Below are 56,496 nucleotides of genomic sequence, written 5' to 3'. Positions count from 1 at the left end.
GGCGCCGCTGGCGCGCGACCTGCGCGGCGGCGTGCTGGCCGATTGCGGCCATTACCTGCCCGAGGAGCAGCCGCGCGAGCTGGCGCGGCGCATGCTGGCGTTCCTGGCGTAAGCCGCCGCGGCATTTCCACATTGCGTATCGGTATTTGTCGGGCGCGCGGCGCGCTCCTATCCTGGCCTGCACGATTTTTCCTGCAGGGAGCAAGTGATGGGCAGTCGACGCAGATCCGTACTCAAGGCCGCGCTCGGCCTGGCGGCGGGCGTGGTGGTGGGCGCGGGGTTGTTGGGCAATCTGACTGGGGCCGCGCCGGCGCCGTCGCAGGACGTGGACCGCTATCCGAGCCGACCGGTCAAGCTGGTGGTGCCGATCGCGGCCGGCGGCAGCGCCGACAAGCTGGCCCGCACCGTGGCGCAGAAGCTGAGCGAGAAGTGGGGGCAGAGCGTCGTGGTCGAGAACCAGCCCGGCGCCAGCAGCGCCATCGGCAACGCCGCGGTGGCCCACGCGCGCGGCGACGGCTATACGCTGCTGCTGGGCGGGGACGCGTTGTCGCTGAACGCGTTGCAGCCGGGCAAGCAGCACTACGATCCGCTGCGCGACCTGCAGGGCGTGACCAAGGCGGTGGTCAATCCGCAATTGCTGGTGGTGCGGCCCGGCCTGGGCGTGCGCACCTTCGAGGAATTCGTGGCGCTGGTGCGCAGCCGGCCTGGCGAGATCTCGCTGGCGCTGCCCGGCGGCAACGGCAGCCTGCAGCACCTGGCGGTGGAGCTGCTCAATGAACGCATTGGCGCCCGCACCAACCAGATCCCGTATCCGGGCGGCGGGCCGGCCACGCTCGACGTGCTGGGCGGGCACGTGGACGCGATGCTGATCACCCTGGCCGCCGCCACCGAGAACGTGCGCAGCGGCAAGCTGGTGGCGCTGGCCGTGACCACGCCATACCGTTCCAAGGCCTTGCCCGAGGTGCCGACCATGCAGGAGGCCGGCCTGGCCGACTACGCGGTCGAAAGCTGGCAGGGCTTCGTGGTGCCGGCATCGACCCCGCGGCCGCTGGTCGAGCGCATCCATCGCGACGTGGTGGCGGTGCTGCGCGAGCCGGAGACGGCCGCGCTGCTGGAAGGCCTGGGCTTCGCCATCGCGGCGAGTTCGCCCGAGGCCGTGGACCAGACCGTGCGTGACGACATCGCCACCTATAAGCGCGTGATCGCCACGGCCGACGTCAAGCTCGACTGAGACCCGGGCGCGCCGCGTAACAGCGGTTTCATATTCATATCTGAAAGTCTTCTTTGTGTTGTCAGCCGCCGGACCGCAGCATAGAACTCCGTTCAATGCATACGGCACAACAACATGAAAACTCGCAATACCCCGGGCTGGTTCCTGAAGACGGCCGTCGCGCTGGCCCTGGCGGCCGGCGCCGCCGGCGCCCACGCCGACGCCACGTTGGACAAGATCAAGGAACGCGGCACCGTCACCATCGGCGTGCTGGCCAATGGCGGCGTGTTCGGCTCGATCGACCCGTCCACCCAGCAGCTGGTGGGCTGGAATCCCGACCTGGCGCGCGAACTGGCCAAGGGCCTGGGCGTGAAGGCCGAACTGGTGCAGGTGCAGACCGCCACCCGCACGCAATTCCTGATCTCGGGCAAGGTCGACCTGCTGATCGCGTCGATGGAACTCAATCCCGAGCGCGCCGAGATCCTGGGCTACGCGCCGACGCCGTTCTTCCGCGTCGGCGGCGCCGCCGCCACCCGCAAGGACAGCGGCATCGCCAAATGGGAAGACCTGCGCGGCAAGCCGGTCTGCGTGTCGCAGGGCAGCAGCTTCGCGCGCCCGCTGCAGGCTGACTACGGCGCGGTGGTCAAGGGCTACAAGAGCTCTTCGGACTCGCTGCTGGCGCTGCGCGGCGGCCAGTGCGTGGCCGCGGTGCACGATTCGACGCTGATCCATCCGTTGCTGCGCAGCAATCCCGAATGGGCCGACTACCACGCGCCCATCGCCACGGAAGTGTTGCCCGCCAATTCGGTGGTCTGGACCCGCAAGGGCGAGGCCGACACCATCGCCGCCGTCGACAAGGTGATCCAGGGCTGGCACCGCAGCGGCTGGCTGATCGCCACCGAGAAGCGCCTGGACATCCAGCCGCCGCAGCCGCTGCTGCAGGAGCTGCACGACAAATACAAGCAGGGCAGCTGAGCCTCGCGCCGCCCGCCCGTGTTGGACAAGACCGATGAATAGACAAGCAATCAAGTGGGCCGCCGCGTTGGCGCTGGCGGCCCTGGCGACGGCGGCGCACGCCGACGCCACCCTGGACCGCGTCAAGCAGCGCGGCAAGCTGGTGGTGGGCGTGGACGGCGCCAGCCCGCCGTTCGGCATTCTCGATCCGGCCACCGGCAAGGTGGGCGGCTTCCAGACCGAGCTGGGCCGCGATATCGCCCAGCGGCTGGGCGTGACGCTGGAAACGGTGCCGGTGACGGCCTCGACCCGGGTGCAGTTCCTGCAGGCCGGCAAGGTCGACTTGCTGATCGCCAACATCCAGTGGACCCAGGAGCGCAGCGAGATCCTGAGTTATGCGCCGACCCCCTACAACCTGGTGGGCGGCGCGGCCATGGTGTCCAAGCGCAGCGGCATCAAGCGCTGGGAAGACCTGAAGGGCAAGGTGGCCTGCGTGTCGCAAGGCAGCAATTTCGCCAAGCCGCTGCAGGACACCTACGGCGCGGTGGTCAAGGGGCTGCGCAACATCCCGGAATCGCTGCTGGCGCTCAAGGGCGGCAGCTGCGACGCCTCGGTGCACATCCAGCCGGCGCTGTACGAGACGCTGCACGGCCCCAACGGCAAGGAATGGGACGGCTTCGAACTGGCGACCCCGGACCAGCTGATTCCGTCGCCCACGGTGATCTGGACCCGCCGCAACGAAACCGATACCCGCGCCTTCGTCGATGGCGTGATCCGCGACTGGCACAAGTCCGGCTTGCTGGTGCAGCAGGCCGACAAGTTCGGCGTGCCCGCCGATTACCTGCGGCAGGCCAACCGCGACGCGCAGGCTGGCAAGTTCGACAGCGCGCCGCCCGAGGCCCAGGCCAAGCCATGACGACGGCCGCCGACGACACCTTGCTGGCCGCGCTGCGGGCGCGGCTGGGCGCGGACTGGGTCCTGACCGGCGCGGATGCGGCGCCGTTCCTGACCGACCAGCGCCGCGTGCTGCACGGACAGGCGCTGGCGGTGGCGCGCCCGGCCGATGCCGACGGCGTGGCGGCGGTGCTGCGGTTGTGCCGTGCCGCGCGCGTGCCGGTGGTGCCGCAGGGAGGCAATACCGGCCTGATGGGCGGCGCCACGCCGGACAGCGGCGGACTCTCGGTGGTGCTGTCGCTGGGGCGCCTGAACCGGGTGCTGGGCATCGATACCGACAACGACACCATCACGGTGCAGGCCGGCTGTGTGCTGGCCCAGGTGCAGGAGGCGGCCAGCCAGGCCGGCCGCCTGTTTCCGTTGAGCCTGGGATCGGAAGGCAGCTGCACCATCGGCGGCAATCTCGCCACCAACGCCGGCGGCACGCAGGTGCTGCGCTATGGCAATGCGCGCGAGCTGACGCTGGGGCTGGAGGTGGTGACGGCCGAGGGCGAGGTCTGGAACGGCCTGCGCGGATTGCGCAAGGACAACACCGGTTATTCGCTGCGCGACCTGTATATCGGCAGCGAGGGCACCCTTGGCGTGATCACCGCGGCCACGCTCAAGCTGTATCCCAAGCCGGCGGAGCAGGGCAGCGCCCTGGTCGCGCTGCCGTCGATCGAGGCGGCGCTGGCGTTCCTGTCGCTGGCGCGGCGGCGCCTGGGCGCGCAGCTGACCGCGTTCGAGCTGATCGGCCGGCCTGTGCTGGAACTGGTGGCGCGCCACGTGCCGGAACAGCCGCAGCCGCTGCCGGCGCTGGCGCAACCCTGGTATGCCTTGCTGGAGGTCTCCGCCAACGAGGTCGGCGCGGCGGACGCGTTGCAGCGCCTGGCCGAGACGGCGTTGGGCGAGGGCCTGCTGGAGGACGCGGCCATCGCCCACAGCCTGCAGCAGGCCGCCGCGTTCTGGCGGCTGCGCGACGAGGCCATCGGCCTGGCCCAGGCGCGCGACGGCGGCAACGTCAAGCACGACATCTCGGTGCCGGTCTCGCGGATTCCGGCCTTCCTGCAGGGCGCCGCGCAGGCGCTGCATGCGCTCGATCCGGGCCTGCGGCCGATGGCGTTCGGCCATCTGGGCGACGGCAATCTGCACTACAACGTATCGCACGACCCCGCCGGCCCGGTGGCGCGCCTGTTCGCCAACGAAGCCCGCATCCATGACCTGGTGCACGCCCAGGCCCATGCGCAGGGCGGCTCGATCAGCGCCGAGCACGGCATCGGCCAGGTCAAGCGCGATGCCTTGCCCCATTTCAAGAGCCCGCTGGAACTGGCGCTGATGCGCCGCGTCAAGCAGGCGCTCGATCCCCTGAACCTGATGAATCCCGGAAAGGTCCTGTCATGACTGAATCCCTGTTTCCCGGCGTGTTCTCGCGCCGCGCCCGCGGCGTCGAACTGTCGCCCATCGCCGCCGCCGGCGCGCGCGCCGCGCGGCTGGCGGCCGAGGGCCGCTCGATCGTGGTGTTGACCTCGGGCGAGCCCGACTTCGACACGCCCCAGGCCATCAAGGACGCCGCCGCGCTGGCGCTGGCGCAAGGCCAGACCAAGTACACGCCGACCGCCGGCACCGCCGCGCTGCGGCGCGCCGTGGCGGACGGCTACCGCCAGCGCCATGGCCTGCCGACCGAGGCGGCCAACGTCATCATCTCCAACGGCGGCAAGCAGGTGATCTACCTGGCCCTGGCCGCCACGCTGGACGAGGGCGACGAGGTGATCGTGCCGACGCCGTACTGGCCCACCTTCCTCGATTCGGTGCGGGTCAACGGCGGCACGCCGGTGCTGGCGCCGACCGCCGAGGCCGATGGCTTCAAGCTGACGCCGCAGGGCCTGCGCCAGGCGCTGACCGCGCGCACCAAGTGGCTGATCCTGAATTCGCCCGGCAATCCGTCGGGCGCCGTCTACAGCGAAGCCGAACTGGCGGCGCTGGCGGCGGTGCTGCGCGAGCATCCGTCGGTGCTGGTGCTGTGGGACGAGATGTACGAACAGATCTGGTTCGAGCAGGCGCCGGCGCACCTGTTGCGCGCCGCGCCGGACCTGGCCGGACGCACGCTGGCGGTCAATGGCGTGTCCAAGGCCTACGCCATGACCGGCTGGCGCATCGGCTGGGGCGTGGGCCCGGCGGCGCTGATCGGGGTGCTGGAGGCGGTGCAGTCGCAGGTGTCGTCGGGCCCCAGTTCGCTGGGCCAGGCCGCCGCGCTGGTGGCGTTGCAGGGCGTGGCCGACGATTTTGTCGAGAATGCGCGGCTGGCCTACGCGCGCCGGGCGCGGCTGATCGTGGACGGCCTGGGCGCGGTGCCCGGCTTGAGCGTGGCGGCGCCGCGCGGCTCGTTCTTCGCGTGGATCGGCGTGGCCGGCCTGATCGGCCAGGTCCAGCCCGATGGCGGCGTCATCGCAGACGATGGCGACGTGGTCGACTGGCTGCTGGAGGCCGAAGGCGTGGCGGTGGTGCGGGGCGCGGCCTACGGGCTGTCGCCGTACCTGCGGCTGTCGTTCGCCGCGTCGGATGCCAAGCTGGCCGAAGCCGTGACGCGCATCGGCCGCGCCGTGGCGGCCCTGCGGCCGGCGGCATTGGAGGCGGCCGCATGATCGAACAGGCATTGCAGGCCTGGGTGCATTTCTTCAAGCCCCTGGGCCTGAACTACAGCTTCGTGCTGGACCGGGGCGAATTGTCGGCCTTCGGCCATGGCCTGCTGGTGACGCTGCAATTGTGCGCCTGGACCATTCCCGTCAGCCTGCTGTTCGGCGTGCTGATCGCGGCCGGGCTCACCAGCGGCCGCGGCTGGCTGGCGCGGCCGCTGCAGGCGTTCGTCGAACTGACCCGCAACACGCCGACGCTGGTGCAGCTGTATTGCGCCTTCCTGGTGCTGAACATGCTGATCACGCAGAAGTTGGGCGGCGGCAGTCCGATCACGCCGTTCATGTGGGTGGTGATCGTGGTGGCGCTGCACAAGGGCGTGTTCCATGCCGAGGCGCTGCGCGCCGGCATCGAAGCGGTGCCGTCGGTGACGCTGGAGGCGGCCCGCTCGCTGGCCTTTTCGCGCCGCCAGATCCTGGCGCAGGTGCAGTTGCCGCTGGCGCTGCGCTTCGCGCTGCCGGCGCTGGTCAACAACCTGGTGGACCTGGTGAAGATGACCGCGATCGCCTCGGCCATCGCGGTGGGGGATGTGACCTACGAGTCCATCATGATCTGGTCGCACCGCGACAATGTGCTGGAGCTGTTGCTGCTGATCCTGCTGTATTTCGGCCTGCTGACCTGGCTGGTGAGCGTGGGCGGACGCTGGCTGGAAGCGCGCTTGAGGATGCCCGGCTATGGCCAATGAACTGGTATTGAATGGCGCTAACGCGCGCCGCGCGGGCGGCGGCTGGCTGGCGCTGCTGCGCGATCCGTGGGTGGTGCTGCTGCTGGCGCTGGTCGCGCTGGGCGTCGCCTGGGCGTTGACCGACAGCGCGCCGGCCGCGGTGCGGCACCTGTGGCATTGGTCGCCGGCGCTGCTGCGCGGCCTGGGCATGAACGTGCAGATCAGCGTGCTGGCCATGGCGCTGGGCACGGCCGCGGGGTTGGTGGTGGGCGCGCTGTCGCTGTCGCCGTCGGCGCTGCTGCGGCGGTTGACGCGAGTCTACGTGCTGGCGTTCCGCAACGCGCCGATCCTGGTGCTGGTGTATTTCACGACGTATGTGTTCCCGTTCGAACTGAACCTGGGCGGCTGGAACCTGCCGTTCCCGGACTGGATCAAGGTAGTGATCGGGCTGGGCCTGCCGGCCAGCGCCAATGTCGCCGAGATCTTCCGCGGCGCGGTCCAGTCGATCCCCGAGGCGCAATGGGAAGCGGCGCAGTCGCTGGCGTTCCGGCGTTCGCAGATCTTCCGCATGATCGTGCTGCCGCAGTGCGTGCGGCGCATGTTGCCGTCGTGGATGAACCTGTACGCCAGCATCACCATGAGCACCTCGCTGGCCTCGCTGGTCGGGGTGCACGACCTGGTCGACACGGCCACGGTGGCCAGCAACACGGTGGCGCGCAGCGACTTCACCATCCTGGTCTATTTCACGCTATTGGCGCTGTTCTTCGCCTATTGCTATCCCATCGCGCGCTGGACGCGCCATCTGGAACGACGCTATGCGCATCACTGACCGCGGCGGCCACGCCGCCACCGACACCCCGCTGGTGCGCCTGCGGGACGTGCACCTGGCATTCGGCCAGACCGAAGTTCTGAAAGGCATCGACGTCGAGGTCCGGCCCGGCAACGCCGTGTCCATCATCGGCCCCTCGGGCTCGGGCAAGTCCACCATCCTGCGCTGCATCACCGGCCTGTTGCGGCCGCAGCGCGGCGAGATCGAGGTCGGCGGCGTGCGCGTCGACGGCCTCAAGACCGAGTCTGAACTGATCGCCTTGCGCAAGCGGGTGGGCTTCGTGTTCCAGCAATACAACCTGTTCCCGCACCTGAGCGTGCTGGAGAACCTGGTGATCTCGCCCATCAAGGTCAACGGCCAGCCGCGGGCCCAGGCCCAGGCGCTGGCGCGCGAGCTGCTGGCCAAGGTGCGCATGGACCACAAGGAAAACGCCTATCCGGGCGAGCTGTCGGGCGGCCAGCAGCAGCGCGTGGCCATCGCCCGCGCGCTGGCCCTGCGGCCCGAACTGATCCTGTTCGACGAAGTGACCTCGGCCCTGGATCCGGAAATGGTGGGCGAGGTGCTGACCGTGATCCGCGACCTGGTGCAGGACGGCCTGACCTGCGTGCTAGTGACGCACGAGATGCGTTTTGCCCAGGAGGTGAGCGACACGGTGTACTTCACCGAGGTCGGCCGCATCGTCGAGCATGGCCCGCCGGCCCGCATCTTCGGCCATCCCGATAGCGAGCGCACCCGCGCCTTCCTGCAGCGCGCCTCGGCCGAGCCGCCGGTGCGGCGCGCGCAAGCCGATCCGATCGACGCCTACCTGACTTTTGACCCGCTGCGCCTCGCAGTGTGACGCCTTTCCGACCCCGGAGCCGACATGACCACCGAATCTTCCGTTTCCCTCGAACGCCGCCAGCGGGTGCAGGACGCCCTGGCCGACATCCGCGGCCTGCTGGCCGCCGCGCCGCTGACCCGCGACCTGTTGGCGCAGGTCACCCTCCGCCTGGAACAGCTGGCGCAGCAGCGCGCGCTGTTTCCCGCGGCCGAATTCGCGCCGCCGGCGCCGGGGCAGGGCGTGGGCGCCTCGACCCGTTATCGCCTGAATCCGGATGACCCGGCCGGCGAGCCGGCGCTCTACCTGAATTCGATCAACCCGGGCAAGACTACCTTGCCGCATAACCACACCACCTGGGCGGTGATCGTGGCGCTGTCGGGCCAGGAGCTGAACCGCGTCTACCGTCGCAGCGACGACGGCTCGCAGGCGGGCCGCGCCACGCTGGAGCAGGTGCGCGAAGTGGTGGTGCAGCCGGGGCAGTCGGTGTCGTTCCTGCCGGACGACATCCACAGCATCCACGTCACCGGCGACGAGCCGACCCTGCATTTCCACCTGTACGGCCAAGCGCTGGAGACGCTGTCGGGCCGCATCGGCATCGACCTGGCCACCGGCGAGATCGTCAACTACAACGCCACCCAGATGAAGCCTGGCCAGGAGCAGCGCGCATGAGCCTCGATCACGCCCACGTGCAGACCCGGCTGGTACATGCCGGCAGCCCCGACCTGAAGCAGGGCGCCGGCCCGGTCAACGTGCCGGTGGTGCGCACCAGCACCGTGCGCTTTGCCGACACCGCCACCCAGGCGGCGCTGAACAGCCAGCGCGCCGCCGGCGAGCGCGTCGCCACCTATGGCCGCCACGGCCTGGACACGCACCAGGCGCTGGAAGCGGCGGTGGCCTCGCTGGAAGGCGGCCATCGCAGCATCCTGGCGCCGTCCGGCCTGTCGGCCATCGTGCTGGTGCTGCTGGCCACGCTGGCGCCGGGCGAGCATGCGCTGGTGTCGGACAGCGTCTATTCGCCGGTGCGCCGCGTCGACAAAGCGCTGCTGCAGCGCTACGGCATCGAGGTCGAATACTTCTCGCCCGGCCGCGACAACCTGGCCGAGCGCTTCCGTGCCAACACCCGCCTGCTGTACCTGGAGTCGCCCAGCTCGCTGCTGTTCGAGGTGCTGGACCTGCCGGCGCTGGCGTCCGAGGCGCGCAGCCGCGGCGTGGTGGTGGCCACCGACAACACCTGGAGCGGCGGCCTCTACTACCAGCCGCTGGCGCTGGGCGCCAACATCTCGATCCAGGCCGCCACCAAGTACCTGGCCGGCCATTCGGACGTGATGATGGGCGTGGTCACGGTCGACAGCCCCGAACTGGCGCGGCGGGTCGGCGCCACCTACGACGCGCTCGGCCTGGCGGTGGGCGCGGACGATGCCTACCTGACCCTGCGCGGCCTGCGCACGCTGGACGTGCGCCTGGCGCGCCATCACCAGAACGCGTTGAGCGTGGCGGAATACCTGTCGCGCCACGCGGACGTCGAGCGGGTCTACTACCCGGCCTTGCCGCAGGACCCCGGCCATGCGCTGTGGCGGCGCGATTTCAGCGGCGCCAGCGGCCTGGTGTCGTTCGCGTTGCGGGCCGGCCAGCCGGGCGCGGCGGCGCGCTTCATCGACGCGCTGCGCTACTTCTCGATCGGCGCGTCCTGGGGCGGCTACGAGAGCCTGGCGCTGGAGGCGGCGCCTGAGCGGCTGGCCGAGCACAGCGTGTGGCAGGGCGGCCATGAAGTGGTGCGCCTGCACATCGGCCTGGAGCATCCGCTGGACCTGGTGGAGGACCTGGACCGGGCCTTCGGCGTAGTCCGCGACGGCCTGCGTCGCAGCGCTTGACGCATATGCAAATGACTGCGTTTCCTTAGGGATTCTGATTATGTAGAAGCAATTACAACCTCTTTGTCCGGTTGTACCCCCGGGGTCTAGAATTTGCCTTGTTCCAAGGTTGGCGGCAGGGCATGTCTTCTATTTCTTCGATCGGATCGGTACAGCTTTCCTTCGCGGCGCGGCAGCTGGACGCCGTGCGCGAGTTCTACCGCGGCACCCTGGGGCTGGATGAAATGCCGGTCCCGGACGGGCGCCTGCTGTTCGCGCTGGGCGATGCGACCCTGTCGCTGTCGCCGGTGGCCGAAGTCAGCCGCGAGGTCAGGGCCGACTACCTGGCCATCCGCACCGGCGCCTACGACGACATCCTGCTGCGGCTGCGCGACGCCGGCTATCACCCGGTCTGTTCGCTGCCCGACGCCTCGCCGCGCGTCATGTACGTCAAAGATCCCAGCGGCAACCAGCTGGCATTTCTCGGCTAGGCCTCGTGCTCGGCTCCCTCACACAGGCCTCGGCGATTCCATGAACTTCCAGCAACTGCGTTCCGTGCGCGAAACCGTGCGCCGCGACATCAACCTGACCGATGTGTCGGAAAGCCTGCACACCTCGCAGCCCGGCGTCAGCCGCCAGATCCGCGAACTCGAGGAAGAGGTCGGCGTCGATATCTTCGTGCGCTCGGGCAAGCGCCTGATCGGCCTGACGCCGCCAGGCGAACAGATCCTGCCGCTGGTCGAGCAGATCCTGCAATGCGCCGACAACATCCGCCACGCCGGCGCCGAATACGCCGACAGCCGCAAGGGCGTGCTGTCGATCGCCGCGACCCATTCGCAGGCGCGCTATGCCTTGCCGCCGGTCATCAAGGAATTCCGCCAGCGCTACCCCGAGGTGGTGCTGCACCTGCACCAGGGGTCGCCGCGGCAGGTCTCGGAAATGCTGCTCGAGGGTGAGGCCGACATCGGCGTCGCGACCGAGGCGGTGGCCGACTATCCCGGCCTGCTGAACCTGCCGTGCTACCGCTGGAGCCACAGCATCATCGTGCCCAAGGGGCATCCGCTCGCCGCGGTGGAAGGCGGCATCAGCCTGTCGCAGCTGTCGCGCTATCCCATCATCACGTACGGACGCGGCTACACCGGCCGGGCCCACATCGACGAGGCCTTCGCGCGCGCCGGCATCACGCCCGACATCGTCATGACCGCGATGGACGCGGACGTCATCAAGACCTACGTCGAGCTGGAACTGGGCGTGGGCATCGTGGCGGCCGTGGCCTGGGACGCCGAGCGCGACACGCGCCTGTGCGCCATCGACGCGCGCCACCTGTTCGAGATCAACCTGACGCGGCTGGCCATCCGCCGCGGCGCCTGGCTGCGCGGCTACGCCTTCCATTTCATCGAGATGTTCGTGCCGACGTTGACCCGGGCGGTGGTGGACCAGGCGCTCAAGGGCGAGGCCTGAGCGCGGCGGGCGCGCAGCCGCCGCATATCCATAGACGCATTTCTACGTTGTCCGCGCCCGGCCGCGGACGTAGGCTGATCCGGTTATTCAACCCCAGGAATTCCGGATCCCATGAGCACCCATCCCGACGCGGCCGCCGCCGCTTTCCGCCACGATACCGAACGCGCCCGGGCCGTGCGCGACTTCATCGCGCAGGTCAAGGCCCTGGTGCCGGACCCCGCGCGCGCCACGCCCGATCAACTGGCGCCGGTCGCCCGCCTGCTCGAAGCGCTCGGCCGCCGCGCGGAACTGTTTCCCGCGCAGGCCTTCGAGGTGGTGCCGGGCCGGCCCACCGCGATCTACCGCCTGGCCGAGGACGCCGACGGCGGCTATGCGCTGTACCTGTCGCTGGGCGAGTCCGGCAAGGCCCAGCCGCCGCACGACCACACCACCTGGGCCATCATCGCCGGCGTGTCCGGCAAGGAGCGCAACGAAGTCTATGCGCGCAGCGCCGGCGCCGAGCCGGGCCGCGACGTGCTGACCCATGTGCGGCGCGTCGACGTGGCGGCGGGCGACTCGATCGTGCTGGGGCCGACCGACGTGCACACCATCGAACTGGTGGACGGCACGCCCGGCGCGCACCTGCATTTCTACGGCCTGGCGCTCGACCGCCTGCATGGCCGGGTGGTGTTCGAGAGCACCGCCGGCGGTTCCTATCGCACGTTCTCGCCGCCCGCCGCGATCTACCACGCGCGCCTGTCGCCCGCCGGCTTGCAGGAGGCGCTGCGCGGCGAGGCCGAGATCGCCGTGCTCGACGTGCGCGAGGCCGGCCGCTACGCCCGTCGCCACCTGCTGTACGCGGTGCCGGCGCCGCTGTGGCGCCTGGAGGTGCTGGCCGATCGCCTGGTGCCGCGCCGCGACACGCGCATCGTGCTGGTGGATGACGACGAGACGCTGGCCCACCAGGCCGCCGCCAAGCTGACGCGCCTGGGCTGGACCGACATCTCGGTGCTGGCCGGCGGCACCGACGGCTGGGAGCGCGAGGGGCGCGAATTGTTCTCCGGCACCAACGTGCCCAGCAAGGCCTTCGGCGAAGTCATCGAGCACGAGAAGCACACGCCCTGGATCGACGTCGACGACCTGCACGCGCGCGTGGCGCGCGGCGACGACATCGTGGTGGTCGACAGCCGCACGCCAGAGGAATTCCACAACTTCACGCTGCCGTTCTCGCACAGCCTGCCGGGCGCCGAGCTGGTGTACCGCATCCGCGAGCTGGCGCCGGATCCCAAGACCTTCGTGGTGGTCAACTGTGCCGGCCGCACGCGTAGCATCGTTGGGGCCCAGACGCTGATCGACGCCGGTATTCCGAACCGCGTGGCGTCGCTGCGCAACGGCACCATGGAATGGCTGCTGTCCGGGCGCGAACTGGCCTATGGCCGCCAGGCGGCCCTGCCTGAGCCGTCCGCCGACAGCGCCGCCGCGGCGCGCGAGCAGGCGCGCGGCGTGGCCGCGCGTGCCGGCATCGGCCATATCGACACCGCCACCTTGCGCGCCTTCGAGGCCGAGCAGGGCACGCGCACGCTGTACAAGTTCGACGTGCGCACCCGCGAGGAATACGAAACCGGCCACCTGCCGGGCTGGCGCTGGGCCCCCGGCGGCCAGCTGGTGCAGGCGACCGACGAGTACCTGGCGACGCGCCGCGCGCGGGTGGTGCTGGTCGATTGGGACGGCGTGCGCGCGCAGACCACCGGCGCCTGGCTGGCGCAGCTGGGCGCGGTCGAGGTCTACCTGTACCAGCCGCCCGCGCTGGCGGCGCTGGAGCGCGGCGCCGAGCCGCGCCGCGTGTTGCGCCACCGGCCCGACGCGCCGGCGCTGCGGGCCCAGGCCCTGCAGGCGGCCATCGACGCGGGCAGTGCCGAGGTGTTCGACATCGAATCGCGGCTGGCCTACGAACGCGGCCACGTGCCTGGCGCGCGCTACGCCGCGCCGGATCGCCTGCAGGAGTTCCTGCCGGATGATGCGCAGCGGACGATCGTGCTGACCTCGCCCGACGGCGTGCTGGCGGCGGTCGCGGCGGCCGAGCTGGCGTGGCGCACCGGTCGTCCGGTGCACTACCTGCTGGGCGGCACGCGCGCCTGGCAGGCCCAGGGCCTGCCGTTGGACAGGGGCGCCGACGGCGTGCTGACGGGCGATGACGACCAGAGCATCAGTCCGTATCTGTTCGACGACTTGTCGGCGCGCGACCAGGGGTTCCGCGATTATCTCGACTGGGAGCTGGGCCTGGTGGCGCAGCTGGAGCGCGATGGCAGCGCGGATATCCGGTTGATCGCGGCGGCATAGACAGGGTGTGGCGGGCGGCGCCCAGTCAGGGCGTCCGCATCGCGGCGCAACGGCGTCGGCCCTTCGTGAAGGCAGGCGTCGCGCCGGCCTCGCGCCCGGAATCCGCGGGCGCGGGTCGCGTTCGACCTCGACCTGCGCATTCCGGTAATCAGGATATGACCAGTAAATTGTTCCTGACTGTAAGCTGAACAAATATGCTCCGGATTTCCAGGTGCGCATTGCGCCTGCTTCCGGAGAGCATGATGTCCCTTTCGAAACTGCTGGCGGGCGCCTTCGCCACGCTGGCCAGCCTGATGGCCTTTCCCGCCACGGCGCAGCACGCCAAGTACCTGGTCACCACCGAGTGGCTGGAGAAGAACCTGAACGACCCCAAGGTGCGTGTCATCGAGGTGAGCGTCAATCCCGGCCTGTTCGAGCGCGGCCACATCCCCGGCGCCAGCAACGTCAACTGGCATACCGACCTGGTCGACACCGTCAACCGCGACATCGCGCCGCCCAGGCAATTCCAGGCGCTGCTGGCGCGTTCCGGCGTCAACACCGACAGCACCGTGGTGCTGTACGGCGACAACAACAACTGGTTCGCCGCCTGGGGCGCGTGGATCTTCGACATCTACGGCATCGACAACGTCAAGATCCTCGACGGCGGCCGCAAGAAGTGGGAGGCCGAGGGCCGTCCGCAGTCCAACAGCGTCAAGGCGCAGCCCGCCGGCAACGCGCGGCCGAAGGACGCCAACCCGGCGCTGCGCGCCCACCTGCAGGACGTGTTGGCAGTGGCGCGCAAGGACAAGGCCGGCGTGCTGGTCGACATCCGTTCGGCCGACGAATACAACGGCAAGATCTTCGCGCCCAATGGCGTGCCGGAACTGGCGGTGCGCGCCGGCCACGTGCCGGGCGCGGTCAACGTCACATGGAGCAAGCTGGTGGCCGAGGACGGCACCTTCAAGTCGGCCGACGAGCTGCGCGCCATCTACCAGGCGGTCGGCGTGGACGGCAGCAAGCCCATCATCACCTATTGCCGCATCGGCGAGCGCTCCAGCCATTCCTGGTTCGCGCTGCGCAAGCTGCTGGGCTACGACGTGCGCAACTACGACGGCTCGTGGACCGAGTACGGCAACAGCGTCGGTTCGCCGATCAGCAATCCCTCGGGCACGGTGTGGGGCAAGACCTGAGTGAGCACCCTGGAAACCCGCGCGCCGCTGGAGCGCGCGCAGACCGGCGCGGCGCTGCGCTACACGCTGGCCGCCGCGCTGCTGGCCCTGGTCGGCGCGGCCGCCTGGCGGCTGGCGCCGCTACCGGACGGCGGCCGCGACCTGTCCTTGTCGCTGCTGCTGGGCGCGGCGTTCGGCATCGTGCTGCAGCGTTCGCGCTTCTGCTTCTACTGCATCGCGCGTGACGCCATCGAGCGCCGCGACCCGCGTGGCGCCTACGCGGTGCTGGTGGCGCTGGCGGTCGGCACCTTGGGCTATCACGCGGTGTTTGGCGCCTTCCTGCCGGTGCCCGGGGCCGAACGGCTGCCGCCGGGCGCGCACATCGGGCCGGTCAGCCTGGCGCTGGTGGCCGGGGCGTTCGTGTTCGGCGTGGGCATGCGGATCTCGGGTTCCTGCATCAGCGCGCATTTCTACCGGCTGGGCGAAGGCGCGCTGGCCTCGCCGTTCGCATTGCTGGGCGCGGGCGTCGGCTTCGTGCTGGGCTTCGCGTCGTGGAACACGCTGTACCTGGCGATGATCCAGCAGGCGCCGGTGGTGTGGCTGCCGCATCACCTGGGGTATGGCGGCACGGTGTTGCTGCAAGGCGCGGCGTTGGGGTTGCTGGCGTTGGGCCTGAGCCGGCTCGGCCGCCGCGGGCGCGAACCCGCCTCGCGCTTGCCCGTTGGCGCATGGGACGCCACCGGCCAAGGCCCAAACGTTGCTCGCGTCGACACCCTGGCGAGGGACGTTTCGCCACCCGTCGCCACGGACCCGCCGCCATGGCGCGCGCTGCTGCAAGACCGCTGGTCGCCCGCCGTGGGCGGCCTGCTGGTGGCCTTCATCGGCGTCATCGCCTACTTGCGCATCGCGCCGCTGGGCGTGACCGCCGAGCTGGGCAGCGTGGCGCGCACGGCGGCTTCCGCCGCGGGCGCGCTGCCGTCGCGGCTCGAAGGGCTGGACACCTTCGCCGGCTGCGCCACCGCCGTCAAGAACGCGTTGCTGTCGAACAATGGCGCGTTCGTGCTGGCGCTGGTCGCCGGCGCCTGGGCCGCCGCGCTGGCCGCGAACGCTTTCCGGCCGCGCCTGCCGACCGGGCGCGAGATCGTTCGCAACTTCACGGGCGGCGTGCTGATGGGGTGGGGCGGCATGACCGCGCTGGGCTGCACCGTCGGCACCTTGCTGTCCGGCGTGATGGCGGGCGCGGCGTCGGGCTGGATCTTCGGGGTGGCGTGCGTGGCGGGGATCTGGGTGGCGTTGAAGGCGTGGCCGACACGTTGACGCGCGTTGGGTGGGATGGCGTTCGGGCGGGGAGATGATAACATCGTGTTACTTGTTGCCGGGCGCGCCCCGGCAGCCATGCCGGTTCCCTGTCGATTCGTTGCGAGCGCCCCATGCCCCTCTCCGAAGTCGAATTGAACGCCGCCCTGCGGGCCCAACTAGAGGCCCGTCGCCTGAGCCACCGTGGCTTGATGGCGCTGGGCCTTTTCCTGACCCTGCTGCTCCTGGTCGTATCCCTGCTCTGGTTCCAGTTCGCGCCGCCTTCGTGGTTGCCGCCGGGATCGACGCGGGCCCATCCCATCATCGATTACGTCGCGCCGACCCTGATCCTGCTGGTGTTGCTGTCCGCCTTGCGCATGGCCTGGTCGCACGGCCAGGCTTGCGCGGGCATAGGCCGCAGCCTGAAGGCTGGGCGGGCGCCACTGGCGCAAGGGGCGCTGGCGGGCATGCGGCCGCAGGCGGGCGACAAGCCCTTGTCGGCGGCACCCGTCGCGCCCGCCCGGCCTGGCGACCGGTTGCGCTGGTCGGGCACGCGGGTGGACTACGTGCTGGACGGCAAGCCCGCGCCGGGACGGCTCGATCCGCCCGACCCGGATGCGATCTGGCGGCATGAGGTGATGGATCTCTATACCCTGCACCCCGATGCCCAGGCGCGGGTGAGTTACGCCTATGGCGACAGGATCGCGCGGGTGGACTATCCGGCGCTGCCGCCAGTGGCCTCGCACGACGCGCCGATGGCTCCCGAGGATTGGGCCGGGGTCCGGCGGGATGCGCTCAAGCGGTTGGCATGGGTGCCGCTGACCTTCCTGATCGTCATGGCGATTCCGTTGGCGCTGGGAGCCTTCACCGGCATCCTGCACCTGGCGGCGTATCAGGCGATGCTGTGGTTCCTGGTCGCGCTGTTCCTGGTGATATCGGTGCCGCTATACGTCAGACCCATTCGGCAGTTGTGGTTTTGGTGGCGCCGCTCCCGTCTCCAGGCAAGCAAGCGCACGCTGCGCGGCCCCATCACTGAAGTGCTGGTCACGGTGCGCACGATATCGCGCGCGGCGGAGTATGCCCGCTGGGTCCGGGTGGACGGCCGCTGGTATCAGGAGGCGCAGATCGCGCCGCTGCGCTTTGACGACCGGCGCCTGCACGCCACCGGCGACGCGGAGTTGAACTTTCTGGTGGTCGATGGCCGCGTGCGGTTCGCGCTGACGCATCATTGCCCGTTGGCGATCGGGCCGACCCGGGCCGCGGCGCAGCCGGCTTGAGTGCAGGTCACGCCCACGACTGCGCCACCGCCGCCAGGCACGCAATCACCGACGCGAACGCGATGCCGAGCCCGATCAGCTTGCGCTTTTCCAGTTCGGTCCAGAGCAGCACGCCGGTCAGGCACAGCGCGATCAACGCGCCTCCGATGGTGTCCGACAGCAGCACCCAGGCCACGCCGGTGCCATTGGCGCGATGGAAGTTCTGGATCACGCCCCACCAGCTGGCGCTGCTGCGGCGCGCGCTGGCGGCGCCGCTTTGCGGCCAGAATTCCACCTGCACCTGATAGCCCGGCGCGCGGAACAGCGCCTGCCAGCGCTCGGGCTGGCGAGCGGTGACGTCGCCCCAGCGCACGTCCTGCGCGGCTTCCTTGCGGATGCGTTCGACCGGCTTGTCCAGCTTCAGGGCCTGCTGCAACCACTGGCCGACCGCCGCGTCGGTGCGCGGCAAGTCGGCGGGGGCCTGCAATTGCAGGGTCTCGACCACCGGGCCGGGCATGTCGATCTTGAGCACGGCGCGATGGTTCTGCAGGATGCCGCTGGCGCCGAACAGCAACCCCAGCAGCGCGCCCCACAGGCCGAGCCAGCCGTGGGCCTTGCGCAGCGCCTTCAGGTATTGGCCGCGTCGCGCCGGCGGACGCGGGCGGGCCGCGGCGGGGGAAGCGTTCATGGCCGCGCCTCGCGCAGGCGCAGCGCGGTGATGGTGAAGCTGTCGGCGGCGAAATGCCGCTGCGCCTCGCCGCCGCCCGCCGGATAGACCTCGGTGTCGTCCATGCTGGGCAGGTAGGCGACGCCGCTGCCGGCGTCGTAGGCCATGTTGTGGGCCCAGGGCCGGGTGCCGATGGCGGCCAGGCGGCGCAACTGGCCGGCGCGGCCCGCGTCATGGATCGCCAGCCGGGCGTCGGCGCCGCTGGGCACTAGTAGCCAATCGCGGCGGGCATCGTAGGCCAGGGCGTTGATGTCGCGGCCGGCGGCGACGCTGGCCAGGACCGCGCCGCTGTCCGCGTCCAGGCTCAGCAGGCGCGGCTCGGCGCCGCGGCAGGCGACGAACAGCCGCTTGCCAGCGGGATCGGCGGCCAGGGCGCTGGGGCGCGGGCATTGCGCGGGTTGCCACAGGCGGGTCAGGGTCAGGCGGCGCAGGTCGATGACGGCGATGCGGCCCTCGTCGCGCAGTGGCAGCGCCACCATGCCGGACCCCAGCAGGGCGGGCGCATCGAGCTTGGCCGCGGGCAGGTCGAGGCTGGCCCGCACGCAATCGCAGGCCGGATCGAGGCGGTAGACGCGCGACACGGTGCCGCGCCGGCCGCTGGTCACCAGCACCTGGCCGCTGTCCGGGTCGTACAGGATGTTGTTGAGGTTGCCGATGTCGAGCGCCACGTGCTTGAGCACCTGGCGGTCGGACGCCCGCACGACAATCACGCTGCCATCCATGCCGGCCACGTAGAGTCGGTCGGCCAACGGCACGGCGGCGACGGCGTTGGCGCCTTCGGTGCCGGGTATCCGGGCCAGCACCTGGCGGTGGGTGGTGTCGTAGATGGTCAGGCCGTTCTCGCGGCGCGCCAGCAGCAGTTCGCCGCCGTCGCGCGCCAGGGCGGCGAAGCCCCAGGAATGGCCGCTGCCGGGCAGCACGGTGGCGCTGCGCTCGGCCACGATGGGATCGCGCGCGGCGACCGTTTCGGCGCCTGTCGGGGCCATGGCGCCCAGGGCCGCGGCGGCGAAGAGGGCGGACAGCGCCGCTTGGCGCCGGCGCGCCACGGCCGGACGCCGGCATGCCGCGGGCGGGAGGGCGGAGGTGGAGGGCTGCATGGTCAGAATTCCATTCGGGTCGACAGCACGAACTGGCGCGCGTCGCCCATGGAAATGAAGTACTGGTTGGCGCTGGAGGTGTAGTAGGTGCGGTCGAACAGGTTGTTGACGTTCAGCTGGAACTGCACCTTGCGGCCGGCGATGCGGGTGTCGTAGGTCGCGAAGGCGTTGACCACGGTATAGGCCGGCAGCACGAACGAGTTGGCCGAGTCGCCGGGGCGCGTGCCGACGTAGCGCGCCGCGGTGCCCAGGCGCAGGCGGCCTTCGCCGATCTGGCCGGCGTTGTAGACCAGCGCCAGCGACCCGGTGTGCTGGGCCACGTTCCACAGCCGGTTGCCCTGGTATTGCGGGTCGTCGGTGGTGCGGGCGTCGAGATAGGCGTAGCTGGCCATGAAGTCCCAGCGCGCCGACAGCGAGCCGCTGACGTCCAGCTCCACGCCGCGCGAACGCGCCGCGCCGCTGGTGCGCCAGTCGGTGAGCTTGGTGATGTCGTTGTATTGCGACACCAGCACGTTGCGCTTGCGGATGTCGAACAGCGCCAACGTGCCGGTTGTCTGCCCCGGCATGTCCCATTTCAGGCCCAGCTCCCACGACTTGGCCTGTTCCGGCGCCACGCCGGAGTCGATCACCGTGCCGCTGCTCAGCGGCGCGATGGTCGAGGTGGGCTTGAGCGATTCGGTGTAGCTGCCATACAGCGACACTTCGGGCGTCCACTTGTAGACCAGGCCGGCGCGCGGCAGCCACTTGCCGCCCTCGATGTCGGTGTTGGTCTTGAACGGCCGGCCGCGGCCGGCCAGTTGTTCGTAGTGCTGGTAGCGCAGGCCGCCGACCAGGATCCAGCGCTCGCCCAGGTGCAGCGAGTCCTGCAGGAAGAACGAGGTGGCGCGCAGCTTGTCGGTCTGGTCGCTGTCGCTGGCGACCACGGTATTGCCGGGATCCTGCTGGTCGTAGACCGGGTTGACGTAGCTGAAGGGCTTGGACAGGTTCTGCCGGATCAGGTCGGAACGGAAGATCTTGCGGCGTTCGTAGTCGGCGCCGACCTGCAGGTCGTTGCGCAAGCCGCCGATATCGACGCGGCCGTCGACGTAGCCGATCACGTAGTGGTCGGTGGACAGCGCGCCGCGGGTGCCGTCATTGCTGCGCTTGACCGTGCCGGCCACCGGGTCGATGGCGGTCACGCGCACCTGGTTGGCGTCGTAGCGTTCCTGGTTCCAGCTGTAGCCGAGGTGCGCCTTCCAGTTGTCGGTGACGCGCTGGTCCACCGTCACCTGGGCCAGCTCGGTGCTGCCCCACATGTTGTTGTAGGGCTCGTCCAGGCGGCGGCGCGACGGGATGTCGAGCGGCTTGCCGGTGGTGGGATCGAGCGCGGTGCCGCGATCGAACGGGTACAGGTAGTCGCGGTGTTCGTAGGACGCCACGATCTGCGTGTCCTGCCCGTACCAGGCCAGCGACGGCGCCACCAGCGTGTCGCGGCGGCGGCCGAAGTCGCGCCAGTAGTCTTCGTTCATGGTGTCGACCACCAGGCGATAGGCCAGCCGCGAGTCGCCGATCGGCCCGGTGCTGTCGAGCGTGGCGCCGACGCCATCGCGGCCCTGGGCGTAGCTCGAACCCGTCAGCGTGAGGGCGTGGTACGGCGTGAGCTGTGGCCGCTTGCTGACGATGTTGATGACGCCGCCCGGGTCCATGATGCCGTACAGCAGCGACGCCGGGCCCTTCAGCACCTCGACACTGTCGGCGGCGGCGTTCAGGCCACGGCCCTGCACCAGCGGCATGCCGTTGTGCATGATCGAGCCGTCGCGGTTGGCGCCGAAGCCACGCTTCATCAGCGTGTCCTGGGTGCCGGCGAGCGTGTTGCCCTGGGTGATGCCGCTGACGTTGGCCAGCGCGTCATCCAGGTTGCGCGGGCGCTGGTCGCGCAGTACCTGGGCCGGCACCACGTTGACGGCTTGCGGCTGGTCCAGCACCGCCAGCGGCGAGCGCGTCACCGAGGCCACCGGTTCCGGCTGGTAGGCGCCTTCGGCCGTCGACGCGCCCACGACGGTTACTGGCTCCAGCTGGGCGGCGCTGTCGCCGCTGGTCAACGGGCGCACCGTGTAGACGTTGTCCGAGCGCCGTTCGGCGCGCAGGCCGGTGCCGTCCAGCAGCCGGCCGAAGCCTTGGTCCACGCTGTAGGCGCCGGACAACCCGGGGCTCTGCTTGCCGGTAACCAGGCGGCCGTCCAGGGACAGCGTCACGCCGGCCTGGCTGGCGAACTGGCTGAGCGCCTGCGACAGCGGGCCGGGCGCGACCTGGAAGCCGGCGGGCGCCTGGGCCTGGGCCGGCGCGGCGGCCAGCAGGGCCGCGGGCGCGGTCAGTGCGGTGGCCAGCGCGCGGGCCAGGAGCGGATAACGGAAGGGACGGACGTGCATGGGTTTCCTTGGCGGCGGACGCGCGAAACGCGTCGTACATCTGCCATGCCAAGCGAAAAGGAAAAAGGGGAACTGGAAATCCGCGGCTGTTACAAAATAGTCCTGACACATGCCCGCGCCGGGCGGCGCTAGGCGGCCTCCAGCCTGACCCAGCCGGGCAGCACGCGCCGCGCGCGCACCGGCAGGGTGGCTTCCAGCGCGCGCAGGATGCGGTCGGTATCGGCCAGCGGGAACACACCCACCAGCGGCAGTTGCGCCACCTCCGGCGTACAGGTGACGAAGCCGCGGCGGTAGCGGGCCAGCTCGGCCGCAAAGCGAGCCAGCGGCTGGCCGTCGGCCACCAGTTCGCCTCGGGTCCAGGCATCGCGGGCGCGGTCGAGCGGTTCGGCCGCATCGATGCCGCGGCCGCTGAAGCCGGTGCGGGTGCCTGCCTGGGCGACGCGGGCAGGCGCGGCATCGGGCCGGATCTCGACCGCGCCGGCGTAGACGTCGAGCCAGGCGCGGCCGCCATCGCGCAGCACGGCAAAGCGGGTGCCCAGCGCCCGCAGTTGCGCATAGCCCACGTCCAGCAGGAACGGCCGGGCCGGCTCGCGGGAATCGGGATGGGTATCGATCAGGGTTTCGCCGTCCACCAGCACGACCCGGCGCGCCTGCGCGTCGAACCGCAGGTTGACCGCGCTGGCGGTGTTCAGCCACAGCCGCGAGCCGTCCTCCAGCGTGGCCTGGCGGGTCTGGCCGACGTCGGTGCGCAGGTCGGCCAGCTGGCGGCGGGTGGCCGGCTGGTTCCAGGCGGCGGCGCCCAATCCGCCGGCGCCGACCAGCAGCATCAGCGTGCGCAGCGCGCGGCGGCGGCCGCGTCCGGCGCCGGTCAGGGCCTCCAGCGCCGGCTGGCCGGCCACGGATTCGAAGCGCGCGCTGATGGCGGCCACGGCGTCCCAGGCGCGGCGGTGTTCCGGCCGGGCGTCGAGCCAGGCCTGCCATTGGCGGGTGTCGTCGGCGCTGGCGCGTTCATCGCCCAGGCGCGCGAACCAGTCGGCCGCGGCTTCCAGCACGCGGCGGTCGGGCAGGGCTGGCATCGCGGCCGGCCTCACCAGACGCCGTCCGCGATCAGCAGGCATTGCAGCATCACCTGCGCCATGTATTTCTTCACCATGCGCTCGGACACGTCCAGGCGCTGGCCGATCTCGGCATAGGTGTAGCCGCCCAGTTGCGCCAGCAGGAAGGCCTCGCGGGCGCGGGCCGGCAGGCGCTGCAGCATGGCGTCGATCTCGACCAGCGCCTCCAGCACCAGCGCGCGCCGCTCGGGCGAGGGCGCGCAGGCCTCGGGGCGCTGGGCCAGGGCTTGCAGATAGGCGTGCTCGAGATCGCGGCGGCGCCACAGATTGACCACCAGGCCATGGGCGATGCGGGTCAGGAAGGCGCGCGGTTCGCGCAACCCCGGCGTGTCGCGGGCCGCGATCAGGCGCACGAAGGTGTCCTGGGCCAGGTCGGCGGCGTCATGGTCGTCGCGCAGGCGACGCCGCAGCCACGCCGTCAGCCAGGCGTGGTGCGAGCGATAGAGCGTGTCGACGGCGTGGGGAGCCGGGAGGTCGCCGGGCGGCACGGATGCTCCAAACCGGAAAAAATAATGGGAATGGTTCCTATTATAGCTATTCGGGTCTGGAGTTGCAGCGGGGCATCGAGATACGTTGTCGAGCATTGTGCCGCCTTGGCGGGCTTCTGAACGGATGCGGAAGCGATGATGAAGCGAAATCGCGCGTGGTTACTCGTTGCGGCCGTGACGCTGCTTGGCGTGCTGCCGCTGTGGTGGTCGCTCTGGACTTCGGCCTCCCAGGTCGCGAACGAGAAAAAGGCGGTTGTCGCCGTGGTGGAGACACCCACCACGCGGACGCCGTTCTCCCCGCCAAACGGCGGCAGGGCCATTCGCTCGTTGAGCCTGCATCCGAATGGCAACGATTGGCTATTTGTCGAGTGTGCCCCGGACGGCGACAACCGCTGCGACGTCATGCGCTACGAACGCGATTCCGGCCGGCTGTATCGCTATGCGCTGCCGTCCGCCTATTCCTACACGTATGCCCGCTATTCGCCCAAAGGCAATTTCATCGTGATGTCGCGCAGGCCTGTCCATGGCGAATCGGAGGACGCGCTACGCCGCTCGCTCAATGACAGCGAGATCGTGTTGATGCGTCAGGATGGCCGCGAGTTGGAGGTCATCCCGACAGCACCCGGCAACAAGCTGTGGCCGTTCATGTCGCCGGACGAGACGCGCATCGCGTTCTGGAAAGCCGCTCTTCTTGTGCCGCCTGGCAAGCGCATACGTCTGTTCGATTTCGATATCTGGGAATTTGATCGGCACGATAGGACGGAACGGCCCTTTGCCAGTGTCTTTCATTTTGTCGATGGCGGCCAGGCGCAATACATCTCGGATGACGAGATCTTGTTTGAATCTTATGGGCCGATAGATCATTTCTCGGAATACCACCGCCGCTATGACGGCAATGAAATCTACCGAATGAGGCGAGGAGCCGACGCGGTGCCGACTCCGGATGTGTTCGATGGAATCGAGCATATCCGGATGCCCTCCATGGATCGCGCAGGCAGTCTGTATCTATGGGGCCAGACGCCGCGTTACGGGCTGACGGTCATCCGTATTGCGGCTGATGGCCGGCGCAGTGGATGGCTGCAAGAAGGCGGGGCGGAGGCGTCGTTCGATCCCAGGGAAGTGGTCTGCGATCCGAACGGTAAATATATCGCGTCCATTTATCGGGATCATCCCCTGCGTTTTGGTGTTGGATCAGGGGGCCTCGCCATGCTCGATATGGCGGCTAAAAAATGGTCCGCAGTGCCGTTGCCGCCATGGGCTCAGGCTGAAGAAATGCCGGTGACCATCTCCGATGGGTAGATGCAACGAGCCGCAAAGTAGTGTTCAAGAGCAGCGCATTGACGAGTAGGAAATGACATGGCAACAGATGATGGCAGCATCAGAGTGCAAGACCCGAGCTGGAATCCCTCCAGCTGGCTCCCGGTATACGGGCGATGGTGCGGGCCGGATTGGTCCGCGGGAGCGCGGGGAGTAACGAAGACAGTGGAGGAGCTTCTTCGAGAGCCCGTATTCCAACGTATCGGCCCCGGCGGAGGGGTGAAGGTAGACAGTCCGCTGGATGAACTCTGCAAGGCGCATGATATTGCCTACGTTAAGGCCATGGCTCATCCGGACCACGAGGCAGCGCAGAAGTTTCATGCGGATCTGGATCTGTTGAATGACCTTGTGGCGCTGGACCAGGCCAAGCTCACCAAAGACGAGAAAACCTACAGCAAACTGATGGCGCTCGCTTTCGCCGAGAAGATCTTCAACATCGATGTCCCCGCCCTTGGCTACGAGGCGGTCATGACGGCCATGAAGGATCTGATGCTATCGCTCCATGGCCTCTTCGACAAAATTGAGGGGCTGTCCTATATGGATCAGTTCGGCGCCATGATGTGGGGAGCGGTCAAAGAAGGAGACCTCCACGGCGGATTCGGTGATCAGGAGTTCTGGGATATCCCGTTCACGCGGTTCACGCTGACCGCGACCGATACGGCGGGGGCCAGTGCGGTAATTTCGTATTACGCAGATCCATATCGGGAGGCTCACGGTATCGCCGCCGTTGTCGCTGGCGAAATCGTCGGAGGATCGTCCCGAACGATCACGGTCTATGACGGTGGTTTTGTCACTGCGCAATCCGGTCTGCAGGCCCCCGTCGTGCTGGCGGAGCCTTCGACCATGGCCTGGCCCGGGCTGTATCTCGACGATTTCCAGGTCTTCCCGGACGCGATCCCTGTTCCACCACCTGCGGCGCCATCGGCGCCTCCAGCAAGCGATCCGGATACGGCGAGCATGCCGATACCGTCGGTCGGCGGCATCGGGCCGATCATCTCGTATCCCTTGCCGTCGGTCCCCTTACCGTCGTTGCCCGGGCCAATCGCTGCCCCTGAGGGGGATTCGGCGCCGCCCGACAGAACCGACGGCGGTCCGTTTTACGCCGTGTTGGTGGACCCTCCGTTTCCCGACGATGGGACGGGATTGAAGGGGGCTCCATCGCCGCCCGTTGTCGTCCACGGCACCCCCGTCAATGACTGGATCAACGCGACCTGGGATATGTTCCAGTGCGACCGCCCCGACTTTTTCACGCAGAGTTTCTGCGATGGCCTGCTGCGCGACGCCTATCCCATGGCGATCAACCGGGCCGTCGACCTCCGGATAGGGCTGGGCCTCAATCAACTCGTTACAGCCGATTCCGGCGCGACGGTGACGCTGGCGCAGGGAGACAATCAATCCGGTGCGCTGTTACCCGATACGGACGGTGCGTTGCTGTTCGACGGAAATTGGGAGGCGGCGGACACGAGTTGCGCCGTGGTGGGCAATAGCGTCGAGGATGTGGGTTGGTGATTCGGATTTGCGCGCCCCCCAGGCTGGCTGGCGCAGGCAAGGCACCCTTGAGTCAGAATGCGGCGCTGGCCCTTGATTCGCCGCAGGGCAGCGGCAGTCAGAGGCCAGCTCCGCTCGCGACTTACTTGAACAACGCCGCGTTCTCTTCCAGCACCGTGTCCGCGCATTGCGCGTCCAGGTTGCCGCCGGGCGCACCGGCTACGCCGATGGCGCCGATGACGTTGTTGCCGGCCTTGATCGGCACGCCGCCGCCCAGCAGCAGGTAGCCGGGGATGTCGGTCAGGTTGGCGGCGCCGGGGTTCTTCTGCGCGTTTTCCATGATGGCCAGCGTCGGCGCCTTGGCCGAGGCCGAGGTGAAGGCCTTGGCGCGGCTCGCCTCGATGGTGTGGGGGCCGGCGTTGTCGGCGCGCACGAAGGCCTTGAGCAGGCCGGCGCGGTCGACCACCGAGGCGCTGACGTTGTAGCCCTTGGCCTGGCAGGCGGCGACGGCGGCGGTGGCCAGCTTCTGGGCGTCGGCGGTGGAGATGTTGCTTTCGGTGAGCACGGCGGCGTGGGCGGCGCCGCTGACGGCGAGCGTGGCAACCAGGGCGGCGAGCGTGTGGCGGGTCATGGTCTGCGTCCTTTTTTCGTAAGGGGATCAGGAGCAGTCAGTGTGGCCAAAAGGCCGGCGGCGCGGTATACGCCCGATTACCCACGCGCCTCCGTAGCGCTACGGAGGCGGCAGGGCAGCGCCTCAGTCGAGCAGCGTGGCGTACTGGCGGATCAGCTGCGCCAGCGAGTCGGCCTCGAGCTTGGCGAAGACGTTGGCGCGGTAGGTTTCGACGGTGCGGGGCGACAAGTCGAATTCGCGCGCGATCTCCTTGTTGCTCAGACCCTGCACGATGCGCTCGAAGACCTCGTGTTCGCGCGTCGACAGTCGCGCCAGGCGTTCGGCGGCGGCCTGCGTCACGGCCAGCCGCTCGCGGCTGGCGATGTGGCCGCGCACCGCGGTTTGCACCGCGTCCAGGAAGATGTCGTCGTCCACCGGCTTTTGCAGGAATTCCATGGCGCCCCCCTTGAAGGCGCGCCGGCACAGGTCGACGTTGGCATGGCCGGTCAGCATCATCACCGGCAGGTCCGACGCCTCGGCCAGCCGCGCCAGCACGTCGAGCCCGCTGATGCCGGGCATGCGGATGTCGAGCACGACGCAGCCGATGGTCTGCGGCGCCAGCTGCGCCAGGAACTGCTGGGGATCGCCGAAGCCCGCGCTGCGCAGGCCGACGCTGCGCAGCAGCAGCGCCAGCGCGTCGCGCACGGCGTCGTCGTCGTCCACCAGGTAGACCAGCGGCGATTGGTCGGGCAGGTTCATGCGGGGCCTCCAGCCAGGGGCAGGGTCAGGCTGAAGCAGGCGCCCGACGGTTGCAGGTTGCGCGCGGCCAGCCGGCCATCCATCGCGCCGGCCAGCGTCTCGCACAGCGCCAGTCCCAGGCCCATGCCCTGCGCGCGGGTGGTGTAGAACGGGGTGAACAGCCGTGGCAGCGCGTCGGCGGCGATGCCCGGCCCGTTGTCGCTGACGCTGAAGACGTAGTGGGCGCCGTCGGCGCGGCCTTCGAGGGTGATCTGGCGCGGCCCCGCGGTGTTGGCCAACGCGTCGGCGGCGTTCTGCACCAGGTTGTGCAGGATCTGTTCCAGCGCCACCCGCTCGGCTAGCGGCCGCGCTTGCGGGCTGGCGTTGTGCCAGTGCAGGCGGATGCCCAGGCGCGCCAGTTCGGGCTCGCGCAGGAAGCGCAGCGAGGCCGCCAGGGCGTCCGGGTCCAGCGCCTCGCGCCGGCCGGGCGCGCTGGGCTGCACCAGCGCCCGCATGCGGCTGATGATGTCGGCGGCGCGCTTGGCCTGTTCGGCGCTGGCCATCAGGGCGCGGCGCACGCTGGGGCGTTCCTCCTCGTCGTCCAGCAGCCGTTGGGCGGCGCGGGTCTGCGCCAGGATCGCGGTCAGCGGCTGGTTCAGTTCGTGGGCGATGCCGGCTGCCATTTCGCCCAGCGTGCTCAGCCGCGCCATGGAAGCCAGTCGCGCCTGTTCCTGCTGGCGCCGGGCTTCTGCGCGCGAGCGCCGCGTGGCGGCCACGCCCGCCACCAGCAGCGCGCTGGTCAGGCCCCACAGCCCCCACGTCAGCCACGGCCAGGACGAGGGCGTGAGGGTGCGGGTGCTGTGCAGCACGAATGGCTGGCTGGCCGCGCCCAACGGTTTGGCGAGCGCGAGCGGCCATCCCGGCCCGGTCGGCGCCGGCTGCCGTTGCAGCAGGGCCAGCGGCTGCTGGCCGATGGCGAGGGTCAGGTTGGCCAGGCTGGCGGGGAAATCGGTGGCGGCGATCAGGTCGCGGGCGTCCACCAGCAGGCTCCAGCTGGAGGGCGCCACCAGCCAGTAGCGGGCGGCGTCCAGTGGCAGCGCCACCGGGCGGCCCAGCGTGCGCGCCTGCTCGACCGCGGCGCGCAGGCCGGGCGGTTCGGCGGCGCTGCCGGCCCAGACGCCGTCGGGCAGGTAGCCGAGCGCCTGCAGTTGCGGCATGGCCGGCCGCAGGCTGGGAAACAGCCGTTCGGGCGCGGGCGGATGCGACAGCGCCGACAGCGTCGCCAGCACGGCTTCGTGCTGCACCGTCTTCTGGCTCAGCATGCGCTGCGCCACGCTGGTGTCCTGGAAGAAGCGGTCGTACTGGTCGACGTAATGCTGGCGCCCGATCCAGAGGGCGCCCAGGCAGAACAGGACCAGCCAGGCGAGGAGGGCGCGGTGGCGCAGGGGCGGATTCACGCTGGGATTATGCCCCGCGGCCGCGTCGCGGCGGAATCCGTAGGGCTACGGAGGCGCCGCGGTTCACGCCGCCAGGCGGCTGTCGTGGCCGGGCGCGGCCTGCGCGGCGGCCGACAGCGCCATCTGGTGCAGGGCGGCCACCAGGTCCGACTGGGTCACCAGGCCGGCCAGCACGCGGCCTTCGTCCAGCACCGGCACGCAGTGCAGGCTGTCGGCCATGGGCCGCGCCAGCTCGATCGCGGGCAGGTCGGGCGTGGCGAACGGCACCTCGGAACGCATGCAGTCGGCCACCAGCAGGTCGGCGGGCGCCCCGCCCGCGGCCGCCACCTGGGCGGGCCGGTTCCTGCGGGCCAGCGCGTCGGCCTGCGCCAGCATGCCGACATAGTGGCCGGAGGAATCGAGCACCGGCAGCCATTGCAGGCGGTGCTTGTCGAACAGGCGCACGGCGTAGTCCAGCGGATCCTGCTGCTGCACTACGACCACGTCGCGCGACATGATGTCGGCGCAGCGCACGTCGCCGAAGCGCCGCCGGCTGGCGCGCAGTTCGGCGGCCAGCACGATTTCCTCGAGGTCATCCTTGCTGATGTCGAGCAGTTCGCCGCGCTGCGCCAGGGCTTCGTCCAGATCGGCGCGCGAGAAGCCCAGGCGGGCGCTGGGCGCCGGGTCGCGGGTCTGGTGGCCGGGCGCGGCTTCGACGTGGCGGCGCGGATAGTTGCGCCGGAGCAGGCCATTGAAGACCACGGCGATGCACAGCAGGATGGCGGAATTCAGCGCCACCGGCCACAGCACGAAGCCATAGCCCAGCGCCGCGACCTGCGGCCCGCCCAGCACCGCGGTCAGCGCCACGGCGCCGCTGGGCGGATGCAGGCAGCGCAACGAGAACATGGCGGCGATGGCGAGCGCCGCCGCGGTGGCCGCGGCCACGCCGGGATCGTGTATCGCCTGCGCGCAGAACACGCCGATCAACGCCGACACCAGGTTGCCCGCCATGATCGACCAGGGTTGCGCCAGCGGGCTGGCCGGCGCGGCGAACAGCAGCACGGCGGACGCCCCCATCGGCGCGATGAACCAGGGATTGGCGTTGCCCAGCGCGTGGTGGCCGACCCATTCGGTGCAGAACAGCCCGACCAGCGCGCCCAATGCGCCATAGAGCTTTTCGCGCATGTTGACGCCGACCGGCGCCGGCGCGAACGCACCGAGCCAGCGCTTGATAGCCACAGCCAAAACCTTTACCTCGCCGCTTCAAATATATCGGGGGACGACAATTTATCACGCGGCGCACCGGTTGGCGGCATGAGCTTATGCCTAGCGGTAATGAAGAGGGAGGCCGGGTCAGCGCTCGGCGGCGTCGTCGTCGATGCGCGCCAGCAGCCGGGTCAGCAGCGGGCGCATGGCGCGCAGCTCTTCCAGGTGCGAGGCCGACAGGCTGGCCAGGATGCGCTCGGCCTTGTCCGTCAGCACCACCTCGACGCGGCGGCCGTCTTCGGGATCGGGCTCGCGGCTGACGAGGTCGAGCCGCTCCAGGCGGTTGACCAGTTCGGCGGCGGTGTGCGGACGCACCAGCAGGCGCTCGGCGATCTCGCCGACGTACAGGCCGCGGCGGCCGGGCGCGCCGGGCCGGCTGCCCTTGATGGCCAGCAGCGCCTGGTGCTGTTGCGGCATCAGGTCGAGGCCGGCGGCGGCGTTTTCGCTGAAGGCGGCGAACTTGCGCAGCGCGTAGCGGAAATCGGCCAGCAGTTCGTAGTCGGTGGCGGACGGCAGGTCGGGGGCAGGGGAACGTTTCACCCGGCCGATTCTAATATATGTCGTGATACGATATATTTGATTTTTCGCAAACGCCGGCCTGTTGCCGTCCCCGTGGACGCGGCGGCCGCGAGTTCCGTTCCTCCCTTTTCTCCTCGTACCATGCCTCCCGTTTCCTCTTCCGTGCGCGTCTTGCGGCTGGGCGACTTCACCACCGACAAGCGTGTCGTGCTGCTGATGGCGCTGGCCGTGCCGACCGGCCTGGCCAGCGTGGCCGCCGCCTGGGCCCTGTTGCGCCTGATCGCGCTGTGCACCAACCTGGCCTACCACGGCCTGTTCTCGTTCGCCGACCTGCCCATCACCACCGGCCGCCTGGGGCCGGCCTCGATCTTCATTCCGGTCATCGGCTGCCTCATCATCGGCCTGATGGCACGCTACGGTTCCGAGAAGATCCGCGGCCACGGCATCCCGGAGGCAATGGAAGCCATCCTGATCGGCAAGAGCCGCATCGCGCCCAAGGTGGCGGTGCTCAAGCCGGTGTCGTCGGCCATCTCGATCGGCACCGGCGGCCCCTTTGGCGCCGAAGGCCCGATCATCATGACCGGCGGCGCCATCGGCTCGCTGCTGGCGCAGACCATCCACCTGAACGACGGCGAGCGCAAGACGCTGCTGGTGGCCGGCGCGGCCGCGGGCATGACGGCGATCTTTGCCACGCCCCTGGCGGCGGTGCTGCTGGCGGTGGAACTGCTGCTGTTCGAATGGAAGCCGCGCAGCTTCCTGCCGGTGGCCACCGCGGCGCTGGTGGCGGCCGTGGCGCGCGCCTTCGCGCTCGATGCCGGACCGGTCTTCAGCTATGGCGGCGTCATCGCGTTCACGCCGTGGCACCTGGTGGCGTGCGCTGCCGTGGGCGTGCTGGCGGGGCTGGGCTCGGGCGTGCTGACGGCGTTGGTGTACGCGGCCGAGGATCTGTTCGAGAAGCTGCCGCTGCACTGGATGTGGTGGCCGGCGCTGGGCGGCCTGGCCATCGGCATCGGCGGCCTGATCGAGCCGGCCGCGCTGGGCGTGGGCTACGACAACATCCGCCATCTGCTGGCGGGCGACCTGGTCTTGCAGGCGGTGTTGCTGCTGCTGGTGGTCAAGGTGGCGATCTGGTCGATCGCGCTGGGCTCGGGCACCTCGGGCGGGGTGCTGGCGCCCTTGCTGATCTTCGGCGGCGCGCTGGGCGCGCTGGCCACGCCCCTGTTACCGCCGGCCGCGCCGGGCTTCTGGGCGCTGGTGGGCATGGCGGCGATGATGGGCGGCACCATGCGCGCGCCGCTGACGGCGACGCTGTTCGCGGTCGAGCTGACCGGCAACCTGGGGGCCTTGCTGCCGGTGCTGGCGGCCTGCGTGTTCGCCTACGGCGTCACGGTGCTGCTGCTGCGCCGCTCGATCCTGACCGAGAAGATCGCGCGCCGTGGCCACCACATCAGCCGCGAATACCGCGTCGATCCGTTCGACCTGTTGCGCGCCAGCCAGGTGATGACCACGCCGGTGCAGACGCTGCCCGACAGCCTGACGGTGGCGCAGGCGATCGCGCATTTCACCACCGCGCAGCCGGTCCACACCAGCTATCCCGTGGTCGATGAAGCCGGCGTGGCGGTGGCCGAGGTGACGCGCGCCGACAGCCTGGCCTGGGCCCTGGAACCGGCGCTGCACGGGCAGACCCTGGCGCAGGCGCTGCAGGGGCGCGAGCTGGTCTACGGCTTTCCCGAGGAATTGGCCAGCCAGATCGCCGACCGCATGGCGCTGTCCGGCGCCGGCCGCGTGCCGATCCTGGACCGCGACAGCGGCCGGGTGCTGGGCATCGTCGGCCGCAAGGACCTGTTCCGCAGCCGCGCCCGGCGCCTGCGCGAGGAAGCCGAGCGCGCGTCGTTCCTGCGGCGGGCGTCGTCTTCGAGGTGATGCGGCGCTGTCCGCGCCAGGCGCCGGGCGGATTGCCGGGGGCCGGTCGCGGTCGGATGATCCGCGGCTGGGGCGGGATCAGGCCTGTCCGCCGGCCGCGCGCAGCAGCCACAAGGCATCCAGCACGTGCTGGGTGGCGCGTTCGACCTGGCCGTCGCGATGGGCGATGCCCAGCGGCCGCCACAGCGCCGGGCGCAGCGGCCGCATGGCGATGCGCGGGTCGGCCTGCGGCGCGGTGGCTTCGTGCGGCAGCAGCGTGGCGCCATAGCCGGCCGCCACCAGGCTCTTGATGGCGTCGTTGTAGTTCAGCTGGATGCGCGGCCGCGGCTGCAGCCCGGCGGCGGCGAACCATTCGCCGGTCTGGCGCGACAGCCGCGTGCTGGCGTCGTTCAGGATCAGCGGCCGTTCGCCCAGCCAGGCCGGCGTGACGCGCGCTGGCGGATTCCAGGCGGCGGGCAGGAAGGCCATGATGGGGTCGCGCCGCCAGGGCCGCAGCACCAGGCCCGGCACGGGCGGCTGCGGCAACGCGACCAGGCCCACGTCGAGCGTGCCGTTGCCCAGCTGTTGCAGGGTCTCCTGCGAGGTCAGCACGGCCACCTGGACGTCGATGCCCGGGTGTTCGCGGCCCAGCGCTTCCAGCGCCTGCGGCAACAGGTGGGCGATGGCGCCGGTCGACGCCCCCAGCCGCACCCGGCCGGCCAGGCCCTGCACCTGCCGCTGCACGTCGTCCAGAGCCTGATCGGCCTCGGCCAGGAGGCGGCGCGCGCGTTCCAGCAGGGTGTCGCCGATGGGCGTGGGCCGGACCTGGCCGCGCTTGCGCGTCAGCAGCGGCGCGCCGACGCGCGCCTCCAGGTCGGCCACGTGCAGGCTGACGGTGGGCGGCGCCAGGTGCAGCGCGCGGGCGGCGTCGGCGAAGGAACCGAGGTCGGCGATGGCGACCAGGGTGCGCAGGCGGTCGAGGTTGATTTCACGCATGGCGGTTTCGTTCAGGATTTCTGAATCTCGTCGTCATGATATTCGACTTTTCGTATGTGGCGCGATGGGCAATGATGGACGCCTGGATCCACTTTCGACCCCATCCGCCGGCGCCGCGCCGGCTCTTTCGCAAGGCCACGCACATGACGCATCCCCTAGTATTCATCGACGGCGACCAGGGCACCACCGGTCTGCAGATCCACGAACGGCTGCGCGGCCGGGTTGACCTGCGCCTGCTGACGCTGGCCGAGGGCGACCGCAAGGACCCGCAACGGCGCGCCGAGGCCATCAACGCCAGCGACATCGCCATCTTGTGCCTGCCCGACGAGCCGGCGCGCCAGGTGGTGGCGTCCATCGTCAATCCGGACGTGCGGGTGATCGACGCCAGTTCGGCGCACCGCACCACCGCGGGCTGGGTCTACGGTTTTCCGGAAATGGACGCCGGGCAGGCGCAACGCATCGCCCAGGCCAGGCGCGTCAGCAATCCGGGCTGCTACCCCACGGGCGCCATCGCCTTGCTGCGCCCCCTGGTGCGGGCCGGCCTGGTGCCGGCCGACTATCCGCTCAGCGTGCACGCGGTGTCCGGCTATTCGGGCGGCGGCCGCGCCAGCGTCGACGCCTACGAGGGCCCGGGCGCCACCGGCGGGCTGGCCTTCCAGGTCTACGGCCTGGGCCTGGCGCACAAGCACACCCCGGAAATCGAGCGCCACGCGGGCCTGACGCAGCGGCCGGTATTCGTGCCGTCGTACGGCGCGTTTCGCCAGGGCATCGTGCTGACCGTGCCGTTGCAGCTGCGCCTGTTGCCCGCCGGCGTCAGCGCCGCGCAACTGCAGGAATGCCTGGCCCGGCACTATGCCGGCGCCCGCCACGTGCAGGTGGTGGCGCCACAGGACGCGGCGGCACACACGTCGCTGGATCCGCAGGCGCTCAACGGCACCAATGACCTGCGGCTGGCCGTTTACGGCAATGCCGATCACGGCCAGGTGCTGCTGAGCGCGGTGTTCGACAACCTGGGCAAGGGTGCGTCGGGCGCGGCGGTGCAGAACCTGGATCTGATGCTGGAAGCGCTGGCCCTGGCCGAGGCCTGAACCGCCAGCGATCTGTCAGGAGATTTCTGCTCAACTGGGCAGGCGCCGCCATCCCGGCCGCGCCTGCCTGGAACCCTCATGAGCCTGGAAATCCTGCACCGCACGCCGCTCTGGGTGTGGGCGCTGTTCGCGCTGCTGCTGTACCGCGGCATCCGCGCGCTGCGGCCGCGCCAGCTCTCGGTGTCGCGCACCTTCCTCCTGCCGGTGCTGTTCCTGGTCTGGGTGCTGGTGTCGATCCACGGCGAGGTCACGGACCTGCGTTCGGCCTACGAGGCGTTCGCCGCCGGCATGGCCGCGGGCGGCGTGCTCGGCTGGATGCTGTGGTCGCGGGCCGGCCGCGCCACCTACCACCCCGAAACGCGCATGATCGAGCGGCCGGGATCGCCGATCACGCTGGTCTTGCTGGTGCTGGCCTTCGCGTCCAAGTTCGTGTTGATGACCATGCTGGCGCGGGACCACGGGCTGGCGGCCGATGCCGCGTTCTCGGCGGCATTCGGCGGCGTGTCCGGGCTGGTCGACGGCATGTTCTGGGGCGGCACGCTATCGCAGGTATGGCACTTGCGGCACCTGGCGTTGCCGCCGCTGGCGCGGCGCTGACACGGCGGCGCGCCAGCCAGGCGTATTGGCCGGCGGGGCCGGCCATCGTCCATACGCGCGGCGGCTACGGCCGCGTCACCACTTCATTTCACCCTTGGCGACCTTGGCGCTGATCTCCAGCGAGGCGGCGGCGCCGGCTTGCGGGTAGCGGGCGCGCATGGCCTGGATCAGCGCGGCGCTGTCCGGCGCGCGGGCGGCCTCGGCCTCGAAGGCGCGCAGGTAGCCCTGGGTGTAATGCACCGATTCCAGCGTCAGCGGCGCGCCGGGCGCGTAGTGGCCGGGCACCACCGTGGCCGGCTTCAGGGCGTCGATGCGCGCCAGCGTGGCGAGCCAGTCGGCGCGCGATTGCGGCGACTGCGTGTCGGCGGTCCAGACGTGCAGGTTGCCGAACACCACTACGCCGCCGACCACCGCCTGGCGCGACGGGATCCAGACGAAGGTGCGGTCGGGCTGCGGGCCGTCCAGGCCGGTGATTTTCAGGGCCTGGCCTTCGAGCGTCAGCGTGTCGCCTTCCAGCACTTGCGGCACCACGGCTTTGCGCGGCGCGTCGGCGCCCAGCTTCGGCCCCCAGAACGCCAGCTTGGCGTCGACCGTTTCGCGGATGTGGCGCACGGTGGGCGCGGTGGCCACCACCTTGGCGTCGGGGAACGCCGCCTGGAGGGTATCGAGGCCGAAGTAGAAATCGGGATCGCCGTGGCTGATGTAGATGGTGGTCAGGCGCTTGCCGCTGGCGCGCACCATGGCCACGACCTGTTCGGCCTGGGACTTGCCGAATTGCGCGTCGACCAGGATGGCGTCGCGTTCACCGCTGACCAGCACCGAGGCGACCTGGAAGATGGCGTCGTTGCCGGGGTTGTAGGGGGTGATCGTCAGTTCGGTGGCGGCGAGGGCGGGCGCGGCGGCCAGGGCCAGCGCGAGGGCGGGAATCAGGCGGCGCAGGGCGGGCAGGGTGGGCATGGATGTTCCTGGAAAAGAGGGGAGTGACGGCAGTCTAGTTGCGCCATCCGGCCAGATAAACCGGAATCCATGCGTGAGTCTGTTGCTTGATTCGATCAAATCAGGGCGCCGGCCGCCGTGCCGCCCGCGTCCCGGTCCGCCAGGGTGTCCACCACCAGCGTGCGCAGCCAGCGCGTGCCGGGGTCGCTCTCGAAGCGCGGATGCCAGTGCACCGTGACGCTCAGCGGCGGCAGCGTCAGCGGCAGGGGCCGGATCTCGAAGGCGTTGTCGCGGTTGAACCAGACCGCCGCGCGGTGCGGCAGGGTGACGGTCAGGTCGGTGCGCCGCACGATCTCGGCGGCGGCCGAGAAATGCGGCAGCGTCAGGTACGGCTGGCGATGCAGCCCGGCCTCGCCGAGCACGTCGTCCAGCAGCCGGTGGGCGCTGGCGCGCGAGGCCACCAGGATGTGGTCGAGCCGCTTGAACTGGCCGCGCGTCAGGCCGGCCGACAGCACCGGGTGGCCGCGCCGGCCCATGCAGGCATAGCGCTCGCTGAACAGGTCGGCGTGGCGCGTGTGGCGGCCCAGGCCGGCCAGGTTGCCGATCGCCAGGTCGATGTCGCCGTCCTTGAGCGCCTGCGCCAGCTGTTCCAGCGGCACCTCCACCACCTCGACCTGCAGGCGCGGCGCCAGCGCGTGCACGCGTTCCATCAGGCTGGGCAGGAACACCATTTCGCCGATATCCGACATCGACAGCCGGAAGCGCCGAGTGCTGCTGGCCGGCTCGAAATGCTGCCGCAGGCTGACCGCCTCGGCGAAGCTGTTCATGCCGCGCTCGATCGGGCCGGCCAGGGCGAAGGCCACCGGCGTGGGCCGCATGCCCGACGGCGTGCGCACGAACAGCGGATCGTCGAATTTCTCGCGCAGCCGGGCCAGGGCATAGCTGACCGCGGGCTGCGTCAGCTGCAGCCGCTGCGCGGCGCGGGTGACGCTGCGCTCATGCAGCACGGTCAGGAAAACCCGCATGAGATTCAAGTCGAAGTCCACGTCCACCCTTGTTATCAGTCTGGTTTATGCAATGAATAATACCCATAAATTTGACACATAAATAGTTGATTCCTAGACTAATTTTCACGAGCCGCGGCAGTGACCAGGCGGCCGCCGACAACAAGGGGAAGAGCACGTCATGCATGCATTGACTTTGCCGTCGCTGTTGCGCGACCAGGCCGCACGCCAGGGAACGCGGCCGTGGATCCAGGCGCCGGGCGGCGCGTTGCGCTATGCCGAGGCGCCCGCCCAGGCGGCCCGCTGGGCGGCGTTGCTGGCGCAGGCCGGCGTGGCCCGCGGCGACCGCGTCGGCTTGATGGCGGGCAACCGCATCGAATTCATGTCGCTGGTGCTGGGCTGCGGCTGGCTGGGCGCGGTGGTGGTGCCGATCAACACCGCCTCGCGCGGCATGCAGTTGCAGCACATCCTGGCCAACAGCGGGTGCGTGCTGCTGGTGGCGGACAGGGCCTCCTGTCCGGCATTGGCCGGGGTCGACGCCGCTGGCCTGGCGCTGCGGCAGATCTGGCTGCTGGACGACGGCGCGAACGACACGGCCGCGGTCCCGCCCGGTCTGCCGGCCCCGGCCGCCGCGCTGCCGGCCTTGCCGGACACGCCCGCGCCCGAGGCCGACCTCGGCCCCGGCGATACGCTCGCGATCCTCTACACCTCCGGCACCTCGGGCCTGTCCAAGGGGGTGTGCTGCCCCCATGCACAGTTCCACTGGTGGGGCGTCATCGCCGCCCGCAATCTGGAGATCGGCGCCGACGACGTGCTCTACACCAGCCTGCCGCTGTTCCATACCAACGCCCTGAATGCCTGCTTCCAGGCGCTGGTGACCGGCGCGTCGATCGTGTGCGATGAACGCTTTTCCGTCAGCCGCTATTTCGAGCGGTTGCAGGCTACCGGCGCTACCGTCACCTACCTGCTGGGCGCGATGGTGCCGATGCTGCTGGCGCGCGAACCCGCGGCGGCCGAGCGCGGCCACCGCGCCCGCATCGCGCTGGCGCCGGGCGTGCCCGAACGTTTCCACGGCGTGTTCACCGAGCGCACCGGCATCGCGCTGCTGGAAGGCTACGGCTCCACGGAAACCAACTTCGCGCTCGGCGGCACGCTGGCCGAGCAGCGCCCCGGCAGCATGGGCCGCGTCGCGCCCGAGTTCGACGCCATCGTGGCCGACGCGGACGATGCGCCGCTGCCCGATGGCCAGGCCGGCGAACTGCTGCTGCGCGCGCGGCCGCCGTTCGCCATCGCCACCGGCTACTTCGGCATGGCCGACAAGACGGTCGAGGCCTGGCGCAACCTGTGGTTCCACACCGGCGACCGCGTGGTGCGCGACGCCGACGGCTACTTCCGCTTCCTGGACCGCATGAAGGACGCGATCCGCCGGCGCGGCGAGAACATCTCGTCGTACGAGGTCGAGCAGGTGCTGCTGGCGCATCCCTCGGTGGCGGTCGCGGCGGTCTATGCGGTGCGGTCGGAACTGGCCGAGGACGAGGTCATGGCGGCGCTGGTCTACAAGCCGGGCTGCGTGCTCACGCCGCAGGCCCTGCTGGATTTCTGCCAGCCGCGCATGCCGTATTTCGCCGTGCCGCGCTATCTGCGCGTGCTGGACGACCTGCCGCGCACCGAGAACGGCAAGGTCCGCAAGTTCAGGTTGCGCGATGAGGGCGTGACGGGCGACACCTGGGATCGCGACGCCGCCGGCTACCGCGTGGCGCGCTGAATCCCATCCATATAAAACAAGGGGCAAGAGCATGACAATGGCATACCAGGGCGCGGCGCAGAGCGCCGACGAGCAGGCCCGGCGCAAGCGCACGCGGCGGGTGGTGATGGCGTCGGTCGCCGGCAACGCGATGGAGTGGTACGACTTTTTCATCTATGGCACGGCGGCGGCGCTGGTGTTCGGCGAGCTGTTCTTTCCCAAGGGCACCGATCCGCTGCTGGGCACCATGGGGGCCTTCGCCGGCTTTGCCGTGGGCTTCCTGGCGCGGCCGCTGGGCGGCGTGATCTTCGGCCATATCGGCGACCGCTATGGCCGCAAGCTGGCGCTGGAATGGACGCTGGGCATCATGGGCGCGGCTACCTTCCTGATCGGGCTGCTGCCAACCTATGAGCAGATCGGCATCTGGGCGCCGGTGGCGATGGTGGTGCTGCGCGTGATGCAGGGCGCGGCGGCCGGCGGCGAGTGGGGCGGCGGCGTGCTGCTCATCAGCGAGGCGGTGGACGGCAAGCGCCGCGGCTATTTCTCGTCGTTCAGCCAGCTGGGCGTGGCCGGCGGCTTCGTGCTGTCGTCCGGCGTCTTCATGCTGGCGCAGCAGCTGCCGCAGGAGGCCTTCATGAGCTGGGGCTGGCGCCTGCCGTTCCTCCTGAGCGTGCTGATCTTCGGCATCGGCCTGTACATCCGCAAGCACATACCGGAAAGCGACGAGTTCGTGCAGGCCAAGAAGACCGCCAAGCGCGGCATGCCGGCGGTGGAAGTGTTCCGCCGCTATCCGCGCCAGGTGTTCACGGCGATGGGGCTGCGGGTGGCGGAGAACGGCGGCTCGTACATCTTCCTGGCGTTCGCGCTGGCCTATGGCAAGTTCCTGGGCATTCCCAACGACGTGATGCTGGGCGGGGTGCTGGCATCCATGTTCATCGAACTGGGCACGCTGGTGTGGTTCGGCCACCTGTCGGACCGGATCGGCCGGCGCACCGTCTACCTGATCGGCTCGGCCGGGCTGATGCTGGCGGCGTTTCCGTTCTTCTGGCTGGTGCAGACCAAGGACCCGGTGTGGATCTTCCTGGCGTTCTTCCTGGGCAACACGATCTGCCACGCCGCCATGATTGGCACGCAGCCGGCGTACTTCGCCGAGCTGTTCCCGCCCGAGGTGCGCTACACCGGCCTGGCGCTTGGGCACGAACTGGCCTCGGTGTTCGCCGGCGGCCTGTCGCCGCTGATCGCCATGGCGCTGCTGCGCAAGTATGAATCGGCCACGCCGGTGGCGTGGTTCCTGGTGGGGATGGCGGCGATCACGGTCATCACCTTGCTGCTGACGCGCGAGCCGCCGCGGCAGGAATCGGCATGAGCGCGGGGCCCGGCATCGTCGGCGTGGGCGAGACGCCCGCGCTGCGCCATCCCGAGCCCGGCTGCGACACGGCCACGCTGATTGCCCGGGCGGTGCGGCTGGCGCTGGACGACGCCGGGCTGCGGCCGGCGGATGTCGACGGCCTGGGCCTGGCCTCGTTCACGCTGCGCCCCGACCGCGCCATCGACATGGCGTGGCGGCTTGGCCTGACGCTGGGCTGGTGCATGCAGGACGAAATGGGCGGCGCCAGCGCCATCAACATGCTGCGCCACGCCTGGCTGGCGCTGCGGGCGGGGCAGGCGCGCACCATCGTGCTGGTGGCCGGCGACCATTTCGCCGGCGCCGATTTCGCCGCGCTGGTGGGGCGCTACAACCGCAGCGCGCAGGATTACCTGAGCCCGCTGGGCTGCGTCGGGCCGAATCCGCTGTTCGCCATGCTGACGCAGCGGCAGATGGCGAGGACCGGCCTGCGGCGCGAGGATTACGGCGCGCTGTGCGTGGCGCAGCGCGCCTGGGCCGGCGCCAATCCCAATGCCGCCTACCGCCAGCCGCTGACGCTGGCGCAGTACCTGGAGGCGCCGATGGTGGCCGAGCCGCTGGGCCGGCTCGATTGCGTGCCGGTGGTCAGCGGCGCCTGCGCGCTGGTGCTGCAGGCGCGGCCGCAAGGCGTGCACGTCACGCTGCGGGCCAGCGGCGCACGCTACAACTTCGACCAGCAGGAGGGGGATGGCCTGGTGACGGGCATTGCCGGGTTCGCGTCCGCGCTGTGGGCCGAGGCCGGCCTGGGGCCGGACGATATGGACGTGGTCGGCGTGTACGACGATTATCCGGCGATGGCGGTGGCGCAGCTGTGCGACCTGGGCCTGGCGCCGGCAAATGACCTGCCGGGCTTCATCGCGCGCCGCATCGCCACCCGCGAGCTGCCGGTCAACACGGCGGGCGGGCAACTGTCCGCAGGGCAGGCGGGTACGGCGGGCGGCATGCACGGGCTGGCGGAAGTGGCGCGCCAACTGCTGGGGCGGGCCGGCGCGCGGCAGGTGGCGCACGCGCGCCATGGCGTGGCGACCGGCTACGGCATGGTGCAGTTGCGCTACGGCATGTGCGCCAACGCCGCGGTGCTGGCCAGGGAGGACGCATGAGTTTCAACGTGAGGGAATGCGCGCAGTGCGGGCATCGGGTCTATCCGGCGCGGCTGTGGTGCCCGGCGTGCGGACACGACCGTGACGTCCAGGCGCCTGTGGAGGAGGCCGAGCTGCTGGCGTGGACCCAGGTGCCCGCCAAGGCGGCCGGCGGCGGCAGCATCATCGCCACCGTCAATGCGTTGCCACGCGGACCGCTGCTGGTGGTGCGCCTGCCTGACGTGCCGCAGGCGGTGGGGCAGCGTCTGCGATTGCTGGCGCGAATGGAGCAGGGAACGGAACAAGGGGTGGCGCTGCCTTGGGCGCAAGCGCTGCCCGGCAACGGCGGGGCGGGCGGCAAGGCTTGAGGGCCGCCGGCGCGGCTGGACCGCGTCCGCGCCACCCTTCAGTTTCGCCGTTCAGTTCCGCGCATCGGCCGCCCGGATCGATTCCAGCCGCTGTGCCAGCGTGGCGCTGGACAGTTCGCCGACGCGCACGTCGATCAACCGGCCCTGGGCATCGAGGAACAGCGTCGCGGGCAAGCCGCGGTTGCTCATCTGGCGCGAGGCGTCGCCGGCCGGATCGAGCAGGGCGTTGGCCAGCGACGGCGCGTGCTCGTCCAGGTATTGACGGACGGTGGCCGCCGCCTCGCCCTGGTTGAGAAAGACGAAATGGATGTCGGGGTTGGCCGCCTGCGCCTGCTCGAACGCCGGCATCTCGCGGCGGCACGGCGGGCACCAGCTGGCCCACAGGTTCACCACCGTGGGTTTGCCGTGAAAGGCGGCCAGCGCGGCCGGCGCGCCATCCAGCTGTTGCAGCGACAGGCCCGCCAGTTGCGGTTGCGTCTGGGTCGAGGGCGCCAGCAGGCGGCCGCCGCCGAGCCAGATGGCCGTGCTCAGCGCCATCGCGACCAGCAGGGCGCGGCGCGGGACGCGGTGGCGCAGCACGGCGTAGGCGCCATAGAGCAGCGCCGCGGCCAGCCCGGCAAGGCCGGTCCAGCCGCCGTCGCGCAGGTCCAGGATCTTGAGCGGATCCTGCAGGAAGTGATCGCGGTATTGCCAGACGAAGGCCAGCCGGGCCACCAGCAGGCCCAGCAGCAGGCAGCGCCACAGGACGCGGCCGACGTCCTCGGCGCGCGTGCCGGCCAGCAGACGGCCGGCGAGCAGGCCGACGGCGGCGGTGGCCACCAGCAGGGCGAGTTCGATGGGAAAGACCAGGGGGCCCAGACGCAGGGCAGGGCTCATGCGACGCGCTCCCGGCGCGCGGCCAGGTCGGGGCGGCCGTTGCTGCGAAATTCCATGGCGTGAGACGAGTAGGGGGAAGGCCCAAGCCTAGCATGCCGTTGCGATATGCTTGGGTGTCCTCCATTGCCGTCGTGTGCCCGAGATGAAATCGCTGCCTTCGCTGTTGCCCCTGATCCAAGCGCCGATGGTCGGCTCCTTCAGTCCGCTGGCGATTGCCGCCTGCCGCGCCGGCGCCCTCGGGTCGCTGGCTTGTGCCGCGCTTGGTCCGGACGCGCTGCGCGAACAGATTGCCGCGATCCGCGCCGAGACCGACGCGCCGTTCAACCTGAATTTCTTCAGTCACACGCCGCCCGCGCCCGACGAGGCGGCCCAGGCCCGCTGGCGCGAGACGCTGGCGCCGTACTACCGCGAGGCCGGGCTGGACCTGTCAACCGCCGGCAGCGGCCCGGGCCGCGCGCCGTTCGACGAGGCCATGTGCCAGGTGGTCGAGGAATCGCGGCCGGCGGTGGTCAGCTTCCATTTCGGGCTGCCCGACGACGCGCTGCTGGAGCGCGTGCGCCGCGCCGGCGCCATGGTGCTGTCGTCCGCCACCACGGTCGAAGAGGCGCGCTGGCTCGACGCCCGCGGCGTGGATGCCATCATTGCCCAGGGGGTGGAGGCTGGCGGCCATCGCGGCATGTTCCTGACCGACGACATCGGCGCCCAGCCGGGCCTGTACGCCTTGCTGCCGCAGGTGGTGGACGCCGTGGGCGTGCCGGTGATCGCGGCCGGCGGCATTGCCGACGGGCGCGGGATCGCCGCGGCCTTCGCGCTGGGCGCGGCGGCCGCGCAACTGGGCACCGCCTATCTGCTGACGCCGCAGGCAGGGCGTTCGGCCATTCACCGGCAGGCGGTGCGCGCGGCGCGCGACGACGCCACGCGCCTGACCAATCTGTACACCGGCCGCCCGGCCCGCGGGCTGCTGACGCGCTTCATGCGCGAACAGGGTCCGATGAGCGCGGCGGCGCCCGCGTTTCCGCTGGCGACCGGCGCGGTCGATCCGTTGCGGGCGGCGGTGGAAAAGACCGGCAGCGGCGACTTTTCGCTGCTGTGGTCGGGCGAGGCCGCCGCGATGGCCCGCGAGACCGACGCCGAGGCGCTGACGCGCCAGCTGTGGGACGACGCGCTCGACTGCGCGGCCGGCCTGCGCGCGGGGATGGCGGCGCGGGCCCGCTGAGCGGGCCATCCTCCGCGTCGTCCCCGTCCGGGAGGCCGGCCGCGCCCGGCTTCCCTGGATAGTGGCGCTTGGCCCTATATATGGCCAACATGAAACGCATATTTCCAGGAACGCTAAAATACCGGCTCGCGGCTTCTGTCGAGCCCTCCGGCCTTCTTCATTCCTGCGCCTCGCGCCCTCGATAAATATGAAAAAACTGACTGCTGTTCTTCTCGTGTCCGCAACCACGATGCTGACCGCTTGCGGCCCGTCCGACAACGCGCCCGCCGCCAGTGCGCAGGCGCCCGCCGCCGCCCGCAAGGTCGTCGTTGGTCTGGATGACAACTTCCCGCCCATGGGTTTCCGCGACGCCAACAACCAGATCGTCGGTTTCGACGTCGACATGGCCAAGGAAGCCAGCAAGCGCCTGGGCCTGGAGGTCGAATTCAAGCCGATCGACTGGAGCGCCAAGGAAGCCGAGCTGAACGGCAAGCGCGTCGACGTGCTCTGGAACGGCCTGACCATCACCGAAGAACGCAAGAAGAACATCAGCTTCACCGCGCCCTACATGGCCAACCACCAGATCATCATCGTCGGCAACGCCTCGCCGGTGAAGGCCAAGGCCGATCTGGCCGGCAAGGTGGTCGGCGCCCAGGATGGCAGCAGCGCCACCGACGCCATCGCCAAGGACCCGGTCGCCGGCAGCATCAAGGAAGTCAAGAAGTTCGGCGACAACGTCACCGCGCTGATGGACCTGGCCGCCGGCCGCCTCGACGCCATCGTGGTCGATGAAGTGGTGGGCCGCTACCTGATCAGCAAGCGCGCCGGTGAATACCGCGTGCTGGACGACAACTTCGGCACCGAAGACTACGGCGTCGGCGTGCGCAAGGACGACACCGAGCTGCTGGGCAAGCTCGACAAGACGCTGGACTCGATGAAGCAGGACGGCACCGCCGGCCGCATCGCGACCCAGTGGTTCGGCGCCAACATCGTCAAGTAATCTCCCGGGAAACGCCCGGACCGCTCCGCGGTCCGGGCGTTTTTCAGTCCGGCGATCCTTCGCGCCGGCGCCCCGGCCCCTGATTCCCCCCGCCACCCACGGCGCACTCCCATCCGCATGGACTACGTACTCTCCCTCCTGGGACCCCTGGCGCAAGGCGCGAAAGTGACCTTGACGCTGTTCTTCATCACGCTGGCGCTGGCCGTGCCGCTGGGCCTGGTGCTGGCGTTGCTGCGGATCTCCAAATGGGGCTTCGTCAGCCAGCTGGTCAATGGCTACATCTGGCTGATGCGCGGCACGCCGCTGATGCTGCAGATGTTGTTCATCTACTTCGCGCTGCCGTTCGTGCCGGTGGTGGGGGTCCGCCTGCCCGACTTTCCGGCGGCGGTGGTGGCCTTTGCGTTGAACTACGCGGCGTATTTCGCCGAGATCTTCCGCGCCGGCATCCAGTCGGTCGACCGCGGCCAATACGAAGGCAGCAAGGTGCTGGGCATGACCTACCTGCAGACGCTGCGCCGCATCGTGCTGCCGCAGATGGTGCAGCGGGTGCTGCCGCCCATGAGCAACGAGACCATCACCCTGGTCAAGGACACCTCCCTGATCTACGTGCTGGCGCTCAACGACATCCTGCGCACCGCGCGCGGCATCGTGCAGCGCGACTTCACGACCACGCCGTTCCTGGTCGCGGCCGCCTTCTATCTCATCATGACGCTGGTGTTGACGTGGTTCTTCCAGCGTATGGAAAAGCGCTATGCCAAATACGACCAGTAATCCGTCCGCCGGCGGTCGCGGCGCCATGATCTCGGCCCGCGGCATCGTCAAGTCGTTCGGCGCCAACCGGGTGCTGGACCAGGTCTCGCTGGAGCTGGGCAAGGGCGAAGTGGTGGCGGTCATCGGCCCGTCGGGTTCGGGCAAGAGCACCTTCCTGCGCTGCCTGAACCACCTGGAAACCATCGACGACGGCACCATCGAGATCGAGGGCGAAGCCCTGGCCACGGCGGTGCCGGGCGGCCAGAGCCGCTACGCCAGCGACGGCGACGTGCGCCGCATCTGCCGCAAGATGGGCATGGTGTTCCAGTCGTTCAACCTGTTCCCGCACATGACGGTGCTGCAGAACATCATCGAAGCGCCCATGATCGTCAAGGGCATGCCGCGCGCCGCCATCGTGCCCAAGGCCGAGGAATTGCTGCGCAAGGTCGGCCTGCTGAACAAGCGCGACAACTATCCGACGCGCCTGTCGGGCGGCCAGAAGCAGCGCGTGGCGATCGCCCGGGCGCTGGCGATGGAGCCGGACATCATGCTGTTCGACGAGCCGACCTCGGCGCTCGACCCCGAGCTGACCGGCGAAGTGCTGCGCACCATGCGCCAGCTGGCCGACGAGCACATGACCATGCTGGTGGTGACCCACGAAATGGGCTTCGCCCGCGAAGTGGCGCACCGCGTCATTTTCATGGACGAAGGCCGCATCGTCGAAGAGGCGCCGTCGGCGGACTTCTTCCGCGCGCCGCGGCATCCGCGCAGCCGCGAGTTCCTGGCGCACATGCTGTAACGAAAGGGGCGGGGCCGGCTCGGCCCCGTCTGCCCGGGGCCGGGCGCTACCCGCGGCGGCTGCCTCGTTCGGGCCCGGCGGGTCCGCGGCAGGGCTGTATGGCGCAATGAATAAGGGTTTACCCTTGGTTTTGTGACACGCCGGATGTATGAGGCCTGGCGGTCACATCCTTGATGTAAACAAGAATTCAACTGGGATGTAGTCCTAGGCGGCAAAATGGATAATGGTTATCATTACCGTCGATTGTCCGGGTCAACATTGCGGGAGACGTCCATGTCCAGCGAAGCGGGGTTACGAGAGCGTACAGCGGTGCTGTATGCCGAGCATCATTCGTGGCTCGCGCGCTGGCTGCGCTATCGCACCGCCAACTCCGACTGCGCCGCCGACCTGGCGCACGACACCTTCATGCGGGTCCTGACCGCCAAGGAAATCCCGCCGCTGTCCGAGCCGCGCGCGTTTCTCGCCACGATCGCCCGCCGGCTGCTGTCCAACCACTATCGGCGCGAAATGATCGAGCGGGCCTATCTCGAGGCCCTGGCCAATCTGCCCGAGCCCGTGGAACCCAGCCCGGAATCACGGCACATCGTCATCGAGACGCTGCTCGCCATCGATCGCGCGCTCGACTCGTTGCCGGGAAAGGTGCGCGAGGCGTTCCTGCTGGCGCAGCTCGAGGGGCTCAGGCATGAAGATATCGCGGCGCGGCTGGGGGTGACCACCCGCACGGTGAGCAACTACATGGTGCGCGCGGTCCAGGCCTGCTTCTTCGCCCAGGACGGTTTCGCGTGACGCGGGTGAGTGCCACGCCCGCCGCCTATGCTGGCGGGCTGCCGCTACCGGCGCATGTGGCCGAGCAGGCGTCGCGCTGGTACGTGCTGTTGACGAGTGGCGCCGACACCGTGCAGGACCGGCTGGCCTGGGAACGCTGGCGCCAGGCGGATCCCGACCATGAGCGGGCCTGGGCCCACCTGATGCGCGTCGACGGCCGCATGCGCGAACTTGGAGGCAGTCCCGCCTATCAGGCGCTGACGGTCGATCGGCGCAATGGCCGCCGCCGCGCGCTCATCGCCATGCTGGGGCTGGCCACCTGTACCGGCGGCCTAGTCTGGACGGCCGACCGCATGCGCTGGGTACGGCTCTCGCCCGACTACGTGGCGGCAGTGGGGGAGCAGCGCTCGGTCACGCTGGTCGACGGCACCGAGGTCCTGCTCAATACCGACAGCGCGATCGACGTGCTCTATGACGGACGGACACGCCGCCTGCGCCTGCGGCGCGGCGAAATCCAGATCCGTACCGGACATGCGGCGGGCTATGCCGGCCTGCCGTTCCGGGTCGACACCCCTTCCGGGGGCGTGCGCGCGCTGGGAACGCGCTTCATGGTGCGCCTGGACGGAGACCAGACCCGCGTGGCGCTGCTCGAGGGACACGTCGAGATCGAGCCGGCGGCCGGCGGCAGCCCGCTGCTGCTGCAGCCGGGGCAGGCCACCCGCTACGGCGCGCACGGTATCGAGCCCGTCCGTCCGGTGGCGCTGGCGGACACGGCCTGGATCAATGCCGAATTGGCGGCCGATGACATGCCGCTGGACCGCTTCCTGGCCGAACTGAGCCGTTACCGGCACGGGTTGATTTCCTGTGACGCGCCGGCGGCGAAGTTGCGGATCTCTGGATTGTTTCCCTTGAACGACACCGACAGGGCGCTACAGGCGGTGGCCCGCCTGCTGCCTGTCACGGTGACCCGGCGCAGCCCTTATTGGGTTCGCGTTTCGGCTCGGTAACAGCCTCGATCCCTCCATTCGCCCGGATTCCGGGTTTTTTTTTGTCGATACCTTTCCGGTTTCCGGTTTTGGCGTGTCCTTTCAATCAAGAGGACTCAATTGCACGGAAAAAAGCCGGAATCCATGGTTATCGGAGCAGCCGATCAACGTCTCGTACACGCCCCTGGCCCCGTGGCGGGCGGGCGGCTGTGCGCGCGGATGCTGCTGCTGGGCGCGCTCGCGGCCATGCCGTTGGCCGGGGCCCAGCCCGGGCCGCAGGCGGCCACCACGCGCAGTTTTCACGTCGCGCCCGGGCCGCTGACCCAGGTGCTGCAGCAGATCGCCAGCCAGGCGCACGTGCTGGTCTACTTCGATCCCGCGGTCACCCGTGACCTGAGCAGCGACGGCCTGGACGGCACCTACGCGCCCGCGCTCGCCTTCGAGGCGGTATTGCGTGGCCACGGCCTGGAAGTCTACGAAGACCCGTCGGGCGGTTTCCGCGTGCGTCGGACCTGGACGCCCGCCGTTTCGATCCTGCCGGTCACGCAGGTCGAGGGCATGACGCGGGGCTTCACGCAGCTCGAGGATCGCGCCGCCACCAAGACGCTGGCCCCCCTGGTCTCGGTGCCGCAGTCGGTGTCGGTGGTGACTGCCGCCGACATGCAGGCGCGGGGCGCCCGTTCGGTCACGCAGGCGCTGCAGTACACGCCGGGCGTGCAGATCGACAACTATGGCGGCACCGAGGTCCGCAACGACTGGGTCGTGTTGCGCGGTTTCGATGCCAAGCTGACCGGCGACTATCGCGACGGCCTGAGCCAGATGCCCTACGACCAGATCCGGGCGCGGGTGCCGACCTATGCGCTGGAACAGATCGATGTCGTGCGCGGGCCGGTATCGGCGCTGTATGGGCAGGCCGCGCCTGGCGGGATCGTCAACCGCGTCACCAAGCGTCCCCCCGAGACGCCGCTGCGCGAAGCCGCGCTGCAGTTCGGGTCGTTCGAGCACAAGCAGGCCTACCTGGACCTGGGAGGGCCTTTCAACGAGAACGGGCAGGCCCGCTTTCGCCTGACCGCGACCGCCAAGGAATCGGGCACGCAGGACAAGTACGACAGCGACCATCGCTACCGCGACAACCTGGCCTACGTGGCGCCCGCCTTCGGCTGGCGTGACGCGGACACCTCGTTCACGTTGCTGATGCACTACCAGCATGATCGCAACGACGGCGAATCGCGCGCCTACTATCCGACGCGGGTGCTGGTGGGCGACTACGACTACGACCGCAACGACCGCGATTTCTTCAGCCTGGGGTATCAGCTCGAGCATCGCCTGAACGCGCAATGGCGGGTGCGCCAGAACGCGCGCTACCAGCAAGGCGACATGCTGCTGCGCAATCTGTATGCGGGGGCGCTGGCCAGCGATGGCCGTACGCTGGCGCGCGCCCAACTGCAGGCGCGCGAACGTGCCGAAGGGCTGGCGGTGGACAGCCAGATCGAAGGCGACCTCGAAGCGGGCGGCCTGCGCCATACGGTGCTGGCCGGGCTGGATGCCAGGCGCCTGTCGGGGCGCCAGCACTATCAGCAGGCGGCCGCGCCCAGCCTGGATCTGCTGGACCCGCGTTACGGGCAGGGCATCGCGCTGCCGTCCGGCGCGCCGTCGATCATCAAGGTGCGGCAGGTCAGCGAGCAATGGGGGCTTTATCTCCAGGACAAGGTGCAGGCGGGGGACTGGACCGTGCTGCTCGGCGTGCGGCGCGACGACTATCGCGACGTGACCGACAACCTGCTCGCCGGTACTCGCACGCGTGGGCGGGGCGATGTCTACACCGGACGAGCGGGTGTGTCGTACGCGGCGGGGGCAGGGGTCGCGCCCTACGTGGGCTATGCGACTTCGTTCGTGCCCCAGGCCGGCGCCTCGTACGAGGGCAAGCCGTTCGATCCGTCCCGGGCCGAGCAATTCGAGGTGGGCGTGAAGTTCCAGCCGCCGCAATCGCAGAGCCTGTACACGCTGGCGCTGTTCGACCTGCGGCAGCGCAACGTGCTGACCGCCGATCCCGATCCGGCGCATCCCGGCTTCAGCGTCACCACCGGCCGCGTGCGCGCGCGCGGCGTCGAACTCGAGGCCAAGGTCAGCCTGGCGCGAGGGTGGGACGTGCTGGCCGCCTACACCTTCAACGATGTGAAGAATCAGCAGGCCAACGACGGCACGACCGGAAAAGTGCCGATCGTGACGCCGCGCCAGATGGCCTCTCTCTGGCTGAACCGCTCGCTTGAGGGCTGGTTGGCCGGATGGACCGCGGGCGTGGGGGTGCGCCATATCGGCTCCACCTACGTGGACGCCGCCAACACCATGAAGAACGAGGCCGCCACCGTCGTGGACGCCGCGCTCGCCTACGACGCGGGCGCCTGGCGCCTGGCGCTGGACGCCAGCAATGTTTTCAACCGGCAGACCGTGGTCTGCCGGGGAGATCGCAGCAATTGCCGCTATGGCGTGGACCGCACGGTACTCGCCACTGTCACTTACCGCTATTGACGCCGCGCCATCACGGGGCGGTGTCGGACTATGACGTGGGCGCCCGGCGCCCGAGGAGGTACACATGGTTACGAGCACTGCGCCGACGATGGAAACACTGACCACGCTATACGAGGCGAACCGGCGGCAGCTGGTTCGCGCGGCGATGCGCATCCTCGATTCACAGGAGTTGGCTGACGACGTGGTGCAGGATGCCTATGTCAAGCTGCTCGAGGGCGCGGTGCCGCAAGGCGTGCGCGAGCCGGCGGCCTACCTGTACCAGACCGTGCGCCATCTGGCGATTGATTGCCATCGGCGCCGCGCGCTGGAACAACGGCTTTTCGCGGACGAGGAGGCCGGCCGCCACGCGGTCTCGGCCTCGGTGGCCGAAGACGCCGCGGTGAGCAGCCAGGCGCTCAGGATGGCGACCACCGCGCTGACGCAGATGTCGGCCCGCACCCGCCGGGCGTTCGAACTGCATCGGTTCGAAGGCTGCACGCAGCGCGACGTGGCGCGCGAACTGGGGGTCTCGACGGCACTGGTCAATTTCATGATCCGCGATGCCCACCTGGCGCTCAGTTCCTGCCACGAATGCCTGCAGCCCGGTTGAGGCGGCCGCGCGGCGGCAAGCCGTCACCCACGCGGGTCGCGCCCCGAAAAAAGCGCGAATGAAATCCTGAATTTCCAACTGGCTGGTTCGTCATTCTAAATAAGAGTCAATCTCGTATCGGGATGACGTTTTCTTTTCAGGGATACGACACTATGAACTGTTTTGACCGCGAGGACGCGGAGCTGCGCGTGTTGGTCAACGACGAAGACCAGTACTCCCTCTGGCCCGATTTCAAGCCGACCCCGGCGGGCTGGCGCGATACCGGCGTCAAGGGCGACAAGCAGACCTGCCTGGCGTTCGTGGAACGCGTCTGGACCGACATGCGGCCGGCGTCGCTGCGCCGTTTCATGGAAAGCCAGACCGAGACCGCGCCGCAATGAGTCTTGCGCCTGTCGCTCTGCTGTGCCTGCCATGCGCCGGCGCCAGCGCCACCATGTACTTGCGGTGGCGCCGCGCGCTGCCCGCATGGTTGCGGCTGGTGCCGGTGGAATTGCCGGGGCGCGGCGCGCGCATCGGCGAGGCATACGCACAGGATTTCGACACCCTGGTGGCGCAATTGTGCGAGGCGCATGCCGCCGACCTGGCTGTGCCGCACGTGTTGTTCGGGCACAGCATGGGAGCCTTGCTGGCCTATGCCATGGCGGCCCGCCAACGGCAGACCGGCGCCCGGTTGCCGACGCTGTTGATCGCGTCCGGCAGTCCGGCGCCGGCGCGCCGCGATCCGCATCGATTCGACGGCCTGGACAACGACGCCGCGCTGATCGACGACATGCGCAAGCAGGGCGGGACGCCCGAGGCGGTCTTCGACAGCCCCGAACTGCTGCGCCTGGCGCTGGACACGCTGGCCGCCGACTATGCCCTGTGCCGGGGCTACCGGTATCAGCCCGTGCCGCGCCTGCCATTGCCGATCGAGGTGCTGGCGGGCAGGCAGGATGATATCGAGGCCCCGCTCATCGAGGCCTGGCGCGACGAGACGCTGGCGCCCGGGCGCACGACCTGGTTCGACGGCGGCCATTTCTTCATCCGCCAACACGAGGCCATCGTGGTGGACGCCGTGGTCAATCGCATCGCCGAACATTGCCGACCGGAACACCATGCAGCGCTTGCGCCTATCTGACCGGGTCCCGCCCGCCATCGAGGCATGGCAGGCGATGTGGCCCGAATCGCCGGACTTGCCTGGCCTGGCGTGCCTGGACATGCCGGACGTCGATGGCGCCGCGCCACCCTCGGCCTGTGCGTTGCCGGCGCCAGCGGGCGGTCTCGCCTCGTTGGCGTGGTTGCGCACGGAAACGGCCGGTATGCCCGCCTGAGGCGCAGCTCCCCTGCGCCGCGCGGTGCCGTCCGGCATCCCTCATCTACGGATTTGAAGCTATGGAACGATTCGAGCGTGTTGCACCGCCCGGCAGCGAGTTGCCGCTATTGTTGACGCCGGCCGCCGTGGGCGAGTCACTGTCCGCCGCCCAGGGCCGGCTGCGGGCGCAGATCGATTCGGCGCTGCTGACCATCGGCGGCGTGCTGCTGCGAGGCTTCGAGGTGCCCTCGGTCGATGTATTCCGCGGCTTTGCCGCCGGCTTTGGCCATGAGCTGCTGGCCTACGAGTTCGGCTCGACCCCGCGCAGCGCGGTCCAGTCAGGGGTGTACACCAGCACCGAATACCCCGCGCACCAGCACATCCCGCTGCACAACGAACAGGCCTACACCCGGGAATGGCCGATGCGCATCTGGTTCCATTGCGTGACCGCCGCGCAGTCGGGCGGGGAAACGCCCATCGCGGACAGTCGCGCGGTCTATCGGCGGATGCCCGCGGCCATCCGTCGGCGCTTCGCGCGCGGCCTGGTCTACGTGCGCAATTTCGGCGATTTCGACCTGCCATGGCAGACGGTCTTCAATACCGACGACCGCGCCCGGGTCGAGGCCTATTGCCGCCAGGCCGGCATCGAATGGGAATGGCTGGAGGATGACGGCCTGCGCACGCGCCAGCGCTGCCAGGGCGTGGAGCGTCATCCGCACACCGGCGAGTTGGTGTGGTTCAACCAGGCGCATCTCTTTCACGTGTCGTCCCTGCAGGCCGACGTGCGCGAATCGCTGGAGGAGGCCTTCGGCATCGAGAACGTGCCGCGCAACGTGTACGACGCCGACGGCAGGACCATCGCCGACGAGGTCTTCGACGAGATCCGCGCGGTCCTTGACGAAGAGACGGTGCGCTTTGCCTGGCAGGCGGGCGACGTGATGATGCTGGACAACATGCTGGTGGCCCACGCCCGCACGCCGTTCGCCGGTCCGCGCAAGGTGGTGGTGGCCATGGCCGACCCTCATGGCAATGTCGAGCCGTCCGATCCCACGGCGCTGCGCCTGGCGGACGTCGACGACCTGTCGTGCGTGGGTTGATGCCATGAACGATATCGTCTCCTTCACCTCGCGGGCCGGCAGCATCGCCGAGCGGCTGCGTGAAAGCGTGGCGCTCGCGCCCGATCAGGCCGCCCTGACGGTGTTCGACGCCGCCGGTGAGCGCGCCTATACGCATCGGACGCTGGATCAGCGGGTGCGCGCTTTGGCGGCGCGCCTGCAGCAGGAATTCGCGGCCGGCACCCGCATGCTGCTGCTGCTCGACAATGACGAGCATTACGTGGTGGCGTTCTTTGCCTGCATGTATGCGGGCATGACGTCGGTGCCGGCCTTTCCGCCCGAATCGGCGCGTGACCAGCATCTGGGACGCCTGCACGCGATGGCGCGCGACTGCGAGGCCGGCGCCGTGCTGACCACGGCCGCGGTGGCGCAATGGCTGTCGCGCGAGGCCGGCGTGTTCTCGCAGGCGCGCATCCTGGCGGCGGACGAACTGGACCTGGCCTGGGCGGAACAATGGCAGGCCTTCACGCCGGATCCGGCCTCGGTGGCGTTCCTGCAGTACACCTCCGGTTCGACCTCGTCGCCCAAGGGCGTCATGGTCACGCACGCGAACCTGATGGCCAACGAGCACGCCATCCACGGCGCCATGGCCACCGATCCGACCGACCGGTTCGTTTCCTGGTTGCCGCTGTATCACGACATGGGCCTGATCGGCGGCCTGTTGCAGCCATTCCATATCGGCTGCGACGTGATCCTGACCTCGCCCAAGTATTTCCTGGAACGTCCGTTGCGCTGGCTGCAGGCCGTGTCGCGGTTCCGCGCCACGGTCAGCGGCGGCCCCGACTTTGCCTTCCGGTTGTGCCTGGAGCGGATCCGGCCCGAACAGCTCGAGGGACTGGACCTGTCGGGTTGGCGGGTCGCGTTCTCGGGCGCCGAACCGGTGCAGCCGGACACGCTGGCGGCGTTCGCGCGGTTGTGCGCGCCGGCGGGGTTTTCCGCCGAGGCGCTCTATCCCTGCTACGGCCTGGCCGAGGCCACCTTGTTCGTGACCGGCACGCCGCCGGGGCGGGGCGGGCGGGTGCGCCATTTTGACGAGATGGCGCTGGCGCGCGCGGCGGTGCGGCCGCAGGAAGCCGGCCTGGCGCTGGTGTCCTGCGGGCGGCCCCAGCCGGGTAACCGGCTGATGATCGCCGACACCGTGACCGGCGATCCGGTGGCGCCCGGCGTGCTGGGCGAGATCTGGACCTCGGGACCGAGCGTGGCCGCCGGCTATTGGAACAATCCGCAGGCCACCCGCGAGGCGTTCGTCGACCGGGATGGCGAGCGCTGGCTGCGTAGCGGCGATCTGGGGTTCATGCACGAGGATGAGCTGTATGTGCATGGGCGCCTCAAGGACCTGATCATCGTGCGCGGACAGAATATCTATCCGCAGGATGTCGAACGCGTGGTGGAGGCCGAAGTGACGGCCGTACGCAAGGGACGGATCGCGGCGTTCCGGGTGGACGGGCCGCAAGGCGAAGGCATCGGGCTGGCCGTGGAAGTGGGGCGCCTGCAGCGCAAGCGCCATGCCGCGGCCGAGATCGTGCGGGCGCTGCATCGGGCGGTGGGCATGGCGACCGGCGAGGCGCTGGCCGTGGCCGTGCTGCTGGAACCGGGCGCGCTGCCCAAGACTTCCAGTGGCAAGCTGCAGCGCGCGGCGACGCGCAAGGGCTGGCAGGACGGCAGCCTGTCGGCCTATGCACTGTGGCGGCACGGCGCGTTCGAATTCGGCGGCGAGTCCGCGGCGCTGGCGGAGCCTCCCCGCGAAGGCGCCGAAACGATACTGGCCTCGCTGTGGGCCGAGGTGCTGGCCGCTCCGGTATCGGACCGGCGGGCGAATTTCTTCGAAATGGGCGGAAATTCCCTGGACGCGGCGCAATTGCTGACCCGCATCCGCGCACGCCTGGGCGTGTCGTTGCCGTTGCGCGCCCTGTTCACCCATGCCGAACTGGCGGATTGCGCTGCCCTGATCGAGACGCAGGCGGATGCCACGGCTTCTGTCGGACAGGACGATGGCCCGCGCGCCGACCTGGCGGCGCCCGACGGCGCAGCGGCCATCGCGTCGTTGTCCCTGGCGCAGCAGCGCCTGTGGCTGGTCGACCGCCTGGCGCCGGCCGCGCGGCGTTCGGCCTACAACCTGAGCGCGGCTTATCGCCTGGAGGGCGAACTCGACATCGCACGGCTCGAACGCGCGCTGGCGATCGTGGTGTCGCGTCATGACAGTCTGCGTGCCGCGTTCGTCGAGGACGAGCAGGGCAATCCCCGGGTACGGGTGCGCGCCGACGCGGCCGTGTCCTTGCCGCTGGTCGACGTGGCGCAGGCCGAGGTGCCGGCCTGCCTCGAACGGCTGGCGGCCGCGCCGTTCGACCTGGCGCAAGGGGCGCCGCTGCGCGCGGCCTTGCTGCGGGTCGGGCCGCGCGACCACGTGCTTGCCCTGGTGGTCCATCACATCGTGTTCGACGGCTGGTCGCAAGGGGTGATGCTGCGGGAACTGGCGGCGGCGTATGCCGGGTTGGCGCTGCCATCCCTACCGCTGCAATACGGCCATTACGCCGCCTGGACGCACGCCCGCGCCGCGACGCCGGCGTTCCGCAAAAGCACGGACTACTGGCGCGAGCGGCTGGCCGGCGCGCCGGCACTCAGCACCTTGCCGGCCGACCGGCAGGTGGCGGCGGGCACGGATGCCACGGCGGGCTGCCTGCGGATGGCGATCGAGCCACGCCTGGCGCGGCGCCAGGGCGCCACGCTTTTCCAGGTGCTGCTGGCGGCGTTCACGCTGGTGCTGGCCCGCCATGCCGATCAGCGGGACCTGGTGGTGGGCACCGATCTGGCCGGGCGCGATCACGCCGACCTGGAGCCGTTG

Annotated in this window: 52 protein-coding genes (2 of these 52 cut by a window edge); 38 read left to right on the top strand and 14 right to left on the bottom strand. The window is 69.8% G+C overall.

Translation table 11 applies throughout. From position 1 onward, the window contains the following. The 17 genes from AC1HFW_RS09125 to AC1HFW_RS09045 form a co-directional block, all read left to right on the top strand. Positions 1-112, top strand: the end of a protein-coding gene (locus AC1HFW_RS09125) for an alpha/beta fold hydrolase (RefSeq protein WP_116521965.1). It extends 776 nt beyond the left edge of the window; the window shows 112 of its 888 coding nt (coding positions 777-888); its start codon lies beyond the left edge, outside the window; it ends in the stop codon at positions 110-112. A gap of 96 nt (positions 113-208) precedes the next feature. After that, positions 209-1,231: a Bug family tripartite tricarboxylate transporter substrate binding protein gene (locus AC1HFW_RS09120; protein WP_061071123.1), complete on the top strand. Its 1,023-nt coding sequence runs from the start codon at positions 209-211 to the stop codon at positions 1,229-1,231. 114 nt (positions 1,232-1,345) lie between these two features. Then, positions 1,346-2,185 (top strand): transporter substrate-binding domain-containing protein, encoded by an 840-nt coding sequence (locus tag AC1HFW_RS09115; RefSeq protein WP_061071124.1) that lies wholly within the window; start codon positions 1,346-1,348, stop codon positions 2,183-2,185. A 34-nt stretch (positions 2,186-2,219) separates the two neighbouring features. Next, on the top strand, positions 2,220-3,080 hold the full coding sequence (locus AC1HFW_RS09110; protein WP_061071125.1) for a transporter substrate-binding domain-containing protein: 861 nt from the start codon (positions 2,220-2,222) through the stop codon (positions 3,078-3,080). Beyond that, entirely contained in the window at positions 3,077-4,498 is a 1,422-nt protein-coding gene (locus AC1HFW_RS09105) for an FAD-binding oxidoreductase (protein ID WP_479282859.1), read from the top strand. The genes AC1HFW_RS09110 and AC1HFW_RS09105 overlap by 4 nt, the downstream gene beginning before the upstream one ends. Next, positions 4,495-5,739: an aminotransferase class I/II-fold pyridoxal phosphate-dependent enzyme gene (locus AC1HFW_RS09100; protein ID WP_479282857.1), complete on the top strand. Its 1,245-nt coding sequence runs from the start codon at positions 4,495-4,497 to the stop codon at positions 5,737-5,739. The genes AC1HFW_RS09105 and AC1HFW_RS09100 overlap by 4 nt, the downstream gene beginning before the upstream one ends. Then, entirely contained in the window at positions 5,736-6,473 is a 738-nt protein-coding gene (locus AC1HFW_RS09095; RefSeq protein ID WP_479282855.1) for an amino acid ABC transporter permease, read from the top strand. Before AC1HFW_RS09100 ends, AC1HFW_RS09095 begins: the two co-directional genes overlap by 4 nt. Next, a complete protein-coding gene (locus AC1HFW_RS09090) occupies positions 6,463-7,281 on the top strand; it encodes an amino acid ABC transporter permease (protein ID WP_479282853.1) in 819 nt (272 codons plus the stop codon). Before AC1HFW_RS09095 ends, AC1HFW_RS09090 begins: the two co-directional genes overlap by 11 nt. After that, a complete protein-coding gene (locus AC1HFW_RS09085) occupies positions 7,268-8,119 on the top strand; it encodes an amino acid ABC transporter ATP-binding protein (RefSeq protein ID WP_479282851.1) in 852 nt (283 codons plus the stop codon). The genes AC1HFW_RS09090 and AC1HFW_RS09085 overlap by 14 nt, the downstream gene beginning before the upstream one ends. A gap of 24 nt (positions 8,120-8,143) precedes the next feature. Then, the gene (locus AC1HFW_RS09080; protein WP_116521973.1) at positions 8,144-8,770 is read left to right on the top strand and encodes a cysteine dioxygenase family protein; all 627 of its coding nucleotides are present in this window, start codon (positions 8,144-8,146) and stop codon (positions 8,768-8,770) included. After that, positions 8,767-9,972, top strand: coding sequence for a cystathionine beta-lyase (metC, locus tag AC1HFW_RS09075; protein WP_006395176.1), 1,206 nt, complete (start codon positions 8,767-8,769; stop codon positions 9,970-9,972). The genes AC1HFW_RS09080 and metC overlap by 4 nt, the downstream gene beginning before the upstream one ends. Before the next feature lie 122 nt (positions 9,973-10,094). After that, positions 10,095-10,442, top strand: coding sequence for a VOC family protein (locus AC1HFW_RS09070; RefSeq protein WP_035361574.1), 348 nt, complete (start codon positions 10,095-10,097; stop codon positions 10,440-10,442). A 40-nt stretch (positions 10,443-10,482) separates the two neighbouring features. Further along, positions 10,483-11,412: a CysB family HTH-type transcriptional regulator gene (locus AC1HFW_RS09065; protein WP_479282847.1), complete on the top strand. Its 930-nt coding sequence runs from the start codon at positions 10,483-10,485 to the stop codon at positions 11,410-11,412. Between the two features lie 111 nt (positions 11,413-11,523). After that, positions 11,524-13,731 (top strand): rhodanese-like domain-containing protein, encoded by a 2,208-nt coding sequence (locus AC1HFW_RS09060; RefSeq protein ID WP_479282845.1) that lies wholly within the window; start codon positions 11,524-11,526, stop codon positions 13,729-13,731. A gap of 239 nt (positions 13,732-13,970) precedes the next feature. Beyond that, positions 13,971-14,900, top strand: a complete 930-nt coding sequence (locus tag AC1HFW_RS09055) for a sulfurtransferase (RefSeq protein ID WP_241069669.1) — start codon at positions 13,971-13,973, stop codon at positions 14,898-14,900. Positions 14,901-14,909: 9 nt separating this feature from the next. Then, on the top strand, positions 14,910-16,196 hold the full coding sequence (locus AC1HFW_RS09050) for a YeeE/YedE family protein (protein WP_479286482.1): 1,287 nt from the start codon (positions 14,910-14,912) through the stop codon (positions 16,194-16,196). Positions 16,197-16,309: 113 nt separating this feature from the next. Further along, positions 16,310-17,452 (top strand): hypothetical protein, encoded by a 1,143-nt coding sequence (locus AC1HFW_RS09045; RefSeq protein ID WP_241074575.1) that lies wholly within the window; start codon positions 16,310-16,312, stop codon positions 17,450-17,452. A 7-nt stretch (positions 17,453-17,459) separates the two neighbouring features. Here AC1HFW_RS09045 and AC1HFW_RS09040 read toward each other — a convergent pair whose 3' ends face one another. The 5 genes from AC1HFW_RS09040 to AC1HFW_RS09020 form a co-directional block, all read right to left on the bottom strand. After that, positions 17,460-18,119 carry a PepSY-associated TM helix domain-containing protein gene (locus AC1HFW_RS09040; protein ID WP_241074574.1) on the bottom strand — a complete coding sequence of 220 codons (660 nt, stop codon included), beginning with the start codon at positions 18,117-18,119 and terminating at the stop codon, positions 17,460-17,462. Then, positions 18,116-19,255, bottom strand: coding sequence for a YncE family protein (locus AC1HFW_RS09035; RefSeq protein WP_479282842.1), 1,140 nt, complete (start codon positions 19,253-19,255; stop codon positions 18,116-18,118). The genes AC1HFW_RS09040 and AC1HFW_RS09035 overlap by 4 nt, the downstream gene beginning before the upstream one ends. Positions 19,256-19,257: 2 nt before the next feature. Continuing rightward, a complete protein-coding gene (locus AC1HFW_RS09030; protein WP_479282841.1) occupies positions 19,258-21,663 on the bottom strand; it encodes a TonB-dependent siderophore receptor in 2,406 nt (801 codons plus the stop codon). A 128-nt stretch (positions 21,664-21,791) separates the two neighbouring features. Further along, the gene (locus tag AC1HFW_RS09025) at positions 21,792-22,739 is read right to left on the bottom strand and encodes a FecR domain-containing protein (RefSeq protein WP_479282840.1); all 948 of its coding nucleotides are present in this window, start codon (positions 22,737-22,739) and stop codon (positions 21,792-21,794) included. Positions 22,740-22,750: 11 nt separating this feature from the next. Next, positions 22,751-23,266, bottom strand: coding sequence for a sigma-70 family RNA polymerase sigma factor (locus AC1HFW_RS09020; RefSeq protein WP_061071137.1), 516 nt, complete (start codon positions 23,264-23,266; stop codon positions 22,751-22,753). Between the two features lie 135 nt (positions 23,267-23,401). Between AC1HFW_RS09020 and AC1HFW_RS09015 the strand changes: the two genes are divergently transcribed. Both AC1HFW_RS09015 and AC1HFW_RS09010 read left to right on the top strand, forming a co-directional pair. After that, a complete protein-coding gene (locus tag AC1HFW_RS09015; protein WP_479282837.1) occupies positions 23,402-24,565 on the top strand; it encodes a TolB-like translocation protein in 1,164 nt (387 codons plus the stop codon). 237 nt (positions 24,566-24,802) lie between these two features. After that, positions 24,803-26,092, top strand: a complete 1,290-nt coding sequence (locus AC1HFW_RS09010; RefSeq protein ID WP_479282835.1) for a hypothetical protein — start codon at positions 24,803-24,805, stop codon at positions 26,090-26,092. Positions 26,093-26,213: 121 nt separating this feature from the next. Here the strand turns inward: AC1HFW_RS09010 and AC1HFW_RS09005 are convergent, their stop codons facing one another. The 5 genes from AC1HFW_RS09005 to AC1HFW_RS08985 form a co-directional block, all read right to left on the bottom strand. Continuing rightward, positions 26,214-26,702, bottom strand: a complete 489-nt coding sequence (locus AC1HFW_RS09005) for a GlcG/HbpS family heme-binding protein (protein ID WP_006395160.1) — start codon at positions 26,700-26,702, stop codon at positions 26,214-26,216. A gap of 123 nt (positions 26,703-26,825) precedes the next feature. Further along, entirely contained in the window at positions 26,826-27,440 is a 615-nt protein-coding gene (locus AC1HFW_RS09000) for a response regulator transcription factor (RefSeq protein WP_479282833.1), read from the bottom strand. Continuing rightward, a complete protein-coding gene (locus tag AC1HFW_RS08995) occupies positions 27,437-28,876 on the bottom strand; it encodes a sensor histidine kinase (protein ID WP_479282831.1) in 1,440 nt (479 codons plus the stop codon). Before AC1HFW_RS08995 ends, AC1HFW_RS09000 begins: the two co-directional genes overlap by 4 nt. Before the next feature lie 63 nt (positions 28,877-28,939). Beyond that, entirely contained in the window at positions 28,940-30,100 is a 1,161-nt protein-coding gene (locus tag AC1HFW_RS08990) for an HPP family protein (protein ID WP_479282829.1), read from the bottom strand. Between the two features lie 108 nt (positions 30,101-30,208). Continuing rightward, on the bottom strand, positions 30,209-30,661 hold the full coding sequence (locus AC1HFW_RS08985; protein ID WP_006395156.1) for a MarR family winged helix-turn-helix transcriptional regulator: 453 nt from the start codon (positions 30,659-30,661) through the stop codon (positions 30,209-30,211). Positions 30,662-30,781: 120 nt separating this feature from the next. Between AC1HFW_RS08985 and AC1HFW_RS08980 the strand changes: the two genes are divergently transcribed. Further along, positions 30,782-32,563, top strand: a complete 1,782-nt coding sequence (locus tag AC1HFW_RS08980) for a chloride channel protein (RefSeq protein WP_479282826.1) — start codon at positions 30,782-30,784, stop codon at positions 32,561-32,563. Between the two features lie 78 nt (positions 32,564-32,641). Here AC1HFW_RS08980 and AC1HFW_RS08975 read toward each other — a convergent pair whose 3' ends face one another. Next, the gene (locus tag AC1HFW_RS08975; protein WP_116521983.1) at positions 32,642-33,538 is read right to left on the bottom strand and encodes a LysR family transcriptional regulator; all 897 of its coding nucleotides are present in this window, start codon (positions 33,536-33,538) and stop codon (positions 32,642-32,644) included. A 143-nt stretch (positions 33,539-33,681) separates the two neighbouring features. Between AC1HFW_RS08975 and argC the strand changes: the two genes are divergently transcribed. After that, positions 33,682-34,626 carry an N-acetyl-gamma-glutamyl-phosphate reductase gene (gene argC, locus AC1HFW_RS08970; protein ID WP_479282824.1) on the top strand — a complete coding sequence of 315 codons (945 nt, stop codon included), beginning with the start codon at positions 33,682-33,684 and terminating at the stop codon, positions 34,624-34,626. 78 nt (positions 34,627-34,704) lie between these two features. After that, on the top strand, positions 34,705-35,223 hold the full coding sequence (locus tag AC1HFW_RS08965; protein ID WP_479282822.1) for a DUF6622 family protein: 519 nt from the start codon (positions 34,705-34,707) through the stop codon (positions 35,221-35,223). A gap of 75 nt (positions 35,224-35,298) precedes the next feature. On the opposite strand, the gene AC1HFW_RS08960 is transcribed toward AC1HFW_RS08965, so the two are convergent. Both AC1HFW_RS08960 and AC1HFW_RS08955 read right to left on the bottom strand, forming a co-directional pair. After that, positions 35,299-36,180, bottom strand: coding sequence for an MBL fold metallo-hydrolase (locus AC1HFW_RS08960; protein WP_006395151.1), 882 nt, complete (start codon positions 36,178-36,180; stop codon positions 35,299-35,301). A gap of 95 nt (positions 36,181-36,275) precedes the next feature. Further along, on the bottom strand, positions 36,276-37,184 hold the full coding sequence (locus AC1HFW_RS08955) for a LysR family transcriptional regulator (protein WP_006395150.1): 909 nt from the start codon (positions 37,182-37,184) through the stop codon (positions 36,276-36,278). A gap of 160 nt (positions 37,185-37,344) precedes the next feature. Here AC1HFW_RS08955 and AC1HFW_RS08950 point away from each other — a divergent pair, with 160 nt between their 5' ends. The 4 genes from AC1HFW_RS08950 to AC1HFW_RS08935 are packed head-to-tail and all read left to right on the top strand — an operon-like array spanning position 37,345 to position 41,759. Further along, complete coding sequence (locus AC1HFW_RS08950; RefSeq protein ID WP_061071145.1) at positions 37,345-38,928, top strand: ATP-dependent acyl-CoA ligase; 1,584 nt, start codon at positions 37,345-37,347, stop codon at positions 38,926-38,928. A 31-nt stretch (positions 38,929-38,959) separates the two neighbouring features. Further along, positions 38,960-40,273, top strand: a complete 1,314-nt coding sequence (locus AC1HFW_RS08945) for an MFS transporter (RefSeq protein WP_479282820.1) — start codon at positions 38,960-38,962, stop codon at positions 40,271-40,273. Further along, the gene (locus tag AC1HFW_RS08940; protein ID WP_238889614.1) at positions 40,270-41,412 is read left to right on the top strand and encodes a thiolase family protein; all 1,143 of its coding nucleotides are present in this window, start codon (positions 40,270-40,272) and stop codon (positions 41,410-41,412) included. The genes AC1HFW_RS08945 and AC1HFW_RS08940 overlap by 4 nt, the downstream gene beginning before the upstream one ends. Further along, positions 41,409-41,759, top strand: coding sequence for a zinc ribbon domain-containing protein (locus AC1HFW_RS08935; protein ID WP_479282818.1), 351 nt, complete (start codon positions 41,409-41,411; stop codon positions 41,757-41,759). Before AC1HFW_RS08940 ends, AC1HFW_RS08935 begins: the two co-directional genes overlap by 4 nt. 51 nt (positions 41,760-41,810) lie before the next feature. Here AC1HFW_RS08935 and AC1HFW_RS08930 read toward each other — a convergent pair whose 3' ends face one another. Beyond that, the gene (locus AC1HFW_RS08930; RefSeq protein WP_479282816.1) at positions 41,811-42,635 is read right to left on the bottom strand and encodes a TlpA family protein disulfide reductase; all 825 of its coding nucleotides are present in this window, start codon (positions 42,633-42,635) and stop codon (positions 41,811-41,813) included. 142 nt (positions 42,636-42,777) lie between these two features. Between AC1HFW_RS08930 and AC1HFW_RS08925 the strand changes: the two genes are divergently transcribed. The 12 genes from AC1HFW_RS08925 to AC1HFW_RS08870 form a co-directional block, all read left to right on the top strand. After that, positions 42,778-43,851: an NAD(P)H-dependent flavin oxidoreductase gene (locus AC1HFW_RS08925; RefSeq protein WP_479282814.1), complete on the top strand. Its 1,074-nt coding sequence runs from the start codon at positions 42,778-42,780 to the stop codon at positions 43,849-43,851. A 187-nt stretch (positions 43,852-44,038) separates the two neighbouring features. Further along, positions 44,039-44,830, top strand: coding sequence for an amino acid ABC transporter substrate-binding protein (locus AC1HFW_RS08920; RefSeq protein ID WP_006384525.1), 792 nt, complete (start codon positions 44,039-44,041; stop codon positions 44,828-44,830). Positions 44,831-44,947: 117 nt separating this feature from the next. After that, positions 44,948-45,601, top strand: a complete 654-nt coding sequence (locus tag AC1HFW_RS08915) for an amino acid ABC transporter permease (RefSeq protein ID WP_006384524.1) — start codon at positions 44,948-44,950, stop codon at positions 45,599-45,601. Positions 45,602-45,626: 25 nt separating this feature from the next. Next, positions 45,627-46,379, top strand: coding sequence for an amino acid ABC transporter ATP-binding protein (locus AC1HFW_RS08910; RefSeq protein WP_006395142.1), 753 nt, complete (start codon positions 45,627-45,629; stop codon positions 46,377-46,379). A 273-nt stretch (positions 46,380-46,652) separates the two neighbouring features. Beyond that, complete coding sequence (locus AC1HFW_RS08905) at positions 46,653-47,165, top strand: sigma-70 family RNA polymerase sigma factor (RefSeq protein WP_061071151.1); 513 nt, start codon at positions 46,653-46,655, stop codon at positions 47,163-47,165. Further along, entirely contained in the window at positions 47,162-48,151 is a 990-nt protein-coding gene (locus AC1HFW_RS08900; RefSeq protein WP_479282812.1) for a FecR domain-containing protein, read from the top strand. The genes AC1HFW_RS08905 and AC1HFW_RS08900 overlap by 4 nt, the downstream gene beginning before the upstream one ends. Positions 48,152-48,274: 123 nt before the next feature. After that, on the top strand, positions 48,275-50,659 hold the full coding sequence (locus AC1HFW_RS08895; protein ID WP_479282810.1) for a TonB-dependent siderophore receptor: 2,385 nt from the start codon (positions 48,275-48,277) through the stop codon (positions 50,657-50,659). A 64-nt stretch (positions 50,660-50,723) separates the two neighbouring features. Further along, on the top strand, positions 50,724-51,248 hold the full coding sequence (locus AC1HFW_RS08890; RefSeq protein ID WP_061071154.1) for a sigma-70 family RNA polymerase sigma factor: 525 nt from the start codon (positions 50,724-50,726) through the stop codon (positions 51,246-51,248). Between the two features lie 152 nt (positions 51,249-51,400). Further along, a complete protein-coding gene (locus AC1HFW_RS08885; protein ID WP_061071155.1) occupies positions 51,401-51,628 on the top strand; it encodes an MbtH family protein in 228 nt (75 codons plus the stop codon). Further along, positions 51,625-52,365 (top strand): thioesterase II family protein, encoded by a 741-nt coding sequence (locus tag AC1HFW_RS08880; protein ID WP_479282808.1) that lies wholly within the window; start codon positions 51,625-51,627, stop codon positions 52,363-52,365. Before AC1HFW_RS08885 ends, AC1HFW_RS08880 begins: the two co-directional genes overlap by 4 nt. A gap of 254 nt (positions 52,366-52,619) precedes the next feature. After that, the gene (locus AC1HFW_RS08875; RefSeq protein ID WP_479282806.1) at positions 52,620-53,636 is read left to right on the top strand and encodes a TauD/TfdA family dioxygenase; all 1,017 of its coding nucleotides are present in this window, start codon (positions 52,620-52,622) and stop codon (positions 53,634-53,636) included. 4 nt (positions 53,637-53,640) lie between these two features. Beyond that, positions 53,641-56,496, top strand: the 5' portion of a protein-coding gene (locus AC1HFW_RS08870) for a TauD/TfdA family dioxygenase (protein ID WP_479282804.1). The gene runs 1,551 nt beyond the window's last position; the window shows 2,856 of its 4,407 coding nt (coding positions 1-2,856); the start codon lies at positions 53,641-53,643; its stop codon lies off the right edge, out of view.

Source organism: Achromobacter sp. ISS7, from assembly GCF_056523125.1.
Note: the sequence above shows the minus strand (reverse complement) of the source record. Positions and strands in the feature narration are given on the sequence as shown.

Bases quoted from the DNA above. Each gene is read 5' to 3' on its own strand.
- AC1HFW_RS09045 (WP_241074575.1), top strand. From the start codon at position 16,310: ATGCCCCTCTCCGAAGTCGAATTGAACGCCGCCCTGCGGGCCCAACTA.
- AC1HFW_RS09015 (WP_479282837.1), top strand. From the start codon at position 23,402: ATGATGAAGCGAAATCGCGCGTGGTTACTCGTTGCGGCCGTGACGCTG.
- AC1HFW_RS09025 (WP_479282840.1), bottom strand. From the start codon at position 22,739: ATGCCAGCCCTGCCCGACCGCCGCGTGCTGGAAGCCGCGGCCGACTGG.
- AC1HFW_RS08950 (WP_061071145.1), top strand. From the start codon at position 37,345: ATGCATGCATTGACTTTGCCGTCGCTGTTGCGCGACCAGGCCGCACGC.
- AC1HFW_RS08960 (WP_006395151.1), bottom strand. From the start codon at position 36,180: ATGCCCACCCTGCCCGCCCTGCGCCGCCTGATTCCCGCCCTCGCGCTG.
- AC1HFW_RS08915 (WP_006384524.1), top strand. From the start codon at position 44,948: ATGGACTACGTACTCTCCCTCCTGGGACCCCTGGCGCAAGGCGCGAAA.
- AC1HFW_RS09035 (WP_479282842.1), bottom strand. From the start codon at position 19,255: ATGCAGCCCTCCACCTCCGCCCTCCCGCCCGCGGCATGCCGGCGTCCG.
- metC (WP_006395176.1), top strand. From the start codon at position 8,767: ATGAGCCTCGATCACGCCCACGTGCAGACCCGGCTGGTACATGCCGGC.
- AC1HFW_RS08905 (WP_061071151.1), top strand. From the start codon at position 46,653: ATGTCCAGCGAAGCGGGGTTACGAGAGCGTACAGCGGTGCTGTATGCC.
- AC1HFW_RS08940 (WP_238889614.1), top strand. From the start codon at position 40,270: ATGAGCGCGGGGCCCGGCATCGTCGGCGTGGGCGAGACGCCCGCGCTG.
- AC1HFW_RS08965 (WP_479282822.1), top strand. From the start codon at position 34,705: ATGAGCCTGGAAATCCTGCACCGCACGCCGCTCTGGGTGTGGGCGCTG.
- argC (WP_479282824.1), top strand. From the start codon at position 33,682: ATGACGCATCCCCTAGTATTCATCGACGGCGACCAGGGCACCACCGGT.
- AC1HFW_RS09095 (WP_479282855.1), top strand. From the start codon at position 5,736: ATGATCGAACAGGCATTGCAGGCCTGGGTGCATTTCTTCAAGCCCCTG.
- AC1HFW_RS08980 (WP_479282826.1), top strand. From the start codon at position 30,782: ATGCCTCCCGTTTCCTCTTCCGTGCGCGTCTTGCGGCTGGGCGACTTC.
- AC1HFW_RS09005 (WP_006395160.1), bottom strand. From the start codon at position 26,702: ATGACCCGCCACACGCTCGCCGCCCTGGTTGCCACGCTCGCCGTCAGC.
- AC1HFW_RS09000 (WP_479282833.1), bottom strand. From the start codon at position 27,440: ATGAACCTGCCCGACCAATCGCCGCTGGTCTACCTGGTGGACGACGAC.
- AC1HFW_RS09030 (WP_479282841.1), bottom strand. From the start codon at position 21,663: ATGCACGTCCGTCCCTTCCGTTATCCGCTCCTGGCCCGCGCGCTGGCC.
- AC1HFW_RS08925 (WP_479282814.1), top strand. From the start codon at position 42,778: ATGAAATCGCTGCCTTCGCTGTTGCCCCTGATCCAAGCGCCGATGGTC.
- AC1HFW_RS08955 (WP_006395150.1), bottom strand. From the start codon at position 37,184: ATGCGGGTTTTCCTGACCGTGCTGCATGAGCGCAGCGTCACCCGCGCC.
- AC1HFW_RS09100 (WP_479282857.1), top strand. From the start codon at position 4,495: ATGACTGAATCCCTGTTTCCCGGCGTGTTCTCGCGCCGCGCCCGCGGC.
- AC1HFW_RS08885 (WP_061071155.1), top strand. From the start codon at position 51,401: ATGAACTGTTTTGACCGCGAGGACGCGGAGCTGCGCGTGTTGGTCAAC.
- AC1HFW_RS09105 (WP_479282859.1), top strand. From the start codon at position 3,077: ATGACGACGGCCGCCGACGACACCTTGCTGGCCGCGCTGCGGGCGCGG.
- AC1HFW_RS09065 (WP_479282847.1), top strand. From the start codon at position 10,483: ATGAACTTCCAGCAACTGCGTTCCGTGCGCGAAACCGTGCGCCGCGAC.
- AC1HFW_RS08935 (WP_479282818.1), top strand. From the start codon at position 41,409: ATGAGTTTCAACGTGAGGGAATGCGCGCAGTGCGGGCATCGGGTCTAT.
- AC1HFW_RS09120 (WP_061071123.1), top strand. From the start codon at position 209: ATGGGCAGTCGACGCAGATCCGTACTCAAGGCCGCGCTCGGCCTGGCG.
- AC1HFW_RS08930 (WP_479282816.1), bottom strand. From the start codon at position 42,635: ATGAGCCCTGCCCTGCGTCTGGGCCCCCTGGTCTTTCCCATCGAACTC.
- AC1HFW_RS08975 (WP_116521983.1), bottom strand. From the start codon at position 33,538: ATGCGTGAAATCAACCTCGACCGCCTGCGCACCCTGGTCGCCATCGCC.
- AC1HFW_RS08895 (WP_479282810.1), top strand. From the start codon at position 48,275: ATGGTTATCGGAGCAGCCGATCAACGTCTCGTACACGCCCCTGGCCCC.
- AC1HFW_RS09040 (WP_241074574.1), bottom strand. From the start codon at position 18,119: ATGAACGCTTCCCCCGCCGCGGCCCGCCCGCGTCCGCCGGCGCGACGC.
- AC1HFW_RS08920 (WP_006384525.1), top strand. From the start codon at position 44,039: ATGAAAAAACTGACTGCTGTTCTTCTCGTGTCCGCAACCACGATGCTG.
- AC1HFW_RS08875 (WP_479282806.1), top strand. From the start codon at position 52,620: ATGGAACGATTCGAGCGTGTTGCACCGCCCGGCAGCGAGTTGCCGCTA.
- AC1HFW_RS08945 (WP_479282820.1), top strand. From the start codon at position 38,960: ATGACAATGGCATACCAGGGCGCGGCGCAGAGCGCCGACGAGCAGGCC.
- AC1HFW_RS09090 (WP_479282853.1), top strand. From the start codon at position 6,463: ATGGCCAATGAACTGGTATTGAATGGCGCTAACGCGCGCCGCGCGGGC.
- AC1HFW_RS09110 (WP_061071125.1), top strand. From the start codon at position 2,220: ATGAATAGACAAGCAATCAAGTGGGCCGCCGCGTTGGCGCTGGCGGCC.
- AC1HFW_RS09085 (WP_479282851.1), top strand. From the start codon at position 7,268: ATGCGCATCACTGACCGCGGCGGCCACGCCGCCACCGACACCCCGCTG.
- AC1HFW_RS09055 (WP_241069669.1), top strand. From the start codon at position 13,971: ATGATGTCCCTTTCGAAACTGCTGGCGGGCGCCTTCGCCACGCTGGCC.
- AC1HFW_RS08880 (WP_479282808.1), top strand. From the start codon at position 51,625: ATGAGTCTTGCGCCTGTCGCTCTGCTGTGCCTGCCATGCGCCGGCGCC.
- AC1HFW_RS08890 (WP_061071154.1), top strand. From the start codon at position 50,724: ATGGTTACGAGCACTGCGCCGACGATGGAAACACTGACCACGCTATAC.
- AC1HFW_RS09080 (WP_116521973.1), top strand. From the start codon at position 8,144: ATGACCACCGAATCTTCCGTTTCCCTCGAACGCCGCCAGCGGGTGCAG.
- AC1HFW_RS09060 (WP_479282845.1), top strand. From the start codon at position 11,524: ATGAGCACCCATCCCGACGCGGCCGCCGCCGCTTTCCGCCACGATACC.
- AC1HFW_RS09115 (WP_061071124.1), top strand. From the start codon at position 1,346: ATGAAAACTCGCAATACCCCGGGCTGGTTCCTGAAGACGGCCGTCGCG.
- AC1HFW_RS08910 (WP_006395142.1), top strand. From the start codon at position 45,627: ATGATCTCGGCCCGCGGCATCGTCAAGTCGTTCGGCGCCAACCGGGTG.
- AC1HFW_RS09070 (WP_035361574.1), top strand. From the start codon at position 10,095: ATGTCTTCTATTTCTTCGATCGGATCGGTACAGCTTTCCTTCGCGGCG.